At 66.1% G+C, this 57,671-nt stretch carries 48 protein-coding genes, 1 tRNA gene and 1 pseudogene (1 of these 50 running past the window's edge); 37 read left to right on the top strand and 13 right to left on the bottom strand.

All coding sequences use genetic code 11. The features are described 5' to 3' along the window. A protein-coding gene (locus U4Y91_RS26820) for an amino acid permease (protein WP_321807628.1) crosses the window boundary here: on the top strand, positions 1 to 1,211 show its 3' portion. Its footprint begins 322 nt before the window's first position; 1,211 of the gene's 1,533 nt are visible here — the last part of the coding sequence; the start codon falls outside the window, past its left edge; the stop codon is at positions 1,209 to 1,211. Between the two features lie 157 nt (positions 1,212 to 1,368). Here the strand turns inward: U4Y91_RS26820 and U4Y91_RS26815 are convergent, their stop codons facing one another. Then, complete coding sequence (locus U4Y91_RS26815; RefSeq protein ID WP_321807627.1) at positions 1,369 to 2,094, bottom strand: glutathione S-transferase; 726 nt, start codon at positions 2,092 to 2,094, stop codon at positions 1,369 to 1,371. Between the two features lie 129 nt (positions 2,095 to 2,223). After that, positions 2,224 to 2,556: a cupin domain-containing protein gene (locus U4Y91_RS26810; protein ID WP_321807626.1), complete on the bottom strand. Its 333-nt coding sequence runs from the start codon at positions 2,554 to 2,556 to the stop codon at positions 2,224 to 2,226. A gap of 409 nt (positions 2,557 to 2,965) precedes the next feature. Here U4Y91_RS26810 and U4Y91_RS26805 point away from each other — a divergent pair, with 409 nt between their 5' ends. From U4Y91_RS26805 to U4Y91_RS26710, 20 genes are all read left to right on the top strand, one after another. Continuing rightward, a complete protein-coding gene (locus U4Y91_RS26805; RefSeq protein ID WP_321807625.1) occupies positions 2,966 to 3,787 on the top strand; it encodes a hypothetical protein in 822 nt (273 codons plus the stop codon). A gap of 32 nt (positions 3,788 to 3,819) precedes the next feature. Continuing rightward, positions 3,820 to 4,578 (top strand): Tat pathway signal protein, encoded by a 759-nt coding sequence (locus U4Y91_RS26800; protein WP_321807742.1) that lies wholly within the window; start codon positions 3,820 to 3,822, stop codon positions 4,576 to 4,578. Between the two features lie 234 nt (positions 4,579 to 4,812). Then, entirely contained in the window at positions 4,813 to 6,222 is a 1,410-nt protein-coding gene (gene leuC, locus U4Y91_RS26795; RefSeq protein WP_321807624.1) for a 3-isopropylmalate dehydratase large subunit, read from the top strand. 3 nt (positions 6,223 to 6,225) lie between these two features. Further along, entirely contained in the window at positions 6,226 to 6,372 is a 147-nt protein-coding gene (locus U4Y91_RS26790; RefSeq protein WP_011658379.1) for an entericidin A/B family lipoprotein, read from the top strand. Between the two features lie 65 nt (positions 6,373 to 6,437). Continuing rightward, positions 6,438 to 7,088, top strand: a complete 651-nt coding sequence (leuD, locus tag U4Y91_RS26785; protein ID WP_321807623.1) for a 3-isopropylmalate dehydratase small subunit — start codon at positions 6,438 to 6,440, stop codon at positions 7,086 to 7,088. A 75-nt stretch (positions 7,089 to 7,163) separates the two neighbouring features. Beyond that, positions 7,164 to 8,231, top strand: coding sequence for a 3-isopropylmalate dehydrogenase (gene leuB / locus U4Y91_RS26780; protein ID WP_321807622.1), 1,068 nt, complete (start codon positions 7,164 to 7,166; stop codon positions 8,229 to 8,231). A gap of 131 nt (positions 8,232 to 8,362) precedes the next feature. Further along, a complete protein-coding gene (locus tag U4Y91_RS26775; RefSeq protein WP_124628490.1) occupies positions 8,363 to 8,482 on the top strand; it encodes a 3-isopropylmalate dehydrogenase in 120 nt (39 codons plus the stop codon). Between the two features lie 84 nt (positions 8,483 to 8,566). Beyond that, complete coding sequence (asd, locus tag U4Y91_RS26770) at positions 8,567 to 9,688, top strand: aspartate-semialdehyde dehydrogenase (RefSeq protein ID WP_057923940.1); 1,122 nt, start codon at positions 8,567 to 8,569, stop codon at positions 9,686 to 9,688. Positions 9,689 to 10,277: 589 nt separating this feature from the next. Beyond that, entirely contained in the window at positions 10,278 to 12,368 is a 2,091-nt protein-coding gene (locus U4Y91_RS26765; RefSeq protein ID WP_321807621.1) for a FimV/HubP family polar landmark protein, read from the top strand. Then, on the top strand, positions 12,368 to 13,180 hold the full coding sequence (gene truA / locus U4Y91_RS26760) for a tRNA pseudouridine(38-40) synthase TruA (protein WP_321807620.1): 813 nt from the start codon (positions 12,368 to 12,370) through the stop codon (positions 13,178 to 13,180). The genes U4Y91_RS26765 and truA overlap by 1 nt, the downstream gene beginning before the upstream one ends. After that, the gene (locus tag U4Y91_RS26755; RefSeq protein ID WP_321807619.1) at positions 13,177 to 13,878 is read left to right on the top strand and encodes a phosphoribosylanthranilate isomerase; all 702 of its coding nucleotides are present in this window, start codon (positions 13,177 to 13,179) and stop codon (positions 13,876 to 13,878) included. The genes truA and U4Y91_RS26755 overlap by 4 nt, the downstream gene beginning before the upstream one ends. A gap of 54 nt (positions 13,879 to 13,932) precedes the next feature. Beyond that, a complete protein-coding gene (gene trpB / locus U4Y91_RS26750; protein WP_321807618.1) occupies positions 13,933 to 15,126 on the top strand; it encodes a tryptophan synthase subunit beta in 1,194 nt (397 codons plus the stop codon). 9 nt (positions 15,127 to 15,135) lie between these two features. Continuing rightward, positions 15,136 to 15,987, top strand: coding sequence for a site-specific DNA-methyltransferase (locus U4Y91_RS26745; protein WP_321807617.1), 852 nt, complete (start codon positions 15,136 to 15,138; stop codon positions 15,985 to 15,987). A gap of 41 nt (positions 15,988 to 16,028) precedes the next feature. Further along, positions 16,029 to 16,847, top strand: a complete 819-nt coding sequence (gene trpA, locus U4Y91_RS26740) for a tryptophan synthase subunit alpha (protein ID WP_321807616.1) — start codon at positions 16,029 to 16,031, stop codon at positions 16,845 to 16,847. A gap of 64 nt (positions 16,848 to 16,911) precedes the next feature. Beyond that, positions 16,912 to 17,784 carry an acetyl-CoA carboxylase, carboxyltransferase subunit beta gene (gene accD, locus U4Y91_RS26735; protein WP_321807615.1) on the top strand — a complete coding sequence of 291 codons (873 nt, stop codon included), beginning with the start codon at positions 16,912 to 16,914 and terminating at the stop codon, positions 17,782 to 17,784. Positions 17,785 to 17,884: 100 nt separating this feature from the next. Beyond that, positions 17,885 to 19,195, top strand: coding sequence for a bifunctional tetrahydrofolate synthase/dihydrofolate synthase (folC, locus tag U4Y91_RS26730; protein WP_321807614.1), 1,311 nt, complete (start codon positions 17,885 to 17,887; stop codon positions 19,193 to 19,195). Between the two features lie 29 nt (positions 19,196 to 19,224). Continuing rightward, on the top strand, positions 19,225 to 20,073 hold the full coding sequence (locus tag U4Y91_RS26725) for an SPOR domain-containing protein (RefSeq protein WP_321807613.1): 849 nt from the start codon (positions 19,225 to 19,227) through the stop codon (positions 20,071 to 20,073). Between the two features lie 6 nt (positions 20,074 to 20,079). Next, complete coding sequence (locus U4Y91_RS26720; protein WP_044843823.1) at positions 20,080 to 20,574, top strand: CvpA family protein; 495 nt, start codon at positions 20,080 to 20,082, stop codon at positions 20,572 to 20,574. 51 nt (positions 20,575 to 20,625) lie between these two features. Beyond that, positions 20,626 to 22,158, top strand: coding sequence for an amidophosphoribosyltransferase (gene purF, locus U4Y91_RS26715; protein WP_321807612.1), 1,533 nt, complete (start codon positions 20,626 to 20,628; stop codon positions 22,156 to 22,158). A 258-nt stretch (positions 22,159 to 22,416) separates the two neighbouring features. Continuing rightward, complete coding sequence (locus U4Y91_RS26710) at positions 22,417 to 23,610, top strand: O-succinylhomoserine sulfhydrylase (RefSeq protein WP_321807611.1); 1,194 nt, start codon at positions 22,417 to 22,419, stop codon at positions 23,608 to 23,610. Positions 23,611 to 23,713: 103 nt separating this feature from the next. Here the strand turns inward: U4Y91_RS26710 and U4Y91_RS26705 are convergent, their stop codons facing one another. From U4Y91_RS26705 to U4Y91_RS26695, 3 genes are read right to left on the bottom strand one after another with little or no spacing between them, the layout of a single operon-like run. Further along, a complete protein-coding gene (locus tag U4Y91_RS26705; protein ID WP_321807610.1) occupies positions 23,714 to 24,667 on the bottom strand; it encodes an NAD-dependent epimerase/dehydratase family protein in 954 nt (317 codons plus the stop codon). Beyond that, a complete protein-coding gene (gene gmd, locus U4Y91_RS26700) occupies positions 24,654 to 25,700 on the bottom strand; it encodes a GDP-mannose 4,6-dehydratase (protein WP_321807609.1) in 1,047 nt (348 codons plus the stop codon). The genes U4Y91_RS26705 and gmd overlap by 14 nt, the downstream gene beginning before the upstream one ends. A 35-nt stretch (positions 25,701 to 25,735) precedes the next feature. Further along, positions 25,736 to 26,800: an acyltransferase gene (locus U4Y91_RS26695; protein ID WP_321807608.1), complete on the bottom strand. Its 1,065-nt coding sequence runs from the start codon at positions 26,798 to 26,800 to the stop codon at positions 25,736 to 25,738. 498 nt (positions 26,801 to 27,298) lie between these two features. Here U4Y91_RS26695 and U4Y91_RS26690 point away from each other — a divergent pair, with 498 nt between their 5' ends. The 3 genes from U4Y91_RS26690 to U4Y91_RS26680 are packed head-to-tail and all read left to right on the top strand — an operon-like array spanning position 27,299 to position 33,466. Beyond that, a complete protein-coding gene (locus U4Y91_RS26690) occupies positions 27,299 to 29,491 on the top strand; it encodes a hypothetical protein (protein ID WP_321807741.1) in 2,193 nt (730 codons plus the stop codon). A 46-nt stretch (positions 29,492 to 29,537) separates the two neighbouring features. Beyond that, the gene (locus U4Y91_RS26685) at positions 29,538 to 31,004 is read left to right on the top strand and encodes a flippase (RefSeq protein ID WP_321807607.1); all 1,467 of its coding nucleotides are present in this window, start codon (positions 29,538 to 29,540) and stop codon (positions 31,002 to 31,004) included. Further along, positions 31,001 to 33,466, top strand: coding sequence for a glycosyltransferase family 4 protein (locus U4Y91_RS26680; protein WP_321807606.1), 2,466 nt, complete (start codon positions 31,001 to 31,003; stop codon positions 33,464 to 33,466). The genes U4Y91_RS26685 and U4Y91_RS26680 overlap by 4 nt, the downstream gene beginning before the upstream one ends. A gap of 540 nt (positions 33,467 to 34,006) precedes the next feature. Here U4Y91_RS26680 and U4Y91_RS26675 read toward each other — a convergent pair. Beyond that, entirely contained in the window at positions 34,007 to 35,182 is a 1,176-nt protein-coding gene (locus U4Y91_RS26675; protein ID WP_321807605.1) for an acyltransferase, read from the bottom strand. Positions 35,183 to 35,395: 213 nt separating this feature from the next. On the opposite strand from U4Y91_RS26675, the gene U4Y91_RS26670 reads away from it, so the two are divergent. Together U4Y91_RS26670 and galU are read left to right on the top strand one after the other, a co-directional pair. Beyond that, on the top strand, positions 35,396 to 35,539 hold the full coding sequence (locus tag U4Y91_RS26670; protein ID WP_006479318.1) for a hypothetical protein: 144 nt from the start codon (positions 35,396 to 35,398) through the stop codon (positions 35,537 to 35,539). Between the two features lie 228 nt (positions 35,540 to 35,767). After that, positions 35,768 to 36,655, top strand: a complete 888-nt coding sequence (galU, locus tag U4Y91_RS26665) for a UTP--glucose-1-phosphate uridylyltransferase GalU (protein ID WP_034185830.1) — start codon at positions 35,768 to 35,770, stop codon at positions 36,653 to 36,655. A gap of 514 nt (positions 36,656 to 37,169) precedes the next feature. On the opposite strand, the gene U4Y91_RS26660 is transcribed toward galU, so the two are convergent. After that, a complete protein-coding gene (locus U4Y91_RS26660) occupies positions 37,170 to 38,288 on the bottom strand; it encodes an acyltransferase (RefSeq protein WP_321807604.1) in 1,119 nt (372 codons plus the stop codon). Positions 38,289 to 38,556: 268 nt separating this feature from the next. Between U4Y91_RS26660 and U4Y91_RS26655 the strand changes: the two genes are divergently transcribed. Together U4Y91_RS26655 and U4Y91_RS26650 are read left to right on the top strand one after the other, a co-directional pair. Further along, entirely contained in the window at positions 38,557 to 39,006 is a 450-nt protein-coding gene (locus U4Y91_RS26655; protein ID WP_011548077.1) for an HU family DNA-binding protein, read from the top strand. A gap of 259 nt (positions 39,007 to 39,265) precedes the next feature. Beyond that, positions 39,266 to 39,445 (top strand): annotated as a pseudogene (locus U4Y91_RS26650) (ANT(3'') family aminoglycoside nucleotidyltransferase); the annotation flags it as partial. Between the two features lie 185 nt (positions 39,446 to 39,630). Here the strand turns inward: U4Y91_RS26650 and U4Y91_RS26645 are convergent. The 3 genes from U4Y91_RS26645 to U4Y91_RS26635 all read right to left on the bottom strand — a co-directional run bounded on the left by U4Y91_RS26645 (position 39,631) and on the right by U4Y91_RS26635 (position 43,096). Next, complete coding sequence (locus U4Y91_RS26645; RefSeq protein ID WP_044843835.1) at positions 39,631 to 40,104, bottom strand: VOC family protein; 474 nt, start codon at positions 40,102 to 40,104, stop codon at positions 39,631 to 39,633. Positions 40,105 to 40,581: 477 nt separating this feature from the next. Beyond that, positions 40,582 to 41,742 (bottom strand): porin, encoded by a 1,161-nt coding sequence (locus U4Y91_RS26640; protein ID WP_321807603.1) that lies wholly within the window; start codon positions 41,740 to 41,742, stop codon positions 40,582 to 40,584. Positions 41,743 to 42,163: 421 nt separating this feature from the next. Beyond that, entirely contained in the window at positions 42,164 to 43,096 is a 933-nt protein-coding gene (locus U4Y91_RS26635) for a YihY/virulence factor BrkB family protein (protein WP_321807602.1), read from the bottom strand. A 139-nt stretch (positions 43,097 to 43,235) separates the two neighbouring features. Here U4Y91_RS26635 and fdnG point away from each other — a divergent pair, with 139 nt between their 5' ends. The 8 genes from fdnG to U4Y91_RS26595 all read left to right on the top strand — a co-directional run bounded on the left by fdnG (position 43,236) and on the right by U4Y91_RS26595 (position 53,883). Further along, a complete protein-coding gene (gene fdnG / locus U4Y91_RS26630) occupies positions 43,236 to 46,307 on the top strand; it encodes a formate dehydrogenase-N subunit alpha (RefSeq protein ID WP_321807601.1) in 3,072 nt (1,023 codons plus the stop codon). Between the two features lie 10 nt (positions 46,308 to 46,317). Beyond that, on the top strand, positions 46,318 to 47,232 hold the full coding sequence (fdxH, locus tag U4Y91_RS26625; protein ID WP_321807600.1) for a formate dehydrogenase subunit beta: 915 nt from the start codon (positions 46,318 to 46,320) through the stop codon (positions 47,230 to 47,232). Continuing rightward, positions 47,229 to 47,855, top strand: a complete 627-nt coding sequence (locus U4Y91_RS26620; protein WP_321807599.1) for a formate dehydrogenase subunit gamma — start codon at positions 47,229 to 47,231, stop codon at positions 47,853 to 47,855. The genes fdxH and U4Y91_RS26620 overlap by 4 nt, the downstream gene beginning before the upstream one ends. A gap of 107 nt (positions 47,856 to 47,962) precedes the next feature. Next, a complete protein-coding gene (fdhE, locus tag U4Y91_RS26615) occupies positions 47,963 to 48,898 on the top strand; it encodes a formate dehydrogenase accessory protein FdhE (RefSeq protein WP_321807598.1) in 936 nt (311 codons plus the stop codon). A gap of 73 nt (positions 48,899 to 48,971) precedes the next feature. Beyond that, positions 48,972 to 50,411 (top strand): L-seryl-tRNA(Sec) selenium transferase, encoded by a 1,440-nt coding sequence (gene selA, locus U4Y91_RS26610; RefSeq protein ID WP_321807597.1) that lies wholly within the window; start codon positions 48,972 to 48,974, stop codon positions 50,409 to 50,411. Then, complete coding sequence (gene selB, locus U4Y91_RS26605) at positions 50,408 to 52,333, top strand: selenocysteine-specific translation elongation factor (RefSeq protein ID WP_321807596.1); 1,926 nt, start codon at positions 50,408 to 50,410, stop codon at positions 52,331 to 52,333. The genes selA and selB overlap by 4 nt, the downstream gene beginning before the upstream one ends. A gap of 30 nt (positions 52,334 to 52,363) precedes the next feature. Then, a tRNA-Sec gene (locus U4Y91_RS26600) sits at positions 52,364 to 52,459 on the top strand. A gap of 170 nt (positions 52,460 to 52,629) precedes the next feature. Then, on the top strand, positions 52,630 to 53,883 hold the full coding sequence (locus U4Y91_RS26595) for a tyrosine-type recombinase/integrase (protein WP_321807595.1): 1,254 nt from the start codon (positions 52,630 to 52,632) through the stop codon (positions 53,881 to 53,883). A 350-nt stretch (positions 53,884 to 54,233) separates the two neighbouring features. On the opposite strand, the gene U4Y91_RS26590 is transcribed toward U4Y91_RS26595, so the two are convergent. Beyond that, positions 54,234 to 54,527, bottom strand: a complete 294-nt coding sequence (locus tag U4Y91_RS26590; RefSeq protein WP_321807594.1) for an H-NS histone family protein — start codon at positions 54,525 to 54,527, stop codon at positions 54,234 to 54,236. Between the two features lie 632 nt (positions 54,528 to 55,159). Here U4Y91_RS26590 and U4Y91_RS26585 point away from each other — a divergent pair. After that, entirely contained in the window at positions 55,160 to 55,726 is a 567-nt protein-coding gene (locus U4Y91_RS26585) for a hypothetical protein (protein ID WP_321807593.1), read from the top strand. Between the two features lie 65 nt (positions 55,727 to 55,791). Here U4Y91_RS26585 and U4Y91_RS26580 read toward each other — a convergent pair whose 3' ends face one another. Both U4Y91_RS26580 and U4Y91_RS26575 read right to left on the bottom strand, forming a co-directional pair. Then, positions 55,792 to 56,445: an acyl-homoserine-lactone synthase gene (locus U4Y91_RS26580; RefSeq protein WP_321807592.1), complete on the bottom strand. Its 654-nt coding sequence runs from the start codon at positions 56,443 to 56,445 to the stop codon at positions 55,792 to 55,794. 228 nt (positions 56,446 to 56,673) lie between these two features. Beyond that, complete coding sequence (locus tag U4Y91_RS26575) at positions 56,674 to 57,474, bottom strand: LuxR family transcriptional regulator (protein ID WP_321807591.1); 801 nt, start codon at positions 57,472 to 57,474, stop codon at positions 56,674 to 56,676. Positions 57,475 to 57,671: the final 197 nt, after the last annotated feature.

The raw sequence follows: 57,671 nt of genomic DNA, 5'->3' as shown, positions 1-57,671 counted from the left end.
GGTACAGCTGGGCCGTCACGATCGCGATCGAACTGGTCGCCGCGCAGATCGTGATGCGCTACTGGTTTCCGGCGGTGCCGGGCGTGTGGTGGGGCGCCGCGTTCCTGGTGCTGATCTTCCTGCTGAACACGCTGTCCGTGCGCGGTTTCGGTGAATCCGAATACTGGTTCTCGCTGATCAAGGTCGTCACCGTGATCGCGTTCATCGCGGCGGGCTTGCTGATCGCGGCCGGCCTGCTCGGCAACGGGCAGCCGGTCGGCTGGCGCAACTTCAGGACTGGCGACGCGCCGTTCGTCGGCGGCGTGCACGCAATGATGAGCGTCGCGCTGATCGCGGGCTTCTCGTTTCTCGGCACCGAGCTGGTCGGGATCACGGCCGGCGAATCGGAAAACCCGCGCAAGACGATCCCGCGCGCGGTGAAGCAGATCTTCTGGCGGATCATGCTGTTCTACGTGCTCGCGATCTTCGTGATCGGCCTGCTGGTGCCGTACACCGATCCGAACCTGCTCAAGAGCGACGTGACCGACATCGGCGTGAGCCCGTTCACGCTCGTGTTCAGCCATGCGGGCTTTCCGCTCGCCGCGGGCGCGATGAACCTCGTGATCCTGACGGCCGTGCTGTCGGCCGGCAACTCGGGCACGTATGCGGCCACGCGGATGCTGTACAACCTCGCGGCGGAAGGCCGTGCGCCCGCGATGTTCGCGACGCTGTCGCCGGGCGGCGTACCGCGCAACGCGCTGTACGCGACGATGGCGGTGGGCGGGCTGTGCTTCCTCACGTCGCTGACCAACAATCAGCGGATCTATCTGTGGCTGCTCAATACGATCGGCATCACCGGCTTCATCGCGTGGCTCGGCATCGCCGTCTGCCACTACCGGTTCCGCAAGGGCTTTCTGAAACAGGGTTACCGGCTCGATCAACTGCCGTATCGCGCGAAGTGGTTCCCGTTCGGGCCGCTGTTCGCGATCGCGATCTGCATCGTGATCTCGCTCGGGCAGGATTACCAGGCGTTCTTCACTGCCCGCATCGACTGGATGGAAGTGCTGTCGATCTACGTGTGGATTCCGCTGTTCGTCGCGATCTGGTGGGCGTATCGCCGCGTGCGCAAGAGCCGGCTCGTGCGCTACGAGGAGATGGACATCGGGCCGTGGCTCACGCGCTCGGTCGAGGCCGTCGATGCGGCCGCCACGCAGCACGGGCAGCCGCACTGAGCGTGATGCGGCGCATGCCCGGTGACGGAGCCGGCTCCGGCGAGGCAGCCGGCTGCGGTGAAGCAGGCGTGACGACGCGCAGCGGGCAGCACGCGTTCAGCGCGCGTGCCGCAGCTGCGCCTTCATCAAATCCACCGACGCGCGAGGCGTGGCGCCGCTACTTGTCCAGCTCCGGGTAGTGCCGGAAGATCCCCATGTCGTTGAACGGGATACGGCGTTCCGACTCGAGATAGCGCGCGACGGGTGGATGCGCCGCAACGCGGTCGTGCAGGCCGACGAGCCCCGCGACCTTGCGTTCCTCGCGCTTCATCGCCTTCGGGAACGCGTAACGCAGGCCTTCGATCAGCTGGAAGATCGACAGATCCACGTAACTGAGCGCGCTGCCGGCGATATGGCCGCCTTTGTGCGGATTCTGCGCGAGCACGCGATCGAAGTAGCCGAGGAACTTCGGCAGCCGATGTTCGAGGAAATCGGCCGCGCGCTCGGCGGCTTCGGCTTTCTGGTCCTCGTAGTAAAGGCCGCTGCCGATCGGGTGATGCGTGTCGTGGATCTCGGTGACGAAATCGGCGACGGTCAACTGAAGCTGATGCACCCACAGCCGGCCGGCTTCGTCGTCGGGCGCGAGCCCGAGCCGCGCGCCGAGAAACAGCAGGATGTTCGCGGCCTGCCCGACGACCACGTCGCCGGCCTTCAGGAACGGCGGCGCAAACGGTACGCATTCGGCCTTCGTGCTGTCCATCATGTGCATCATCGCCGACACGCCCATGCCGCGCCCCGATTCGCGCGCGACATCGACATAGTCGGCCTCGGCCGCTTCGAGCGCGAGCCGCACGTATTCGCCGCGGCCCTGGATTTCGGGCCAGTAATAGAGTTCGTATCGCATGCAGTGCTCCTGTCCGGTCGATGCGTCGGTCGATGCCCGCATCGTGATGGCGGGAAGGGTGGCCGCGCGCCGCCCGGCGCGAATAGACAGTCTAGGAGATCGTGCGGGAAGTGTGGTGCCCGCCGGGCTTCACGCGCCGCGTTCTCCACCTTCGCCGCCCTCCGGGCCGTAGAAGAACACCCAGGCCGAGAAGTCGTCGGAGAAGCCGACGAAGCGGTGCGCCGCGAATGCGGGGACGAACAGCACGTCGCCGGCCGCGACGCCGCATTCGCGCCCGTCCACGATGAACCGCGACGTGCCGGCGGCGATCACGTAGACCTCGTCGCGCGTGTGCGGCGTCTGCAGATCCTCGCCGCGCGGCCGGTACAGCTCGATGTCGAGCGTGCCGTGGCGAAACAGCGTCGTGAACAGCGTGCCTTCATCGTCGAGGCGGGCGAGTGATTCGTTGATGCCGAGCTTCATCGTCGTGGGCTCTGGGTTGCGGATCGTGGGAACGAGGGCGTGCGGATCGCACCATCGTAGCGCGAAACCCGCAGATCGACCTGCGGCGCGCGACCCTGCCTGCGAATCGCGTCGCGCGCCATCGATGAAACGGCGGCGGCACGATCTCACCACCGATGAAACGAATCTGTCCGCCAGTGAAACGGCGCGGCGATCGTCGGCATTCGTGCGACAGCTTCACCGCAATTTAATAAACGCGCACTACGATCGCGCATCGTCAATCGACGGAGCGTCGTGCTGCGGTTCACGCTTCGACGCTGCCGCCCATCGCCGATCGTCGCGATTCGCCCGATTGCCGTTTCCCGTGACCCCGCGATTTGCACCGCCGCGCCATGCCGCCGCGTGCGATTCGCATTGTTTCGCATTTCTTATGAATTCGAATGCATCGACTGCTTCACGCAGAAAATTCCTTGCCGCCGCACCCGGCATCGCAGCGGCGCCGCTGTTGAGCGCATGCGGTGGCGACGACGTCGCATCGGCGCCGCTCACCGATGCGGCGCTGGCCACGCAGATGTCCGCGAAGCTGAACGCACAGCTTGGCGATGCGGCGACGGTCGACGCGATCATGCCCGCGCTGACCGATGTCGGCTTCACATGGGCCCTGCCGACGGTCCCGGCCGCACAGATCGGCGCGATCGTCGCGTACAGCTTCGGCAATCGTCCAAATGCCGCGAGCGGCAACACGTCGAGCACGGGCGGCAACCAGTCCGCGCTGCCCGATCCGGGGCCTGTCAACGAAGCGCTCGCGGACGCCGTGTACCGCATCCGCCAGCTGAAGTCGGTCAAGGTCTACGCGCAGTGGGAAATCGCGCGCTTTCTCGTGTCGAAATACGGGATGGGCGCCGACGTGCTGTCGTCGGTCGAACCGGTGATCGCGAGCGACGGCACGATCGTGTACCTGAGTACGGCCGGCGTCGCGGCCGAGGCGGTTACGCGCGCGGGCGGCGCGGCTGCGATGGGTACCGTCGCCGTGGTCGGCCATCGCGACCATGCGAAGCGCTGCATCCAGACCTCGCAGCAGGCCGGCATGAAGGCGGCCGCCGTCGCCGAGGTGCCGCTCCCGACCGTGTACGACCCGCAATCGGGCCAGCCGTGGACGCGCAATCGCAGCCTCTACCTCGTGCACGACATGTATGCGCAGATGCTGACCCGCGCGATCGCCGCGACGATGCAGGCGTTTCCGAAGGGCTGACGCCTGCCGCTCTCCACTCGAATCTCATGACCATGACGACCCGCCGCCATTTCCTCGCTTCCACCTCCGTCCTCGCCGCATCGTGCGCGGCCGCCACCACCGTGTTCGCGAGCGACGCGCCCACCAGCGATGCCGAACTGCAGCGCCAGATGCTCGGCAAGCTGACGAACGAACTGAACGATCGCGCGACCGCCACCGACGAAACCGGTTATCTGCTCGACACGTTTTTCTCATGGACGCCGCCGACCGTCGCCGCGGCTTCCATCAACACGATCGCCGCGTTCAGTTTCGGCAACCGCGCCGGGGCATCGGCCGCTGCACCCGTACCGGGCCCCGTCAACGAGGCGATTGCCGACGCCGTGTTCCAGCTTCGGCAGAAGGTCGCGGCACCGATCTTCGCGCAGCAGGACATCGCCGGCGTGCTCGCGTCGAAATACGGCCTGACGGCCGGCGTGACGTCGATTGCGACACCTGCCCTGGCGGCCGGTAGCCCGATCCCGACCCCCGACGGCGTCGTCGCCGCAATCGTCAAACAGGCCGGCTCGGCCGCGGCGCTCGGCAAGGTCGGCATCGTCACGCATCGGGATCAGGCGTCGCTCGCCGTGCGCGTGTCGAATGCGGCGGGGATGCAGGCCGCGGTGCCGGCAGGCTTCACGCTGCCGTCGCTCTACGACACGTCCGCGCAGATGGCGGCGATGCGGCGGCGCGACCTCTACCTGCTGAGCAACGCCGGCATGCAACTCGCGATGTTGCGGCTCGACCTGATCAACCGCGAGTACCCGAACGGCTGACACCGCCGGCCGTGGGGCGCGGCGTGAGATCCGGGCGACGCGTCGGCGCGATCGTCGTCCGCCGGATCGCGCGTGCCCCGTTTTGCCGGGTAATGCCGATACAGGTATTGGCACTACCAGCCAAACCACTGTTTTTAATGGGTTTTTTCGCGCCGAGCCTGCGCCGCGGCGCGTTCTGCGTGGCATAATCGACCGCATCCGCAAGGCTTGTAGTCACAACGACCCCGCATACCCATGGCACAGACTCTCTACGACAAACTGTGGAACACCCACGTGGTCCACACTGAGGAAGACGGCACGACCCTGCTCTATATCGACCGTCAGCTGCTGCACGAAGTCACGAGCCCGCAGGCGTTCGAAGGGCTGAACGTCGCGCACCGCCCGGTGTGGCGCATCAGCGCGAACCTGGCCGTGTCGGACCACAACGTCCCGACCACGGATCGCAGCCACGGCATCGCCGATCCGGTCTCGAAGCTGCAGGTCGACACGCTCGACGCGAACTGCGATGCGTTCGGCATCACGCAGTTCAAGATGAACGACGTGCGTCAGGGCATCGTGCACATCATCGGGCCGGAGCAGGGCGCGACGCTGCCGGGCATGACGATCGTCTGCGGCGACTCGCACACGTCGACGCACGGCGCGTTCGGCGCGCTCGCACACGGCATCGGCACGTCGGAAGTCGAGCACGTGCTCGCGACGCAAACCTTGCTGCAGAAAAAGAGCAAGAACATGCTCGTGAAGGTCGAGGGTGCGCTGCCGCGCGGCTGTACCGCGAAGGACATCGTGCTCGCGATCATCGGCAAGATCGGCACGGCCGGCGGCACGGGCTACGCGATCGAATTCGGCGGCTCGACGATCCGCGCGCTGACGATGGAAGGCCGGATGACCGTCTGCAACATGGCGATCGAAGCCGGCGCGCGCGCGGGCATGGTCGCCGTCGACGATACGACGATCGATTATTTGAAGGGCCGTCCGTTCGTGCCGACCGGCGCGGAATGGAACCAGGCCGTCGAGTACTGGCGCGAATTCAAGTCCGACGAAGGCGCGCAGTTCGACCGCGTCGTCGAGCTGAACGCGGCCGAGATCGTCCCGCAGGTCACGTGGGGCACGTCGCCGGAAATGGTCACGTCGATCGACGGTCGCGTGCCGGACCCCGAGCGCGAGAAGGATCCGGTCAAGCGCGACGCGATGGAGCGCGCGCTGGCCTACATGGCGCTCGAGCCGAACACGCCGATCGAGTCGATCAAGGTCGACAAGATCTTCATCGGTTCGTGCACGAACGCGCGCATCGAGGACATCCGCGCGGCCGCCTACGTCGTGAAGAAGCTGAACCGTCGCGTCGCATCGAACGTGCGGCTCGCGATGGTCGTGCCGGGCTCGGGCCTCGTGAAGGCGCAGGCCGAGCGCGAAGGCCTCGACAAGGTGTTCACGGATGCGGGCTTCGAATGGCGCGAGCCGGGCTGCTCGATGTGCCTCGCGATGAACGCCGACCGGCTCGATCCGGGCGAGCGCTGCGCGTCGACGTCGAACCGCAACTTCGAAGGCCGGCAGGGCGCGGGCGGTCGCACGCACCTGGTGAGCCCCGCGATGGCGGCGGCGGCGGCGATCGAAGGCCATTTCGTCGACATTCGCCAGCTGGGGTAACGCGTGACGGCATCGAAGCTCATCGCGCGGCTGGTGGCCGCGCTGGCGCTCGCGGGGCTGGGCTTCGGCCTCGCGGGCTGCAATACCGTCCGAGGCTTCGGCCAGGACGTCAACGCCGCCGGCAATGCGCTGCAGCGCGCCGCGGACTGACGCCCGCCGAGAATTTGTCGATGTGCGCCGGCTGACTGCCGGCCCTTCAACCGGATAGACGGATCATGGAAAAATTCACTGTACATACCGGCGTCGTGGCGCCGCTCGATCGCGAGAACGTCGACACCGACGCGATCATCCCGAAGCAGTTCCTGAAGTCGATCAAGCGCACGGGCTTCGGTCCGAACGCGTTCGACGAATGGCGTTACCTCGACCACGGCGAGCCGGGCCAGGACAACTCGAAGCGCCCGCTGAACCCGGACTTCGTGCTGAACCAGCCGCGCTATCAGGGCGCATCCGTGCTGCTCGCGCGCAAGAACTTCGGCTGCGGCAGCTCGCGCGAGCACGCGCCGTGGGCGCTGCAGCAGTACGGCTTCCGCGCGATCATCGCGCCGAGCTTCGCCGACATCTTCTTCAACAACTGCTACAAGAACGGGCTGCTGCCGATCGTGCTGACCGAGCAGCAGGTCGATCACCTGTTCAACGACACGTACGCGTTCAACGGCTATCAGCTCACGGTCGACCTCGATGCGCAGGTCGTGCGCACGGGCGACGGCCGCGAGTATGCGTTCGACATCACCGCGTTCCGCAAGTATTGCCTGCTGAACGGTTTCGACGACATCGGCCTGACGCTGCGTCACGCGGACAAAATCCGCCAGTTCGAAGCCGAGCGGCTCGCGAAGCAGCCGTGGCTCAACAACAAGCTGGTCGGCTGAGATTGCCTCCGGGCGGGCGCGCATGACGCGCGCTCGCCGACCTGCCACCCATACCTATCCAGTCAGGAATAACGCATGAAGATTGCAGTGCTGCCCGGCGACGGCATCGGTCCGGAAATCGTCAACGAAGCGGTCAAGGTGCTGAACGCCCTCGACGAGAAGTTCGAACTCGAACACGCGCCGGTCGGCGGCGCGGGCTACGAGGCGAGCGGTCATCCGCTGCCGGACGCGACGCTGAAACTCGCGAAGGAAGCGGACGCGATTCTGTTCGGCGCGGTCGGCGACTGGAAGTACGACTCGCTCGAGCGCGCGCTGCGCCCCGAGCAGGCGATCCTCGGGCTGCGCAAGCATCTCGAGCTGTTCGCGAACTTCCGCCCGGCGATCTGCTATCCGCAACTCGTCGACGCGTCGCCGCTGAAGCCGGAGCTGGTCGCGGGCCTCGACATCCTGATCGTGCGCGAACTGAACGGCGACATCTACTTCGGCCAGCCGCGCGGCGTGCGCGCAGCGCCGGACGGCCCGTTCGCCGGCGCGCGCGAGGGCTTCGACACGATGCGCTATTCGGAACCGGAAGTGCGCCGCATCGCGCACGTCGCGTTCCAGGCCGCGCAAAAGCGCGCGAAGAAGCTGCTGTCGGTCGACAAGTCGAACGTGCTGGAGACGTCGCAGTTCTGGCGCGACATCATGATCGACGTGTCGAAGGAATACGCGGACGTCGAGCTGTCGCACATGTACGTCGACAACGCGGCGATGCAGCTCGCGAAGGCGCCGAAGCAGTTCGACGTGATCGTGACCGGCAACATGTTCGGCGACATCCTGTCGGATGAAGCGTCGATGCTGACGGGCTCGATCGGCATGCTGCCGTCGGCGTCGCTCGACAAGAACAACAAGGGTCTGTACGAGCCGTCGCACGGTTCGGCGCCGGACATCGCGGGCAAGGGCATCGCGAATCCGCTGGCGACGATCCTGTCGGCTGCGATGCTGCTGCGCTACTCGCTGAATCGCGCGGAGCAGGCCGATCGCATCGAGCGCGCTGTGAAAACGGTGCTCGAACAAGGCTATCGCACGGGTGACATCGCGACGCCGGGCTGCCAGCAGGTCGGCACGGCGGCGATGGGTGACGCGGTGGTCGCCGCGCTGTAACGCGCGCGGCAATGCAGTCAGGCAGTTAAGGGCAGTTGATTGTAGAAAAGGGCGCGAACGGGCCGCGAAATCGGCCGGTTCGCGTGCGGTTGGCCGTTGTGCGGCCAACCGGCTTTGTGTAGACTCGAACGATGGCGCTGATTTCCCTGATCTCCCCGGTCCTGAAACTCCACGGCAACACTGCCCGTGTGGGTACGCGCGCCATCGTCATCACGAAAACCATTACCACGAAAACGATCATTAAACGCTGATCGCCGTCGTGCCCGCCTGTTTCCCCGCGCGGTCACGCGGGGACGGAAATGGCGGGGAAGCTCCATTCAAGCAAAGGGTTAGTCATGAACGTAGGTCTCGTAGGTTGGCGCGGCATGGTCGGCAGCGTGCTGATGCAGCGCATGCAGGAAGAAGGTGATTTCGACCTGATCGAACCGGTGTTTTTCAGCACCAGCAACACGGGCGGCAAGGCGCCGTCGTTCGCGAAAAACGAGACCACGCTCAAGGACGCGACCAACGTCGACGAGCTGAAGAAGTGCGACGTGATCATCACGTGCCAGGGCGGCGACTACACGAACGACGTGTTCCCGAAGCTGCGCGCGGCCGGCTGGAACGGCTACTGGATCGACGCGGCCTCGTCGCTGCGGATGAATGACGACGCGGTCATCATCCTCGATCCGGTCAACCTCGACGTGATCAAGGACGCGCTCGTCAAGGGCACGAAGAACTTCGTCGGCGGCAACTGCACGGTCAGCCTGATGCTGATGGCGCTCGGCGGCCTGTTCCGCGAGAACCTCGTCGACTGGATGACGGCGATGACCTACCAGGCCGCATCGGGCGCGGGCGCGCAGAACATGCGTGAACTGCTGTCGCAGATGGGCACGCTGCACGGTTCGGTGCAGGAACAACTCGCCGATCCGGCTTCCGCGATTCTCGACATCGACCGTCGCGTGCTCGCGACGATGAACAGCGATGCGATGCCGACGAGTCACTTCGGCGTGCCGCTCGCCGGCTCGCTGATCCCGTGGATCGACAAGGATCTCGGCAACGGGATGTCGAAGGAAGAGTGGAAGGGCGGCGCGGAAACCAACAAGATCCTCGGCAAGCCGGCCATGGGCGAGCCGGGCTCGATCCCGGTCGACGGCCTGTGCGTGCGGATCGGCGCGATGCGCTGCCACTCGCAGGCGCTGACGATCAAGCTGAAGAAGGACGTCCCGCTCGACGAAATCAACGGCATCCTCGCTTCGGCGAACGACTGGGTGAAGGTCGTGCCGAACGAGCGCGAAGCATCGATGCGCGACCTGTCGCCGGCGAAGATCACCGGCACGCTGACGGTGCCGGTCGGTCGCCTGCGCAAGCTCGCGATGGGCGGCGAATACCTGTCGGCGTTCACGGTCGGCGACCAGCTGCTGTGGGGCGCGGCCGAGCCGCTGCGCCGCATGCTGCGCATCCTGCTCGACAAGTAAGTCGCGCCGCGCCGCGCGCAGTGCGCGCGTGACGCGAAACGCCTGCCAGCCCTTCGCGGGGCGGCAGGCGTTTTTTATTGTTCGGCGTCAGATCTTGTGCGGGCGGTCCGCGCTGCGCGATGTGCAGCGCGGACCGTCGATTGCGCGAAAGCCCCGAACCGCTCGCGCGGCCGGGGCTTTTCCTGCATCGCAGTCCTTTGGCACGAGGAATTGATGCGACGCCAAGTATAAGGGGCTGAATTCGTTCCGGCCCCGATGCTGTCGTCCGGATTTTCATCGATTGATGATCCTTTTTTGATAAAACCGGCGCGTGCGATTCAATACCGGGATCGGCGAGGCCATCGCGCGATTCGCGCACCGACGGCCCGATGCGGTCGACCGCTGGTCGCGGCGCAGGCGCGGACGGCCGCATCCGCAGGCGACGAATTCGGCCGGAACGCGATCGTGTGAAGTAAACTATGCGGTTACGACGCGCAGAGCCGCCGAAAGCGTCGCGTTCTGCGCGACGCTTTTGCATTTCTGCGGCGACTTTATTGACGCTTTCCTACGCGAATTCGAGCCGCGCCCGCGCGCGGCGATAGAGCCTACGATGTCCCGAATTTCCTTGTTTCCGCGTCAGTCCCGTCTGGCGCGCGCCGTGCGTGGCGCGCTGGCGATCCTGGCGCTCGGCGCGGCCGCTTCGGCCTGGGCGGCCGGTGCCGGCGAGCTGCCGGCGTCCGCCGCCGACGGTGCCGCGCCGCTCAACGTGACGGTCCAGCCGGGCCAGTCGTTGAACGACCTCGCGAAAGCCGCGACGCAATCGCACGATCCGGGCGTGCTCGCGCGCGCCGGCCGCGCGCTGTTCGACGCCAATCCGCAGGCGTTCATGAAGCACGATCCGAGCCGCCTGAAAGTCGGTGCGACGCTGACGGTGCCGGCGCTCGATGCGACCGGCGCGGCGCTCGTGCCGGCTGCTGCGTCGGCGGCGTCGGCTGCGTCCGCGCCGGTTGCCGCGTCGGGCACGGCGGCGGTCGCGCAGCATGGCGCGTCCGCGCCGCATCCGGGGTCGGCCGTGCAAACCGCGCGGGCCGCATCGGCCGCGCATACGGCGCCGGTCAGCGGGGCGAGCGTGACGGTTGCAGCCGGGGCAGCGGCAGGCGCGTCGGCTTCGAGCGGCGCGTCCGCCGCGCACGGCGCGTTGACGGTCGAATCCGTCCAGTCGGCAGCGGCGGCGGCTGGCGCAAGCGGGCCGCACGTGTGGAACGGCGCGATCCAGTCCGCACCGTCGTCCGCCAGCGAAGCCGTGATGCAGTCCGGACCGGGTGGGGCGGCTCAAGGGATGCACGAACTGTCCGCGGCAGCGCCCGTCGCGGGTGCGTCGGAGCCGCGGCCGTCGAGCCTGCAGCAATTGCTCGCGCTGAAGAACCGCGTGCTGATGGAACTGCAGAAGCACGGAATCGGGAAGCCCGCCGCGACGAACAACGTCGCACCGGCGCCGGCGCCCGCTGCGCCGCGTCCCGCTACGAATGGCGCGAACGGCGCAAACGGCACGAATGATGCGGCGGCGTCAGCTGCCGCGTCGTCGTCGGCTGCGAGCGAAGCGGCGTCCGGCGTGGCCGCGAGTGCGGTGCAGCCGGCATCGGCGATTGTTCAGCCGGCAGTGCCGGCGGCAACCGCCGCGCCTGCACGCGGTTCGGAACAGATCGACTGGCGTCCGGCCGCAGCGGCCGGCGCCGCCGTGGTCGTGCTGGCGGCCGGTTTTGCGTGGCGCAAGCGCCGGAAAGCGCGGCCGACCGACGAGTCCGCTCCGGCATCCGGCGGGACGGCTGTGACCGACGGCGGTGCATCGTCGTCGCCTGTCGCACCCACCGAGCCAGTGTCGCCAATTCTCCCCGAGACGCCGTTGGCCCGCGACGCGGCCGCCGATGTGAGTCTGGTCACGGCCGCCGCCGCAGCGGCGGAGACGTTCGAGACGCACGAACCCGAATTCCCGCCGCCGTCGGAAACGGCGCAGCCGCACGACGTTCAGGCGGAAGCATCGTCCGCGCATGTCGCACCCGACAGCGACGCAACGCCGGCCCCGCACGACGAGAAGCCTGTCGCGGAACCGGCCGCGGACGAGCCGCTCGTCACGCCCGCCGCACCCGCGGTGAACGACGTGCAGCACGCAGCGTTGATGCAGAACGCGATCAGCGCGCTCAACAGCCTCGACATGCCGCTGCCGCCGCGTACGGCCGATGAGCCGTCCGCACGGGAAGGGCAAGCCGAAGGCGAGCGAATCGCAACTAACGGTCAGTCCGCCGCGCACTTGCCAGTCGGCGCGACTGATCCGTCCCCGGAACATCCGGCCGACCAGGACGACGAGTTCGACTGGGATCCGGATGCGGCAACGCCTGCGCCTCACACGGGCGGTGCCGCCGCGCCGTCGTCGCTGCCGCCGCTCGGCGTCGCGCAGTTCGGCGCGCTGAAGCTGGATTTCGATCTCGACCTGCCGTCCGCGCCGGGTGCCGTGCTGCCCGCGCTGACGCCGGAAGAACTCGCCCGCATCGCCCGCAACAAGCTGGATCTCGCGTCGGAGTACGTGGAGCTGGGCGACCTGTCCGGCGCGCGCACGCTGCTGCAGGAAGTGGTCGACGCGAACGACGCCGCAACGCGCGACGATGCGCGTGCGCTGCTCGCGAAACTCGCGGAAGAGGCGTGATGCGGATCGCGCTCGGGATTCAGTACGACGGCGCCGCGTTCTGCGGCTGGCAGGCGCAGCCGCACGGCAAGACGGTGCAGGATGCGCTCGAGCGCGCACTCGGCGCATTCGCGTGCGTGCCGCTGCACACGACGGTCGCGGGGCGGACCGACACGGGCGTGCACGGGCTCGGACAGGTCGTGCATTTCGACACGGCGCTCGATCGCACGGATTTCTCGTGGGTGCGCGGCACCAACGCATTTCTGCCGCCGACCGTGTCCGTTCAGTGGGCGAAGCCGATGCCGGACACGTTCCACGCGCGTTTCTCGGCGTTCGAACGCACGTACTACTATGCGCTGTACGTGCATCCCGTGCGCTCGCCGATGCTGGCCGGCCGCTCGGGCTGGATCCACACGCCGCTCGACGACGACGCGATGCGCGCGGCCGCCGCGCATCTGATCGGCGAGCACGACTTCTCGTCGTTCCGGTCGTCGGAATGCCAGTCGAAGACGCCGGTCAAACACCTGTACCAGATCGACGTGCGGCGCGCGGGCCACTTCATTCATTTCCGCTTCCGCGCGAACGCGTTCCTGCACCACATGGTGCGCAACCTGATGGGCTGCCTCGTCGCGGTGGGGCGCGGCCGCTATCCGGCCGACTGGCTCGCCGACGTGCTGGCCGGGCGCGATCGCAATCTCGCGGCGCCCACGTTCATGGCCGACGGGCTGTACCTCGCCCATGTCGGCTACCCGGCGGAATTCGCCGTCCCGCCCGCGCAGCTCGGCAGCGTGCCGTGGAGCAGCGTCTGGGCCGACCTGGACCCACAACCATGACGGATCACGCCGTGTCTTCTTCGACCTCCGCCGCGGCTGGCCTCGCGCCGCGCACGCGCATCAAGCTGTGCGGACTGTCGCGCCCCGAGGACGTGCTGCATGCCGCCGCGCTCGGCGCCGATGCGATCGGTCTCGTGTTCTATCCGAAGAGCCCGCGCGCGGTGTCGATCGCGCAGGCCGCCGAGCTCGCAAGCCTCGCGCCGCCGTTCGTATCGGTGGTCGGGCTGTTCGTGAACGCGACCGAAGCCGAGATCGAGGCGGTGGTGCGCGACGTGCCGCTCACGGTGCTGCAATTCCACGGCGACGAGACGCCCGAGCAGTGCGACGCCCTCGGCCGCGCGGCGCGACTGCCGTGGTTGCGCGCGGTGCGCGTCGGCCCCTCGACGCAGCCGGCCGATTTGGTAGAATCGGCTCTTCATTATTCGAAAGCGCGCGGCCTCCTGTTCGACACCCTGGTGCCGGACTACGGCGGTAGCGGCAAGGTCTTCGATTGGTCTCTTATTCCCGCAGAGCTCGTGCATCGGGCCGTTTTGAGTGGTGGCTTGAGCGCGCAAAACGTCGGTGATGCGATCCGCCAGTTGCGTCCGTTTGCTGTCGATGTCTCGAGTGGCATCGAAGTGGAGGGCGCAAAGGGCGTGAAGGATCACGCCCGGATGGCGGCGTTCGTACGCGCGGTGCGCGAAGCGGACGCCCGGTGATGCAAGCGGTGCGGCCCCGAAAGCGGGGCGCACCGACCGATCGAGAGTGACACCATGTACAACCTTCCTGATGATCGCGGCCACTTCGGCCCGTATGGCGGCGTGTTCGTCGCCGAAACGCTGATTCACGCGCTGGACGAACTGCGCGCGGCGTATGACAAATTCCGGAACGACCCCGATTTCGTCGCCGAATACGAGCGCGAACTGAAGTACTTCGTCGGCCGTCCGTCGCCGATCTATCACGCGCAGCGCTGGAGCGAGACGCTCGGCGGCGCGCAGATCTACCTGAAGCGCGAGGACCTGAACCACACCGGTGCGCACAAGATCAACAACGTGATCGGCCAGGCGCTGCTCGCGAAGCGGATGGGCAAGAAGCGCGTGATCGCCGAGACCGGTGCCGGCCAGCACGGTGTCGCTACGGCGACGATCTGCGCGCGCTTCGGCATGGAGTGCATCGTCTACATGGGCGCCGAGGACGTGCGCCGCCAGGCCGCGAACGTCTACCGGATGAAGCTGCTCGGTGCGACGGTCGTGCCGGTCGAATCGGGTTCGCGCACGCTGAAGGACGCGCTGAACGAAGCGATGCGCGACTGGGTCACGAACATCGAAAGCACGTTCTACATCATCGGCACGGTCGCGGGCCCGCATCCGTATCCGGCGATGGTGCGCGACTTCCAGCGCGTGATCGGCGACGAGTGCAAGGTGCAGATGCCGGAACTCGCCGGCCGGCAGCCGGATGCGGTGATTGCGTGCGTCGGCGGCGGCTCGAACGCGATGGGCATCTTCTATCCGTACATCGACGATGCTTCCGTGCAGCTGATCGGCGTCGAAGCGGCCGGCGACGGCCTCGACACCGGCCGTCACGCGGCGTCGCTGATCGCCGGCAGCCCCGGCGTGCTGCACGGCAACCGCACGTACCTGCTGCAGGACGACAACGGCCAGATCATCGAGACGCATTCGGTGTCGGCCGGCCTTGACTATCCGGGCGTCGGCCCCGAGCACGCATGGCTGAAGGACAGCGGCCGCGCGCAGTACGTGCCGATCACCGACGAGGAAGCGCTGAAGGCGTTCCACGACTGCTGCCGGATCGAGGGGATCATCCCCGCGCTCGAGTCGAGCCACGCGATCGCGTACGGCGTGAAGCTCGCGCCGACGTTGCCGAAGGACAAGATCCTGCTCGTCAACCTGTCGGGCCGCGGCGACAAGGACATGCACACGGTCGCCGAGCGATCGGGCATCGCACTCTGACCCCGACCGATGCGTGACCTGATCGAACAACCGGGCGGCGGCGCCGCGAGCGAAGCGGAGGCGGTGCAGCCCGTCGTCGCGGTGCCGCGCGCACGGCCGTCCGGGATCGAGCTGCACAACCGCGATTTCATGACCGAAGCCGCGCGCCTGCCGGATGCGTCGATCGACCTGATCGTCGCCGATCCGCCCTACGGGCTCGGCAAGGACTACGGCAACGACTCGGACAAGCGTTCGGGCGACGATTTCCTCGCGTGGACGCGCGAGTGGCTCGAGCTCGCGATTCCGAAGCTGAAGCCGAGCGGGTCGATGTACATCTTCTGCACGTGGCAGTACGCGCCGGAAATCTTCAGCTTCCTGAAGACGAGGCTCACGATGGTCAACGAGATCATCTGGGACCGGCGCGTGCCGAGCATGGGCGGCACGACGCGCCGTTTCACGTCGGTGCACGACAACATCGGCTTTTTCGCGGTTTCCAAAGCGTATTACTTCGATCTCGATCCGGTCCGCATCCCGTACGACGCCGACACGAAGAAGGCCCGCTCGCGCAAGCTGTTCGAAGGCAGCAAGTGGCTGGAGATGGGCTACAACCCGAAGGACGTCTGGTCGGTCTCGCGCCTGCATCGGCAGCACGCGGAGCGCGTCGATCATCCGACCCAGAAGCCGCTGGAAATCATCGAGCGGATGGTGCTCGCAAGCTGCCCGCCGGGCGGCCGCGTGCTCGATCCGTTCATGGGCAGCGGCACGACCGCGGTGGCCTGCGCACGGCAGGGGCGCGACTTCGTCGGCTACGAGATCAACGAAAGTTATTGCGCGATCGCGCATGAGCGCGTGAACGCGCTCGCCGCGCCGGCGTGCGCGTGAGTCGCGCCGCCGAGTCGCCGATCGCATCAAGGAAAATTGCCATGTCCTCCCGTATCCAGCAGACCTTCGCCGCACTCGCCGAACAAGGCCGCAAGGGCCTGATCCCGTTCATCACGGCCGGCGACCCCGATCCCGCGAAGACCGTCGAATTCATGCACGCGCTCGCCGAGGGCGGCGCCGACGTGATCGAGCTCGGCGTGCCGTTCTCGGACCCGATGGCCGACGGTCCCGTGATCCAGCGCTCGTCGGAACGCGCGCTCGCGCGCGGCGTCACGCTGAAGAGCGTGCTCGCCGACGTGAAGCGCTTCCGCGAGACCGACCCGAAAACCCCCGTCGTGCTGATGGGCTATGCGAACCCGATCGAGCGGATGGGCGTCGATACGTTCGCGGCCGAAGCGCAGGCGGCCGGCGTCGACGGCGTGCTCGTCGTCGACTATCCGCCCGAGGAAGCGGGCGTGTTCGCCGAGAAAATGCGTGCCGCGCAGATCGATCCGATCTTCCTGCTCGCGCCGACGTCGACCGACGAACGCATTGCCGACGTGGGCAAGATCGCGAGCGGCTACGTGTATTACGTGTCGCTCAAGGGCGTGACCGGCGCCGGAAATCTGGATGTTTCGAGCATTGCGGGTAAAATCCCGGCCATCAAGTCGCGCGTGCCGGTTCCGGTGGGCGTCGGCTTCGGCATCCGCGACGCCGAAACGGCGCGCGCGGTGGCCGAAGTGTCGGACGCCGTCGTGATCGGCAGCCGCCTGGTGCAGCTGCTCGAGAGCGCCGCGCCGGAGGGTGCCGCCGCCGCGCTGAAGACTTTCATCGCCGAGCTGCGCGCCGCCCTGGACGGCGCCGGCAACACGGCGCGATAAACACAACACAGGAAGCGGGAACGGGCCGGCCGGCCCGCCCCGCCACGGAACAGGAAACCATACGATGAGCTGGCTCGACAAACTGTTGCCGCCGAAGATCAAGCAGACCGACCCGAAAAGCCGCAAGGGCATTCCGGAAGGCCTGTGGGTCAAGTGCCCGTCCTGCGAGGCCGTGCTGTACCGCAACGACGTGGACGCGAACCTGCACGTGTGCCCGAAGTGCGATCACCACATGCGCATCGGCGCGCGCGAGCGCCTCGACGGGCTGCTGGATCCGGAAGGCCGCTATGAAATCGGCCAGGAAATCGTGCCGGTCGACTCGCTGAAGTTCAAGGACAGCCGCAAGTACCCCGATCGTCTGAAGGAAGCGATGGAGGAAACGGGCGAGACCGACGCGATGGTCGTGATGGGTGGTGCGATCCACACGCTGCCCGTCGTCGCGGCCTGCTTCGAGTTCTCGTTCATGGGCGGCTCGATGGGTTCGGTCGTCGGCGAGCGCTTCGCACGCGGCGCGCAGAACGCGCTGGAACAGCAGGTGCCGTTCATCTGCTTTACCGCTTCGGGCGGCGCCCGGATGCAGGAAAGCCTGCTGTCGCTGATGCAGATGGCCAAGACCACCGCGATGCTGACGAAGCTGGCCGAAGCCAAGCTGCCGTTCATCTCGGTGCTGACCGACCCGACGATGGGCGGCGTGTCGGCGAGCTTTGCGTTCCTCGGCGACGTCGTGATCGCCGAGCCGAAGGCGCTGATCGGCTTCGCCGGCCCGCGCGTGATCGAGCAGACGGTGCGCGAAAAGCTGCCGGAAGGCTTCCAGCGCGCGGAATTCCTGCTGAAGACGGGCGCGATCGACATGATCGTCGACCGCCGCAAGATGCGCGATGAGATCGCGCAACTGCTCGCGCTGCTGCAGCGACAGCCGGCCGACGCGCTGGCCTGATTGGCGCGGCGTTGTGAACTGCGCGCGTCGCCCGGCTGAACCGCCGGGCGGCGCGTTTCGTTTTTTGGCGTAGTGGCGGTACCGATTCAGATTTGATCCGATGAGCACTTTTCCCACTCTCGACGCGTGGCTTTCGCATCTCGAACGCGCGCACCCGGTCGGCATCGACATGGGCCTCACCCGCATCGGGCAGGTCAAGGCGGCGCTGCAGCTCGAATTCACGTGCCCCGTGATCACGGTCGGCGGCACGAACGGCAAGGGTTCGACCTGCGCGTTCCTTGAGGCGATCCTCGTGCACGCGGGCTACAAGGTCGGCTGCCACACGTCGCCGCACCTGCTCGAATTCGGCGAGCGTGCGCGCGTGAACGGCCAGCAGGTCAGCGACGCCGAGCTGCTGCCGCATTTCGAAGCCGTCGAAGCGGCGCGCACGTCGCTGCCGGAGCCGGTGTCGCTCACGTACTTCGAATTCACGACGCTCGCGATCCTGCACCTGTTCGCGTCGCGCGGGCTCGATGCGGTGATCCTCGAAGTCGGCCTCGGCGGCCGGCTCGATGCGGTCAACATCATCGATGCCGATTGCGCGATCGTCACGAGCATCGACATCGACCATACCGAATACCTCGGCGACACGCGCGAGAAGATCGCGTTCGAGAAGGCGGGGATCTTCCGCGCGGGCAAGCCGGCGATCTGCGGCGATCCCGCGGTGCCGAACACGCTGGTCGAGCATGCCGAAGCGATCGGCGCCGACCTGTGGCTGGTCGGCCGCGATTTCCGCTACGAAGCGCAGCCGGGCGCGGAGCGCCAGCAATGGAGCTACCTCGGCCGCGAGAAGCGCTATCCGGCGCTCGCGTATCCGGCGCTGCGCGGTGCGAACCAGCTGATCAATGCGTCGGCCGCGCTGGCCGCGCTCGAGGCGCTGCGCCCGCTGCTGCCGGTGTCCGCGCAGGACATCCGGCTCGGGCTCGCCAACGTCGAGCTGCCGGGGCGCTTCCAGGTGCTGCCCGGCAAGCCGGCGATCGTGCTGGACGTCGCGCACAACCCGCATGCGGCGGCCGTGCTCGAGCAGAATCTCGGCAACATGGGCTTCTTCCCGTACACGTACGCGGTGTTCGGCGCGATGCACGACAAGGACATCGACGGCGTGCTGCGGCACCTGAAGGGCGAGATCGACCACTGGTGCGTGACCGACCTGCCGCTGCCGCGCGCGGCGAGCGCGGAGCAGCTCGAAGCCGCGCTGCGCAAGGCCGGCGTGGAGGACGGGGCCGATTCGAGCGTGACGCGCTTCGCGTCGCCCGCCGAAGCGTTTCGCGATGCACTAAAAAGAGCATCCGAGAATGATAGAATCGTGGTTTTCGGCAGTTTCCATACGGTGGCAGGTGTGATGGCCTACCGGAAATCGCAGCAACACTGACTGAAGGGCAGTTTCGGACTCAGCCATTCATGGGAATTTTCTCGTTCGGCAAGAAAGACGACGACGCGCCCCAGCGGCGCGGCGGTCGTACCGGGGCCTCCCGGAACGTGCGCACGGAGCGCACTGAACGCGTCGAGCGGCGCACGCGCCGCACCGAGCGTCCGGAATCGGACGCGCTGCTCCTCGATCCGACCCTTCCTGAAAAGCAACGCGCCCGCCGGCGCCTCGTCGGCGCGATCGCGCTCGTCGTCGCCGCGGTGATCGTGTTGCCGATGGTGCTCGATTCGCACCCGAAGCCGGTGACGGACGACATCGCGATCGACATTCCGAACCGGCCCGCGCATCAGGCGGTCGCGCCGCGCGACGACGACGCGTCCGACGTGCAGGCGGGCGTCGCGCACGACGAGCCGCCGGCCTCCGACGCCGCGGTGGCGGCCGCTCCGGCACCCGCGGAGAAGGATACGGCCAAGCCGGTCGCGAAGCCCGAACCCTCGACGGCCACGGCGAGCGTGACGCCGCCGAAGCCCGCTGCGAAGCCGGCCGCGGCCGCGCCCGCACCCGCGGCGAAGCCGGCCGCGCCGAAGCCGGCGCCCGCGGCGGTCGCGAACGCCGACGCCGCGGCCGACAGCGGCGACGCATCGTCGCCGGCCTCGCCGGCCGGTGCGCGCTTCGCGGTGCAGCTCGGCTCGTTCAAGGACGACGCAACGGCCCGTTCGTGGGCCACCAAGTTGAAATCGGCGGGCGTGCCCGCATATGTCGAGCATCGCAAGCAGGCGGACGGCAGCACGGCTAGCCAGCTGCGTGCCGGCCCGTTTGCGGATCGCGCGGCGGCGTCCGCCGCGATCGCGAAGGTGCGCGAAGCCGGACTCACGCAGTAACGTGCGATGCTGACGGCTTTCGACTACGCTGTATTGGCGGTGATCGCGTTGTCTGCGCTGCGTGGCGCGTGGCGCGGTTTCGTCTCCGAGATTTTCGGGCTGATCGGCTGGATCGCGGCGATCGCGATCGCCGCCCGCTATGTCGGACTGGTCGTGCCGTATATCCCGGCGAACTGGCCGGGCGGCGCGCTGACGCAGTGGGTGATCGCGTTCGCGCTGATCGTGATCGGCGTCGTGTTCGTCGCGGGTGTCGCGAACGCGCTGTTGTCGCGGATCGCGCAGGCGACGGGCCTCGGCGGGGTCGATCGCTCGCTGGGCATGATGTTCGGGCTGGTCCGCGGCTGCGTGCTGGTGGTGCTGCTGGTCGCGGCGGCCGGGCTGACCGAATTGCCCAAACAGGATTTCTGGCGCAATGCGCTATTGCGTCCTTTCGCCGAACAGGGCGTACACGAGCTGAAGCAGCTCCTGCCCGACGGCATGGCCCAGTATGTACGCGTGTGACGACGCGGCCGGGCAGGACGGAACCGATTTTGTCATCTTGAAGGACATGCCATGTGCGGCATCGTAGGTGTTATCTCCCAAGCCCCCGTCAATCAGCTGATCTATGACAGCCTGCTGCTGCTGCAGCATCGCGGTCAGGACGCAGCGGGCATCGCGACGGCGGACGGCAGCAATTTCCACATGTACAAGGCGAACGGCATGGTGCGCGACGTGTTCCGCACGCGCAACATGCGCAGCCTGCCCGGCACCTACGGCATCGGCCAGGTCCGCTATCCGACGGCCGGCTCGGCGTCGAACGAAGCCGAGGCGCAGCCGTTCTACGTGAACGCGCCGTTCGGGATCATCCTCGCGCACAACGGCAACCTGACGAACTGGGAACAGCTGAAGGACGAGATGTTCCGGATCGACCGCCGGCACCTCAATACCAACTCCGACAGCGAAGTGCTGCTCAACGTGCTCGCGCACGAGCTGCAGCTGTCGACGACGGGCCTCGAGCTCGATCCGGCCGCGGTGTTCAAGGCCGTCGCCGGCGCGCATCGCCGCCTGCAGGGCTCGTACGCGATCGTGTCGCTGATCGCCGGTTACGGCCTGCTCGCGTTCCGCGATCCGTTCGGCATCCGCCCGCTCTGCATCGGCAAGCTCGAGACCGAACACGGCACCGAATGGATGGTCACGTCGGAGTCGGTGGCGGTCGAAGGCATCGGGTTCGAATTCGTGCGCGACGTGCAGCCGGGCGAAGCGATCTTCATCGACAAGGCCGGCAACTTCCACAGCCAGCAGTGCGCGGAGAACCCGACGCTGAATCCGTGCATGTTCGAATACGTGTATCTCGCGCGTCCGGATTCGTGCCTCGACGGCGTGCCGGTCTACAACGTGCGCCTGCGCATGGGCGACTACCTCGCCGAGAAGATCAAGCGCGAGCTGCCGAACGTGCCGATCGACGTCGTGATGCCGATTCCCGATTCGTCGCGTCCGGCTGCGATGCAGGTCGCCGCGAAGCTCGGCGTCGAGTATCGCGAAGGCTTCTTCAAGAACCGCTACGTCGGCCGTACCTTCATCATGCCGGGCCAGGCCGTGCGCAAGAAGTCGGTGCGCCAGAAGCTCAATGCGATGAGCATCGAGTTCAAGGACAAGCACGTGCTGATCGTCGACGACTCGATCGTGCGCGGCACGACCTCGCACGAAATCGTGCAGATGGCGCGCGATGCGGGCGCGAAGTCGGTGATCTTCGCGTCGGCGGCGCCGCCCGTGAAGTTCCCGAACGTGTACGGCATCGACATGCCGACGCGCGGCGAGCTGGTTGCACACGGCCGCACCGACGAGGAAGTCGCGAAGATCATCGGTGCCGACCACCTGATCTATCAGGACGTCGACGACCTGCGCCGTGCGGTGCGCGACATCAACCCGAAGCTCGAGGGCTTCGAGGCGTCGTGCTTCGACGGCAACTACATCACCGGTGCCGTGACGCCCGAGTATCTCGATGCAATCGAGCGCGCGCGTCTCGCACCGGCGTCGCAGGCCGATCGCGACACGGCAGGCGACACCGCGCGTTCGCAGATGAACCTGCAGCTGTCGGTCGAGTGATGCCGGCGCACGCTTCGGATGAAGCGTGATAGGATGTGGCCTTGCGTCGATTTGATTCAGCTTGCGGACGCGGGGCGACTTCCCAAAACAGCTAAAGCGAAGGCCGGCGGCAGCCGGCCCGAGTCGATCGCTGTCGTACCGCACCGAAGCCCGCTGATGCCGACGCATAGCGGGCTTTTTGTTTTGGCCTGATTTTGTGGCTGGGCGCGCGCCCGATGCACGACCGTCGACGCGACCCTCGAATACGGATAACGGAACATGGACGACTCCCTCAACTTCGACACGCTCGCCGTGCGCGCGGGCACGCTGCGCAGCAGCGACTTCAACGAGCACTCGGAAGCGCTGTTCCTCACGTCGAGCTTCTGCTTCACGAGCGCGGCCGAGGCAGCCGAGCGCTTTGCGAATTCGGAAGACTACTTCACCTATTCGCGCTTCACGAACCCGACCGTCACCATGTTCCAGGATCGTCTCGCCGCGCTCGAAGGCGGCGAGGCCTGCATCGCGACGGCGTCGGGCATGGCCGCGATCATGTCGGTCGTGATGTCCGCGCTGCAGGCGGGCGATCACCTCGTCAGCTCGCGCAGCCTGTTCGGCTCGACGCTCGGGATGTTCTCGCAGATCTTCAGCAAGTTCGGTATCACGACGACCTTCGTCGATCCGACCGACCTGAACGCCTGGCAGGAAGCGGTGCGGCCCGAGACGAAGATGTTCTTCCTCGAAACGCCGTCGAACCCGCTGACCGAACTCGCCGACATCGAGGCGATCGGCAAGATCGCGAAGGCCGCGAACGCGCTGTTCGTCGTCGACAACTGTTTCTGCAGCCCGGTGCTGCAGCAGCCGCTGAAGCTCGGCGCGGACGTTGTGATGCACTCGGCGACGAAGTTCCTCGACGGCCAGGGCCGCGTGCTCGGCGGCGCGCTGGTCGGCTCGAAGGAATTCATCATGGGCAAGGTGTTCCCGTTCGTGCGCAGCGCGGGCCCGACGCTGTCGGCGTTCAACGCGTGGGTGCTGCTGAAGGGGATGGAGACGCTGTCGCTGCGCGTCGAGAAGCAGTCGGCGAACGCGCTGGAAATCGCGCGCTGGCTCGATTCGCATCCTGCGGTCAAGCGCGTGTTCTATCCGGGCCTCGAATCGCATCCGCAGCACGAACTCGCGAAGCGTCAGCAGAAGGCCGGCGGCGCAATCGTATCGTTCGAGCTGAAGGGCGACACGCCGGAGCAGCAGCGCACGAACGCGTGGCGCGTGATCGACAGCACGAAGCTGATCTCGATCACCGGCAACCTCGGCGACACGCGCACGACGATCACGCATCCGGCGACGACGACGCACGCGCGCATCACGCCGGAAGCGCGTGCGGCCGCGGGGATCACCGAAGGGCTGATCCGCCTCGCGGTCGGCCTGGAAAACGCGGGCGACTTGCGCAACGATCTCGCGCGCGGCCTCGAGGGCTGAGCGCGGCGGCACCGATTGCAGGGCCGGCATGACGACGGGCCGCTCGACAGGGCGGCCCGTTTTCTTTTTTGGCCGGCGACGAACGCGTGTTGCGTTGCCGGAATCAGCCGGCCCGCGCGTCGCGCATCGCGTCCATCATCCAGCGCAAGGTTTCGTCGAGCGGCGTCACGGGCAGCTCGCCCACCGCGCGCCGCAGCTTGTCGCGCGACCCGCTCAGGCTCTTTACTTCGTTGTGCCGAACGAAGCGCGGATCGATCGTCACGTCGATCACGTAGCCGGCGATTCGCGACAGCATCGCCAGCACCTCCTTCAGCGAATACGCGCGCTCCGAGCAGATGTTGAACGTCTCGCCGGCCGGCGCGGCTTCGAGCAGCTTCAGATAGGCGGCTGTCACGTCGCGCACGTCGGAGAAATCGCGGCTCACGTCGAGATTGCCGAGCGAGATGCGCGGCGCGTTGTGCGCATAGTGCGATACCAGCTTCGGCAGCAGATACGCATCGTCCTGGCCGACGCCCGTGTAATTGAACGGCCGCGCGATCACGATCGGCAGGCGGTCGGCCCACAGCTTCGCCGCGTATTCCATCGCGAGCTTGCTGACCGCGTAGTCGTTCGCGGGCGCGGGCGTGACGCTTTCGTCGAGCACGCCGGCCGTCGAATTGCCGTAGATGTTCGCGCTGCTGGCGAGCAGCACCGCCGACGGGCGGCGGTCGAGGCCCGCGAGCGCGGCCAGCAGGTTGCGCGTGCCGACGATGTTGACCGCGTAGGTCTGCGACGGCTCGTCCTGCGCGACGTGCGCGCGCGCGGCGAGATGCACGACCGCATCGGGCCGCGCATCGGCGAGCGCCGCACGTGTCGCGTCTGCATCGAGCAGGTCGACCGGCAGCAGCGTGCAGTGGGCGAGCGCCGGATCGTCGGGCGGCGCCGCGCCGGGTGCCACGGTGCCCCACACGTCGTAGCCGGCCGCAGCGAGCCGCTGCGCCATGTAGCGGCCGGTGAAGCCCGCCAGGCCCGTGACGAACGCCCGGCGCGACGGGCGCCTGGCTTCAGTACGTGTCATGGTGCCGATTCCGCGTCAGATCCGCTTCGACCATCATCTGGCAGAGCTGTTCGAGCGTCGTCTCCGGCGCCCAGCCCAGCTTGGCTTTCGCTTTGTCGGCGGAGCCGATCAGCAGGTCGACTTCGGCAGGGCGGTAGAACTTCGGATTCACTTCGACGAGCACGTTGCCGTTCGACGCGTCGAGGCCGCGTTCCTGCTCGCCCTTGCCGGTCCATTCGATCTGGTAGCCGGCGGCCGCGAACGCCATCCGCACGAAGTCGCGCACGGTCTCGGTGCGGTTGGTCGCGAGCACGTAGGTGTCGGGCTCGTCGGCCTGCAGCATCCGCCACATCCCTTCGACGTATTCGAGCGCGAAGCCCCAGTCGCGCTTCGCGTCGAGGTTGCCGAGCTCGAGCCGGGTCGCCTTGCCGAGCTTGATCTTCGCGACGGTGTCGGTGATCTTGCGCGTGACGAACTCGCGGCCGCGCAGCGGCGATTCGTGATTGAACAGGATGCCGCTGCAGCCGAACAGGTCGTAGGACTCGCGGTAGTTCACGGTCATCCAGTGCGCGTACAGCTTCGCGACGCCGTACGGGCTGCGCGGGTAGAACGCGGTCGTCTCCGTCTGCGGGATCGCCTGCACCTTGCCGAACATCTCGGATGTCGACGCCTGGTAGAAGCGCGTCTTCGGGCTCACCACGCGGATCGCCTCGAGCAGGTTCAGCGGGCCGACGCCCGTGACCTCGGCGGTCGTCGCCGGCTGGTCGAACGACACGCCGACGAAGCTCTGCGCGGCCAGGTTGTACAGCTCGTCGGGCTGCGTGCGTTCGAGCAGCCGCAGGCTGGAGCCGGCATCCGTCAGGTCGTGCTCGACGAGCGACAGGTTCGGGTGCGTGTCGACGCCGAGCTCGGCGATGCGCCAGAAGTTGACCGAGCTGGTGCGGCGGTAGGTGCCCGTGACTTCGTAGCCCTTGTCGAGCAGCAGCTTGGTCAGGTAGGCGCCGTCCTGCCCGGTGATCCCCGTGATGATGGCCTTCTTGCGAGTTTGGCTCATGGCAATGTCCTGGTCGAAACGATGGATTGAGAAATTCAGGCGGTCGTGCGCGCGGCGGCGGGTACCGTGCTGCGCGCGGGGCCGCGGGTCAGGCGCCGCTCGAAGCCGTACCAGCTCACGGTGGCGTACACGAGCGTGATGGCCAGCGCGAGCGCGGCCGTGACGAAGCGGTTCAGGTGCAGCGGCCACAGCGCGTACAGCACGCTCAGGTGAATCAGGTAGACGGTGTAGCTGACGGTGCCGACGTACACGAGCAGCGGGTTCGTCAGCACGCGCTGCACGAGGCCGCGTCCGCGCAGCGCGATCACGACGATCGACGTGCACAGCAGCAGCGAGATGCTGTAGAGCGCGGCGTTCGACAGCGGCGTGTTCGCGGCGCGGAAACGCGGGAACGACAGGTGCAGCCAGCCGAGGATCGCGAGCGACACGAGCGCGCCGACGATCGCGAGCGGATAGAACGGTTCCAGCGCGCGCCGGTCGCGGCGCAGCACGATCGCGAGCAGCGCGCCCGCGGCGAGCAGGTCCATCCGGAACGGCGTCAGGTAGTAGATCGGCCAGAACGAATCGAACCACGGCGTCGCGATCGCGCGCAGCACGGGCGCCGCGACGATCAGCGCGGCGGCGATCCACAGCAGCGCGCGCTCCGAACACCACAGCACGACGAACGGCCAGAAGATGTAGAACTGCTCCTCGACGGCGAGCGACCACAGCACGTTCAGGCTGTCGTGACCGATGCTGCCGAGCGACAGCCCGATGTTGGTCGAGAAGAACGCGAACCACGGCCAGTGCGGCAGCCAGCTCGCGCCGAACAGCAGCGTCGACACGACCAGCAGCAGCACGTACGGCGGCAGGATCCGGCGTACGCGGCGCGCGTAGAAGTGGCTGAAGTACGACTGCCCGCGCGCCTTGCGGTCGAGCAGGATGCCGGTGATCAGCAGGCCGCTCAGCACGAAGAACAGGTCGACACCCATCCACAGCGGTGCCTTCAGCGCGTGTTGCAGGAACACGGCGCCGACGGCGATCGCGCGCAGCCCGTCGAGCTGCACGATGCGGCCGTGTTGCGGCGGGGCGAGGTCGGCGGTGCGCGAGATGCCCGTCATCGCGCCGCTCCTTCGCGACGCGCGGCCGATGCCGAGGCGCGCCGCGCATCCGATGCGTGAACGTGAACGTAATGCATGCGTTTAAAGGAAATATTGATTCGAAATCGATTCTAGGGAAAAGAAATCGGCAAAAAAACGCATGTCATTTATTCGGCTGAAAACATTCAAATGCCGGTCGTTTTAATCATGGGATGAAAGATTTGCAGGCCGGGCACCCCGTCGGACGGGCCGGAGCGGCATTTTCTACGGATCGCTAGGTGAAAGGCGGTCGTTATTTCCGCTTCGTCGGGGCTATTCCGGACCGTTCCGGTTCAATATTTCAGGCGGAAACATCCCCAAATATTTCCAAATTTCTTGTGATTATTTTTGCTTGTAACCTGCATCGCGACGTTTGAAACCTATTTAGCGACAGGTGATCCAGGCAGACAGCACGCCACGGCGCCGGTCGCTTCCGCATCGAGTCTGGAGAGCGCATTGCGACGTCTGATTCTGGTTGGCATGACGGTATGCGCGGCGCTGTCCGTGAGCGCCGCACCGGCTGAAACCGTGTTGCCCGCGACCACGTCGTGGATCGGCAACACGTTCGGCTATGGCGACGGCAGTTGGACGCAGATCGACATTCGCGCGATCGCGGTGACGCCCGACGGCAAGGTGTATACGAACGCGCCGTGGGACGAGAGCGGCGCCGAGGCGAGCGTCTACCAGGACGGGAAGATGCTCGGCTTCGCCGGCGGCACGCATGGCTGGGGCAACCTCGGCGGCAACGCGGTCGCGGTGAACGGCAAGTATGCGTACGTCGCGATCGGCGTCGGCAACGAGCGCGGCCATCTGCAGTCGCCCGGCATCTGGCCGGACAAGGGCAAGCAGTGGTACGGCATTTCGCGGCGCACGATCGGCGACATGAAGCAGCCCGCGCCGTTCCGCGCGGCGCCGCAGGTCGCGCCCGGCGGGCGCGCCGATGCCGGCCGTGCGCGGATGGCCGCGAGCTTCATGGTGATGAACGAGGTGGCGGCGCCCGCGCGGTCGGAGGTCGGTGAGCTGAAGGCGGAAGTGGGCGGCCTCGCGGCCGACGACAAGACGTTGTTCGCGACGAATCCGTCGCATGACGAAGTCGACGTGTACGACGCCGAAACGATGCAGAAGAAAGGCACGTGGAGTGCGCATGAGCCGGGCCGCATCGCGCTCGCCGGCGACGGCACGCTGTGGCTGCTCACCGATACGCTCAACGGGCCCGCGCACCTCGTGCATGTGCGCGCGGACGGCCGCAAGCTCGACGACGCGCCCGCGCTGCCCGAGGGGACCGACGCGGTGGACGTGGCGGTCGACGCGAAAGGGCGCGTGCTGGTCGCGGACAACGGCCCGCGCCAGCAGGTGCTGATTTTCTCGAAAGGCGGCAGGGGCTATGCGCCGTCCGGCACGCTCGGCGAGCGCGGCGGGATCTTCGCGGGCCCGGTGTCGGGTCGCCCCGGGCCGCAACGCTTCAACGGGCTGACGGGTGTGGGCGTCGATCGCGCGGGTAACGTGTACGTGTCGATGAACGGCATCGGGCCGCGCCACGACACGATCGGCGCGGGGCTCGGCGCGGTGCTCGAGAGCTACACGCCGGACGGCAAGCTGCGCTGGCAGGTGCAGGGGCTGCTGTTCGTCGACGGCGCGTGGCTCGATCCCGCACGGCCGAACAGCGTATACACGGGCAACAAGCGCTTCGAGCTCGACCTGTCGAAGCCGCCCGGCCAGGACTGGAAATACGCCGGCTTCCTGTCGAACCGCTTCAAGTATCCGGACGATCCCGTGTTCCACACGGACCAGTACCCCGGCATGCCGTTCGCGCGGCGCGTCGACGGCCGCACGTTCCTGTACCTGACCGACATGTACGCCGATCACCTGAAGATCTACCGCTTCGACGCGAAGCGCGACGGCGAGGTCGCGATTCCGTCGGGCCTGATCGCGGGCCGTGCGCGGCCGGTCGACAAGGTGCCGAACAAGCCGCCGGGCGGCGACTGGATCTGGCGCGACGCGAACGGCAACGGCCGGCTCGACGAGGACGAGTTCACGACCAACACGACCGGCAAGGCGAAGGCGGGCGGCTGGGGCTGGTGGGTCGACACGAAGGGCGACATCTGGCGCACGAGCGACGTGCGCGGCATTCATCGCTTCGGCTATGGCGGCGTCGACAAGGCCGGCAACCCGATCTACGCGTACGACAAGGTCACGACCTATCCGATGCCGCAGCCGTTCACGCAGCTGCGCCGCGCGATCTACGAGCCGCAGACGGACACGCTGTACGTGACGGGCTACACGGCCGACGCGCCGCCGCAGCCCGGCATCAACAAGGAAGTCGGCCGCGTGCTGGTGCGCTTCGACAAGTGGTCGAGCGGCTCGCCGGTGGTGCGCTACACGGTCGCGCTGCCGTGGCAGCTCGATGCGAAGCCGATCCTCGACCTGATCGGGATCACGGTCGAGGGCCGCTACATCTTCACGGTGGAGCCGGTCGGGAAGATCCACGTGTACGACAAGGAAACCGGCAAGGAAGTCGGCGTGATGAGCCCGGGCGCCGAGGTCGGCAAGGCGTCTGGTTGGGTCGACGTGCCGTTCGGCATCAGCGCGTTCCGGCGCGAGAACGGCGAATACCTGGTGTTCGTCGAGGAAGACGCGCGCGGCAAGGTGCTGATGTATCGCTGGAAACCGTGACGGGCGGCGCACCGTCGTTGCAGTCGCCGTCACACAAGGCAGAAGCATGGACAAAGGCATACTCAAGAACGTTTCGATCAACTTCATCGGGCTGATCCTGCCGACCTTCGTGTCGCTGGTGACCGTGCCCGCGTATATCCACGCGCTGGGCGTCGAGCGCTACGGCGTCGTCAGCCTCGTGTGGACGCTGATCGGTTATTTCGGGATCCTCGATCTCGGGATGAGCATGGCCGCGCAGAACCACATCTCCAAGGCGCTCGCGAGCGGCAACGCCGACGAAAGCGCGCGCGTGTTCTGGAGCGCGTTCTGGCTGAATCTCGGCACCGGCATCGTCGGCGGGCTGCTGATCTATTTCGGCGCGTTCATCTACACCGAGTACTTCACGAAGGTGTCGGCGGCGATGCAGCACGAGGTGTATCTCGCGCTGCCGTGGCTCGCGCTCGCGATTCCGCTCGCGAACGTGTCGTGGGTGTTCGCCGGCGCGATCAACGGCGCCGAACGGTTCGGCGTGTTCAACACGAACCAGACGGTCGGCACGTTCCTGTTCCAGCTGCTGCCGCTCGGCGCCGCGTGGTGGATCGCGCCGAACCTGCAGACGGTGCTGGCGGCCGCGGTCGTCGCGCGCCTGATCGCCGCGGTGATGCTCGGTCACGCGAGCATCAAGGTGCTCGCGATCCGGCGCATCGACCCGCCGCAGTGGGGCACCGCGAAAGGGCTGTTCAACTTCGGCGGCTGGATGCTGATCGCGAGCACGGCGAGCATGATCGCCGACACGCTCGATCGCGTGATGCTCGGCGCCGGCATGGGCGCGAAGTTCGTCACCTACTACACGGTCCCGCAGAACCTCGTCACGCGGCTGAACATGCTGCCGAACGCGCTGGTGCGCACGCTGTTCCCGCGCCTGTCGGCGGTCGGCCGCGATCACGCGGACACGCTCGCGCGCCAGTCGCTCGAATTCCTGAACGGCGTGTTCACGCCGGTCGGCATCGTCGCGATCTTCGCGCTCGCGCCGTTCCTCACGCTGTGGGTCGGCGCCGATCTCGCCGCGCATTCCGCGCCGGTCGGGCGCGTGCTGGTGATCAGCGTGTGGCTCGTCGGCCAGGCGAGCGTCACGCGGATCCTGATCCAGTCGCAGGTCAACCCGGCGCGCGCCGCGTTCGCCGGTCTCATCGAGATGCCGTTCTTCGTCGGCGGCCTGTGGTTCGGCATTCATCACTTCGGGCTGATCGGCGCGGCGGTGGTCGTCGCGACGCGCGCGCTGGTCGACTACGGCGTGCTGCTTTACCTGTCGGCGATCCGGATGCGCGCGATCGTGCTCGACATGCTCGCGCATCTCGCCTTCCTGCTCGCGAGCCTGTTTCTCGCGCAAGCGTGGTCGGGGCTCGGCGAGTCGATCGGCCTCTGTGCGGTCGTGCTGGTGCTGAACCTGGCGTGGTCGTTCACGATGACGCCGGCCCTGCGCGCGCTGGTGCGCGACCTGTTCGTCCGTCTCAATGCGAGGAAAACCACATGAATCGCGATCTGGCGGAACACGCCATCCTGAATCTCGCCACGGCCGATGCCGCCGCGGCCGAAGCCGGCGACGCCGCCACGCTGCGCCGGGCCAAACCGGCCGGACAGGCGAGCGCACGCGATGCGTCGCGCCCGCTGCGCGTGGCGATCGTCCACGACTGGCTCGTCACGTACGCCGGCGCCGAGCGCGTGCTCGAACAGATCGTCGCGTGCTTTCCCGACGCGGACCTGTTCAGCCTCGTCGATTTTCTCGACGACCGCGCGTTCGTGCGCGGCAAGCCGGTGACGACCTCGTTCATCCAGAAGCTGCCGTTCGCACGCACCAAGTACCGCAGCTACCTGCCGCTGATGCCGCTCGCGATCGAGCAGCTCGACGTGTCCGACTACGACCTCGTGATCTCCAGCAGCCATGCGGTTGCGAAGGGCGTGCTGACCGGGCCGGACCAGATGCACATCAGCTACGTGCATTCGCCGATCCGCTACGCGTGGGACCTGCAGCACCAGTATCTGGAACAGTCGAACCTGACGCACGGGCCGAAGTCGCTGCTCGCGCGGATGATCCTGCACTACATCCGCAACTGGGACACCCGCACCGCGAACGCGGTGGACGGCTTCGTCGCGAACTCCGCGTTCATCGCGCGACGCATCCGCAAGGTGTATCACCGCGACGCGGCGGTGATCTTCCCGCCGGTCGACGTCGACGGCTTCTCGCTGAACGAGGCGAAGGACGATTTCTATCTGACCGCGTCGCGGATGGTGCCGTACAAGAAGATCGACCTGATCGTCGAAGCGTTCTCGCGCACGCCGGAGCGCAAGCTCGTCGTGATCGGCGACGGCCCGGAGATGCAGAAGATCCGCGCGAAGGCCGGCCCGAACGTCGAGATCATGGGCTACCAGCCGTTCGCGGTGCTGCACGACCGGATGCGGCGCGCGAAGGCGTTCGTGTTCGCGGCCGAGGAGGATTTCGGGATTTCGGTGGTCGAGGCGCAGGCGTGCGGCACGCCCGTGATCGCGTACGGCAAGGGCGGCGCGCTCGAGACCGTGCTCGAGCCGCGCTCGCACGCGCAGCCGACCGGGCTGTTCTTCGACGAACAGACGCCGCAAGCGATCGTCGCGGCGGTCGACGATTTCGAGCGCGCGCCGCAGCGCTTCACGGCGCACGCGTGCCGCGCGAATGCGGAGCGCTTTTCCGCCGACACGTTCCGGCGGCGCTTTCTCGATTATGTGGAGACGGCGCTGCCCGGCTCGACCGCGCAGCGCGGCACGGCCGTCGCGCCGATGCCGGCCGCGCGCGGCCCGGCGACGCTCGTGCTGGACCAGAGCGGCGTGCTCGGCGGTGCGGAGCTGTCGCTGCTGGAGATCATGAAGCACATGCGCGCGAACGCCGATGTGCTGCTGTTCGACGATGGCCCGTTCCGCGCGGCGCTCGACGAGATCGGCGCGCGCGTCGACGTGCTCGACCAGGGCGCGCTCGCCGGGGTGCGCAAGCAGGGCGGCGTGTCGGCCGGCGCGTTGAAGCAGCTGTTCGCGCTCGTGCGCGACGTCGCACGGCGCGCACGCCGCGCCGAGGTGATCTACGCGAACACGCAGCGCGCGATGGTGGTCGCCGCGCTGGCCGGGCGGCTCGCGCGCAAGCCGGTGGTCTGGCACCTGCGCGACATCGTCAGCGGCGACCATTTCGGCAGCAAGCAGCTGATGGCGATCAAGTACTGCGCGCGGTTCGGCGTCACGCGCGTGATCGCGAACTCCGATGCGTCCGCGCAGGCATTTCGTGCGCTGACGGGCTTCACGCCGCAGCACGTCGACGTCGTGTTCAACGGCATTTCGGCCGAACCGTTCGACGCGCTGGACCATGCGAGCCAGGCCGCGCTGCGCGCGCGCTTCGGGCTGCCCGAGCACGCATGGCTGGTCGGCTCGTTCAGCCGCCTCGCGCACTGGAAGGGGCAGCACCTGCTGCTGGAGGCCGCGGCTCGCCATCCCGGCATGCACGTGGTGCTGGTCGGCGCGCCGCTGTTCGGCGAGGACGAATACGCGGCGCAGCTGCACGAGATCGTCGCGCGTCACGGGATGGACGACCGTGTCCATTTCCTCGGCTTCCAGCGCGACGTGGCCGCATGCATGAAGGCGGTCGACGTGGTCGCGCATACGTCGATCACGCCGGAGCCGTTCGGGCGCGTGATCGTCGAGGGCATGCTCGCGCGGCGGCCGGTGGTCGCGGCCCGCGCGGGCGGGGTCGTCGAGATCATCGAGGACGGCGAAAACGGGCTGCTCTGCGAGCCGGGCAACGCGGCCGCGCTGGCCGATGCGCTGGGCAGGCTGCAGCGCGACGCCGCGCTGCGCGAGCGGCTCGTCGTGAGCGGGCGGGCGACCGCGGTGCGCCGGTTCGGCACCGAAACCTATGTGGCGCGGGTCGAGAAGATCCTCGCGGATACGGCAAAGGCCGCGAAAGCGAAGAAGCGGTAGGTGGCGGCCGGCGGCGGCACGCGCAGCGTGTCGTCGTGAACCGGCGGAACCCGGCCCCCATGCGGCGTTGCGCTGCATGGGGGCTTTGCGCTTTGGGCGCGGCCGAGCGCTGTCGCGCACCGGGCACGCCGCACGTGACGAATCCGTAATCTGCGCAAAGCCGAGCGATTACGTGAGCGTGAGCGGCGGAATCCGGGGCCGGCCTGGGTCGCAGGATGGGGTCTGCAACGACGATGCGCTCGGGCGGCGGAGCGATGCGTCGCAGCGGGCGTGAATCCGGCCGCCGCCCGGTTCGGAATCGCTTCGCGGGACGCCAGGAGCGGCGCCGTGTGGTCCTGCCGTGGATCGCATGAGGGGTTGGGCGACGCGAACGTCGTGCAGCCGCGCAGGCGGTGCATGACGCCGCGGCTTGCGCACTTCGGTACGTCGTACCCGCCGCGCTCCGAACGCGCAAATGCATCCTCGCGCCGTCCTGCCCGTAAAAAAGCCCCCGCCCAGCCTGACGCCGGGCGGGGGCCGCGAGCGCGCGAACGGCGCCGTTCAGGCGGCCCGTTCGGGTGCCGGCGCGACGACGCGGGTGGTACGGGTCGGCTTCAGGGTGGCCGACCACATCATCGCCGGGCGTTCGAACAGCCGGTAGAACACGTAGGCGACCGGAATCGCGGCGGCCATGAACGCGATCGACGGCCAGATCGACAGTTGCAGTTCGGAGTGGAACAGCACCGAGCCGAGACAGACGAACAGCGGCAGATGGATCAGGTACAGCGAGTAGCTGAAGTCGCCGAACCAGCCGAGCACGTGCAGCAGCGGCGTCGGGCGCGGCGGGCAGGCGAGCGCGCGGTACAGGAAGCACGCGAAGCCGGCCGCCCACAGCTGGAACGCGCCGTACTGGCCGAAATGGAACGCGCCGCAGCCCGCGGCCAGCAGCACGGCCGCCGCGAGATACCATGCGCGCGACGGCACGGCGGCCGTGCCGCGCGCCGGCTGCGCGCGCACGTCGGCGATCCACGCGCCGACGGTCCAGGACAGCCAGTACGACGTGAAGAACTGCAGGTCGTGCCGTTCGAGCAGCCACGCCGACGCGACGTTGACGAGCGCGACGGCCGCCACGATGGCCGGCATGCCGATGCGCCTGCGCAGCGCGAACAGCAGCGGGTAGATCGCGTAGAACTGCACTTCGAGCGACAGCGTCCACAGCGCGCCGTTCGACCCGTACGTGTAGCCGGCGACGCCTTGCAGCGAGAACAGGTTCACGAGGAATGCGGTGATGCCGACGTCGCGGATCTTGTGGCTGACCGGCGCGATCTGCAGGCTGACCGCGTCCATCGCGAGCGTGAACAGCAGCGCGGCGAGCAGCACCGGGTAGATGCGCGCGAAGCGGCGCGCCCAGAAGTTCGGCGCGTCGAGCCGGTAAGCGGGGTTGGCCGCGAGCTTGAGCGCTGCATTGCGGTGGATGCAGTAGCCGCTGATCACGAAGAAGATCGGCACGCCGGCGGAGCCCCATGCGAACGGGAAGGTCAGGTAGCCGGCGATCGCGCTCGGGTTCAGCGCATGACCGTAAGCGTGATGGAAGCTCTGCATGCCGACCCAGACGACCTGGCGGCAGTGGAAATAGGCGACGAGCAGCGCCGCGAACCCGCGCATCGCGTCGATCACGTGTTCCTTGTGGTCGGCGACGGGCGGCGCAGTCAAAGACGATCCGCTGAAAGCGTGCATGCGATTCGATTCCTTGCGACGGATGAAGGGGATGGTCCAATCGTAATGCGCAAGAATTCGCTCGAATGAATAAAAAAATCGCGCCGGGAAATAGTGGTATTTCAGATAGTGGTGTTATTCCGGTCTGAAAGCGGTTTCGCCGCCGCTACAATTATTTGCCGATTTTTTTCTGATAGTTTGAAGCTCCAGTTGATTGATGCAAGGAGCGGCAAGATGGACATGCATTGGATCGCGAGCGCGGCAGTACTGCTGGTCATGGCCGTGCTGTCGGCGTACCGCGAGGCGCTGAAGAACGAGCCGATTCGCCCGGGTCTCGAGCGGGGCGGCGTCCCGTATATCGAGGAATTCGAATCGTAAGAATTTGTATCCGGAAAATCGGTAATTTGTTTCTGTATCGGTGCCGGGTTCGGCAATATCGACCGGATTCGAAGATTATCTCTTTTCCGGAAACATGGGCAATCGGTCCATATCGAAAATGAGCGGAGTGGAATTGGCCGTGCCGTCGGTTCTCGATATGCCGTTCGGAAAACCATCGCGCCGGGTCGTCCAGCGACGCGGCGCAGTCAACGCAATCAGGATGCGAACATGTTGAAAGTCACCAAGGCCGTGTTCCCCGTTGCCGGTCTCGGCACGCGGTTCCTCCCGGCAACGAAGGCGAGCCCGAAGGAGATGTTGCCCGTCGTCGACAAGCCGCTGATTCAGTACGCGGTCGAGGAAGCGATCAACGCCGGTATCACCGAGATGATCTTCGTCACCGGGCGCAGCAAGCGTGCGATCGAGGATCACTTCGACAAGTCGTACGAGATCGAGGCGGAACTCGAGGCGCGCGGCAAGGAAAAGCTGCTGGAACTCGTGCGCGGCATCAAGCCGAGCAACGTCAACTGCTTCTACGTGCGCCAGCCGGAAGCACTCGGCCTCGGCCATGCGGTGCTGTGCGCGGAGAAGCTCGTGCACGGCGAGCCGTTCGCGGTGATCCTCGCCGACGACCTGCTGCACGGCGAGCAGCCGGTGCTCAAGCAGCTCGTCGACGTGTTCGACCACTATCACAGCTCGGTGATCGGCGTCGAGACGATCGCGCGCGAGGACAGCCGCTCGTACGGCGTCGTCGAAGGCCGCGAATGGGAAGAGGATGTCATCAAGCTGTCGGGCATCATCGAGAAGCCGGCGCCCGAAGACGCGCCGTCGAACCTCGGCGTGGTCGGCCGCTACGTGTTCATGCCGACGATCTTCGATCACCTGCGCAAGCTCAAGCCGGGCGCGGGCGGCGAACTGCAGCTCACCGATGCCGTCCAGTCGCTGCTCGCGAACGAACAGGTGCTTGCGTATCGCTACTTCGGCACGCGTTTCGATTGCGGCAGCAAGATCGGCTACCTCAAGGCGACCGTCGAACTCGCGCTCCAGCATCCGGAAGTGAGCCGCGAATTCGAGGCGTACCTGCGTACCTGCCTGCCCGCGCTGGCTGCTGTCGCATAAGCAGCCGCGCTGCTCCGCTGTTTCAGGTGGTGGTTGTTCCGTTGGCCCCGGCCGCCTTGTGCGCCGGGGCTTTTTTGCGTGCATTCGCCGCGCAGGCGTGGGGCGGCGGGTGATCGGCGGTGCTGAATCCGGGCGGCGTCGAGCGGGTGCGTGCGCGACGATTCCGGTGTGCCGCCGGACGGCGAGGCGGGTTCGCGTGCACGTTGCGCGGTGTGCGGTGCGTCGGATCCCGGACACCGTGGCGATGAAACCGGTGCCGACGCGCCGGTCGCGTGCGGCCCGATGAGCGACGGTCGGGCGGTGCGATAGCCGTCGGCGTGCCGGGTCGGCGCGTCGATTTGCAATGGCGTTCGATCGCGCATCCCCGTGCCGCAGGGGATCGTCTGTCCGCCGACGTCACGCGCGTCTCGAACCGATGGGCGAACCGGGCCGATGGCCGCACCGTTTCGGCGCGCGGCATCGCCGGCCCCGACGCACATGTTCCGGTTGTGTCGTGTCCGCCCCGGTGCTCCGCTCAGCGCGGCGACGTGCCCGGCCGTGCGACGAAGTACCGGGCCAGCATCGCGGCGATCGGCTTCTTGAAGTCGAGCAAGCGCTTTTCCAGATAGCGCCACGACAGATGCGCGAGCAGCACGGCGAGCGCGAACTGCAGCAGTTCCGGCAGCACGTCCCGGACGATTGCGGGCATCGGCACGTGCGCGAACAGCGTGGGCATCTCGCCGAGACGTGCCGGAATCAGGTTGTGGAACAGGTAGAAGCCGTAGCTGATCGTGCCGAGATAGACGAGCGGCGCCCAGTCGAGCAGTGCCACGGCCGGGTGGTCGGGTTCGGTGACGATCCACAGCATCAGCGCGCCGAGCGACGCGGACAGGCCGAGATCCGTGAGCCCCGTGACGACGTCCGGCAGCGTCGTGAGCGCGGGCAGCGCGAGGAAGAACGCGACGCCGGCGACGCCGAGCCAGCCGGGCGGAATGCGGCGGACGACGTCCTGGCCGCGATCGGCGAGCGCCATTGCGCCGACGCCACCCAGCGCGATCAGCGCGAAATTCCACGGGGAAAACGCGTAGATCAGCACCGGCGATGCGTCGACCGCGTAGAGCGCGAGATGCGCGAGCGCGCACAGCGCGACGGCCGCGACGCCGAGCGCGACGTGGCGCGCGGCCGGCACCGCGAGCAGCGTGAGCGGCGCAATCAGATAGAACTGCTGCTCGACCGCGAGGCTCCAGAAGTGCGACGTGGAGCCTGGCCAGCCGTCCTTGACGACGCCGATCCAGTAGTTCGACAGGAACGTGGCGTGCCACGCGAGCCCGAGATTGACGCCGCGCTGGTAGAACAGCGCGTGCGCGATCGCGAGCGCGGCGAGCAGCAGGTAGTAGACGGGAAAGATCCGCAGCGCGCGCTTCGCGAGGAACAGCGCCAGCGCATGGCGGCGCGTCATCGTGCCGCTCTCGATTGCCTGACGGTTGCGATGCAGTTCGCCGACGATCAGGAATCCGCTGATGAAGAAAAACGTCCACACACCGAGCTTGCCCACGTCGACAGCGAGGACGTGGCCCTTGTGGGACAGGAAAACGAGGATGACGGCGAGGGCTCGCAGGCCGTCGAGTCCTTTGACGTATCTGACTTCGCGCATGAAGGCATCCGGGGCACTGAGCGAAGTCAGTATAGGTGCGCAAATATCGAACGTAATTCGCGTTCGGACGCGTTTCGACGTATACGTGAAGGCGTTTTTCGTTGCTCGAGCGTCGGCGAAGTCGGTCGTGCGCAACAAAACCTGCGGGAAACCCCGCGAAAACGCATAAAAGTACTGCACGAAGCGTCACGGCGCTTGTAGAATCCGGCGTTGAAGCGCGCGCGTTGCACGCTTCGTGTATCCAACGACCACACCTGGTAGGAGAAACATGGCGACTTCCGCAAAAAAGGTGGCCAAGAAGGCTGCCGCACCGGCCACCAAGAAAGTGGCTGCCAAAAAGGCTGCGCCCGCGAAGAAAGTAGTGGCCAAGAAGGCTGTCGCGAAGGCAGCACCGGCCGCTCCGACGCCGCTGAAGGACAAGTTCACGAAGGCATCGCTCGCAACGCACATCGCTGAGCGTGCAGCTGTCGAAGTGAAGGCGGTCAAGGCAGTGCTCGTCGCGCTCGAGAACGTCGTGCTGGGCTCGGTCCACAAGAAGGGCGCAGGCGAGTTCACGCTGCCGGGTCTGCTGAAGATCACGGCGCAAGTCGTGCCGGCGAAGAAGAAGCGCTTCGGCAAGGATCCGTTCACGGGCGAAGAGCGCTGGTTCCCGGCAAAGCCGGCCAGCGTGCGCGTGAAGGCACGTGCGCTGAAGAAGCTGAAGGACGCGGCTGCGTAATGCCGCGTAACGGTCGCCGATTGCAGGTCGGCGGCCGTTGCGATGTCCGACGATCCCCGTACGCGAAAGCGTACGGGGATTTTTATTGCGCCGCGCAAATCGCGTGGCCGCGTCGGCATCGCACAGCGCGGATACGGCATGACGTGACGCGCATCCTGTGTCGCGGGCCGCTTGCGCGGATGGCCGGATCGTCGTGTTCGTGCCGGCGCGCGGTCTTGCATCGCTGCGCATTGCGCGTGTGTCGCGCGAGTCTCGCGTGATGAAGAACGCAGCGATCGTTCCCGTCGGGATCGCCGACCAAGCGACTGCCGCGCGTGCGGCGATCGAGCGGCATCTCGGCGCGATGCAGCAGGCGATGCATCTGTTCGGATTCGGCTCGGCGTGCGACGGCGGGCTGAAACCGCGCAGCGACATCGACCTGCCGGTGACGGTCGCCGCGTTCGTGCGCTACGCGCGACGGATCGTCGAAGCGATGCTGTCGACGTAGCGGCGCGCGCGCCCGCTGCCCGCGATTGCGTCGCGGCGCGATGCAATCCGGTGGGCGCACGCGGTCGTGCGCGAACCGCACGCGCTGCACGTGCGTGCCGCTGCCCGCGCGAAGGGCGCGCAGCGTCCGTGGCTTCGTCAGCCCGCCGTGCCGGCGTATGCGGCCTTCAGCGCGGCGACGTCGAACTTCGTCATCTGCATCATGGCAGCGGCCACGCGCGCCGCCTTGACCTCGTCGCGGTCGGCCATCATCGGGATCAATGCGTCGGGCACGATCTGCCACGAGACGCCGAAGCGGTCACGCAGCCAGCCGCAGCCGTCGGCCGTGCCGCCGTTGTCGAGCAGCGCGCTCCAGTAGCGGTCGAGCTCCGCCTGGTCGGCGCAACTGATCATCAGCGAGATCGCGTGGTTGAACGTCTCGGTGCGCGGGTGGCTCATCGCGATGAACGGCTGCCCGAACAGCTCGAACTCGACCATCCGGGTGCCGCTGGTGCCCGCGACCGCCGTGACGCGCACGACGCGCGAGTCCGGGAAAATGCCCGCATAGAAGGCCGCGGCTTCTTCGGCTTCCGTCGAGTACCAGAGGAACGGCGTGATCTTCTGAATCGTCATGGAGCGTCTCCTGTCGGGTGTGTCGGTGAGGAACGGGGCAATCTGCGTGCCGCCATCGATACGACGGACGAAGGCCGTCGAAATCGACACGTCGAAGCATAGTGCTTCGCGTCGCGGTAGCGAAATCGGCAGGGTGGACACACATGCGTCCGTTGCGACGCCGGATCCTCCAGGCGCGCGTCAGGAGGAATATGGGAGCGCGGTGGTAGCCAGTGCGGCATGCGCCTGACCGGCCGTATGCCGCGGTCTGACAATGCAGGGTATCCGGATGCCTCCGGACACGCTTCCGGCGCGCGACAGGCGGCCCAGGCGCCGCTCCCGGCCGTTTGCCGTACCCACGGTGCTGACCACGGTCGCCGCTCGCCACGGCGGCGCCGCAACGGACGAAAAAAAACCAGCCACGGCCGAAACCGGTGACTGGTTTTGCAGTTCGGCGGCACGGCGTCGGAGACGCCATGCACACCGGAAACGTACTTCTTAGAACTTGTGGCGAATGCCGAGTGCGACCAGTTCGGCCGAGCTCTTGCCGGCGAAGCCGTACGAAGCGATCGACGCTTGCGCGCTTTGCGTCGTCGTCGCGTCCACGCGCTGGGTGCCGCTCGCGTGCTGGTATGCACCGACCAGGTAGATGTCCGTGCGCTTCGACAGCGAGTAGTCCGCGCCGATACCGATCTGGTGGTACTTCGCGTCCGTATCGCCGCTCGCCTTCGTGTACGAGTAGCCGAGGCCCAGCAGCAGCGGCGGCGTGACCTGGTACGTCACGAACGCGCGGCCCGTGTTGTACTTTTCGGTCGAACCGAAGCCCGAGAATGCGTCCGGCTTGTACTGTGCGTTGCTGTAGCCGAGGCCGAACGTCACCGGGCCGAGTGCGTACTGGCCTGCGACTTGTGCGATCGCGATCGACTTCGCCGTTGCATAACCCGAGTTGATCGGGCCGTCGATGATGTTGTCCGAGGTCGTCGAACCCCAGCCGCCGCGTGCAATCGCCGTCGTCGGCGACGGGTTGGCTGCGTAGAAGTAGCCTGCTGCAACGCCGACCGGGCCGTTGTTGTAGGCAGCTGCGACCGACCACGTCTGGCCCGAGCCCGTCTTGCCTGCAACGCCGCCGAGGGCGTACATGCCTTCGACCTGGAAGCCTGCCCAGACCGGCGACGTGTACTTGATTGCGTTGCTGACGCGCAGCGAGTTGTCGTTGTTGTCGACGTCGCCCGGCGTTGCCATCACGCTGCCGAAGTAGTTGTCAGCCGTGACTGCCTGGACCAGGTCGACCAGCGGGTCGTACTGGCGGCCGAGCGTCAGCGTACCGTACTGGGCGCTCTCGAGGCCGACGTATGCCTGACGACCGAACATGCGACCGCCCTGGTTCAGGTGGCCGGTGCCCGGATCAAAACCGTTTTCCAACTGGAAGATCGCCTTCAGGCCACCGCCGAGGTCTTCAGCACCTTTCAGGCCCCAACGGCTGCCTTGCAGGTTGCCCGACAGCATTTGCCACGAGTTGTTGGCCTGACCGTCGTTGCCGTGAACCCATGCGATCGACGTATCGATCACGCCGTACAGCGTCACGCTCGACTGAGCGTGAGCAGCGCCAGCGGCGCCCAGCAGGGCGAGCGAGAGGGTCGAGAGTGCGAGTTTCTTCATCGTTGAGTATCTCCACGCAAATGATTCGTCATTCATTTATTTGTTGCGGATTGGAGAATAGCTCAGTGCCATACCTGCAAGAAAGCTTAAAAAATAAAGTGTCTCGAAAAGGTAACAGCGAGAAAAAGTCTATATATATCAAGCACATCAAGGACTGTTCCTCTTTTTGAAATAGTTGACAATTGCTGCGCCGCGATTGTTGCAGCGGTTGGTGCGTTCGGTGATGGAGGGGCGGGTTTGGCCGGTTGGCGCACGGAAATCGAGACATGCAAACGTTTGCCGTTGCAGGCTGCATCGCGCGCTGATGCAAAGAACGCATCAACGCACGGCGGCCGGGATGGGTTGCGGAAACGAAGGCAGTCGCGTAGGGCGACGATGCGGCGCGCGATGCGCGGCCGCGCGGGAAGCAATACGTGGGGATTCAGTTGCCGCCTGAGCGATCGGCGGTGCGATCCGTCGGCGCGGACACGGCCGGGACGTTGCCGTTGCGGCGATGCGCATCGCCGCGCGCGGCCGCGAATTCCGCGCCGAGCAGCAGCACGGCCGCCGAGAAGTACAGCCACATCAACAGGACCGCGAACGATCCGGCCGCGCCGAACGCACTGGCCGTGCCCGCGTGCGCGAGATACAGCGCGAACAGCTTCTTGCCGCCGGAGAACAGGATCGCGGACACGATCCCGCCGATCGTCGCGTCGTGCCATGCGACGCGCGCATCGGGCAGGAACTTCATCAGCGCGGCGAACGCGCCCGCGAGCACCGCGATGCCGACGAAGAACTGCAGCAGGTTGGTGATCGCGACATACGGTGAATCGCCGAGCAGCCAGGTGCCGATGAACGTGATCGCGGTATCGAGCACGAGCGACACGATCAGCAGGAACGCGACGCCGAGCACGAGCCCGAACGAAACGAGCCGCACGCGCACGAGCCCGAGCATGCTCGACCAGCGGCTTTCCGTGCTCGGCCAGATCACGGAGAGCGCGGTGTTCAGCGACGCGAACGTCGCCGACGCGCCGAGCGCGAGCGCGGCGAACGAGATCAGCGTCGCGATGCCGCCGCGCTGGCCCGCGCGATGCGCGTTCTGCACGATCGTCTGGATGCTGGCCGCCGCATCGTCGCCGATCAACTGGTGGGCCTGCTCGAACACCTGGCCGCGTGCGGCGTCGTCGCCGTAGAACCAGCCGGCCACGGCGATCACCATCACGAGCGTCGGCGCGAGCGAGAACGCCGAGAAGAACGCGATGCTCGCGGCCATCGCCGAGCAGCGGTCGGAGGAGAAGCGCCTGAACGCGTTGAGTGCCCAGTTGGCCTGTTGTTGCGCGAGGCGGGTGGCCTCGGACGTGATCTGTCGTTTCATGGCGGTTCGGTTGTGCGTTGAACGCAGGACATCGGTGGATCAGACAAGTCGGTATTGATCCGACGAATCGATCATAGTTGCCTGAACTGTCTATAATTCCTTTCAGTTTCATCCACCCCACAAAAACGCCGAGACCATCATGCTACAAATGTCCCGGCGCCAGTTCCTGAAGGTGACGGCCACGTCGCTTGCCGGATCGAGTCTTGCCCTGCTGGGCTTTTCTCCGACGGAAGCGCTCGCCGAGGTCCGACAGTACAAGCTGGCGCGCACAGTCGAAACGCGCAACACCTGTCCTTATTGTTCAGTGGGTTGCGGCATCCTGATGTACAGCCTCGGTGACGGCGCGAAGAATGCGAAGCCGAGCATCATCCATATCGAAGGCGATCCCGATCATCCCGTCAATCGCGGCACGCTGTGCCCGAAGGGTGCGAGCCTGATCGATTTCATCCACAGCCCGAACCGCCTGACGCACCCCGAGTATCGTGCGCCCGGCTCGGACAAGTGGGAACCCATCTCATGGAACGACGCGCTCGACCGGATCGCGAAGCTGATGAAGGCCGACCGCGACGCGAACTTCGTCGAGACGGCGGAAGACGGCGCGAAGGTCAACCGCTGGCTGACCACCGGCATGCTGGCCGCATCGGCGGGCAGCAACGAAGTCGGTTACCTCACGCACAAGACTGTCCGCAGTCTGGGAATGCTCGTATTCGACAATCAGGCGCGTGTCTGACATGGCCCGACGGTGGCAGGTCTTGCCCCGACGTTTGGCCGTGGAGCGATGACGAACCATTGGGTCGACATCAAGAACGCGGACGTGATTCTCGTGATGGGCGGCAATGCAGCCGAGGCCCATCCGTGCGGTTTCAAGTGGGTAACGGAGGCGAAGGCGCACCGCAAGGCGCGGCTGATCGTCGTCGACCCGCGCTTCACGCGTACGGCCTCGGTGGCCGACTACTACGCGCCGATCCGCACCGGCACCGACATCGTCTTCCTGGGCGGTGTGATCAACTATCTGCTGACGAACGACAAGATCCAGCATGAGTACGTGAAGAACTACACGGACTTCTCGTTCATCGTGCGCGAGGATTTCGCGTTCAACGACGGCATCTATTCCGGCTACGACGCGGAGAAGCACGCGTATCCGGACAAATCGAGCTGGGACTACGAGCGCGGCGACGACGGCTTCGCGAAGGTCGACCCGACGCTGCAGCATCCGCGCTGCGTCTACAACCTGCTGAAGCAGCACTACGCGCGCTATACGCCGGACATGGTCCAGCAGACCTGCGGCACGCCGAAGGAGAAATTCCTGAAGGTGTGCGAGATGCTCGCGACGACGGCCGTGCCTGGCCGCGCCGGCACGATCCTGTACGCGCTCGGCTGGACCCACCACTCGGTCGGCGCGCAGATGATCCGCACCGGCGCGATGGTGCAGCTGCTGCTCGGCAACATCGGCATCGCCGGCGGCGGGATGAACGCGCTGCGCGGCCACTCGAACATCCAGGGCTTGACCGACCTCGGGCTGATGTCGAACCTGCTGCCGGGCTACATGACGCTGCCGATGCAGGCCGAGCAGGATTTCGACGGCTACATCAAGAAGCGCGTGCAGCTGCCGCTGCGGCCGAACCAGCTGAGCTACTGGAAGAACTACAAGGCCTTCCACGTCAGCTTCATGAAGTCGTGGTGGGGCGATGTCGCGACCGCCGAGAACAACTGGGCCTACGACTACCTGCCGAAGCTGGACAAGCAGTACGACCTGCTGCAGGCGATCGAGCTGATGAATGCCGGCAAGATGAACGGCTACATCTGCCAGGGCTTCAACCCGCTCGCGGCGGCGCCGTCGAAGGTGAAGACGGCGGCCGGCCTCGCGAAGCTGAAGTGGCTCGTGATCATGGATCCGCTCGCGACCGAGACATCCGAGTTCTGGAAGCATCACGGCGACTACAACGACGTCGATGCGTCGAAGATCCAGACCGAGGTGTTCCGGCTGCCGACCACGTGCTTCGCGGAGGAAAACGGCTCGCTCGTCAGTTCGAGCCGCGTGCTGCAATGGCACTGGAAGGGCGCGGAGCCGCCGGGCGAGGCGAGGAGCGATCTCGAGATCATGTCGGGGCTGTTCCTGCGCATGCGCAAGATGTACCAGGCGGACGGCGGCAAGTATCCGGACCCGATCGTGAACCTGACCTGGCCGTACGCGAACCCGGAAAGCCCGACGCCCGAAGAGCTCGCGATGGAGTTCAACGGCCGTGCGCTCGCCGACCTGCCCGACCCGAAGGATCCGGCCAAGATGCTTGTGAAGAAGGGCGAGCAGCTCGCCGCGTTCGCGCAGCTGAAGGACGACGGCACGACCGCGAGCGGCTGCTGGATCTTCTGCGGTGCCTGGACGCAGGCCGGCAACCAGATGGGCCGGCGCGACAACTCGGACCCGACCGGCATCGGCCAGACGCTGAACTGGGCGTGGGCCTGGCCGGCCAACCGGCGGATCCTGTACAACCGCGCATCGTGCGACGTGAGCGGCAAGCCGTTCGACCCGACCCGCAAGCTGATCGGCTGGAACGGCAGCGCGTGGAAGGGCCCCGACATTCCGGACTTCAAGGCGGACGAACCGCCCGAGAACGGGATGGGGCCGTTCATCATGAACCCGGAAGGCGTCGCGCGCTTCTTCGCCCGCGCGGGGATGAACGAAGGTCCGTTCCCCGAGCACTACGAGCCGTTCGAGACGCCGCTCGCGGCGAACCCGCTGCACCCTGACAACCCGCAGGCGCTGAACAATCCGGCCGCCCGCGTGTTCCCGGACGACCGCGCGTCGTTCGGCAAGGCATCGGAGTTCCCGCACGTCGCGACGACGTACCGGCTGACCGAGCATTTCCACTACTGGACCAAGCATGCGCGGCTGAACTCGATCATCCAGCCCGAGCAATTCGTCGAGATCGGCGAAGACCTCGCGAAGGAAGTCGGCGTCGCGCACGGCGATCGCGTGAAGGTGTCGTCCAAGCGCGGCTACATCGTCGCGGTCGCGCTCGTCACGAAGCGGATCAAGCCGCTGACGATCGAGGGCAAGAAGGTCCAGACGGTCGGCGTCCCGTTGCACTGGGGCTTCAAGGGTCTGACGAAGCCCGGCTATCTCGCCAATACCCTGACTCCGTCCGTAGGCGACGGCAACTCGTACACACCGGAATTCAAGTCGTTCCTGGTGAAGGTCGAAAAGGCGTAAGGGGGAAGAGATGGCATTGCAATCGCTGGATATCAAGCGCGTCTCGGCCACCACGACGCCGCCGCCCACGGCGCGCGAACCGGTGACCGGGAGCGTCGCGAAACTGATCGACGTATCGAAGTGCATCGGCTGCAAGGCATGCCAGACGGCATGCATGGAGTGGAACGACCTGCGCGACGAAGTCGGCACCAACGTCGGCGTGTACGACAACCCGGCCGACCTGTCGGAGCACTCGTGGACGGTGATGCGCTTCGCCGAATACGAGAACCCGGCGGGCGACCTCGAGTGGCTGATCCGCAAGGACGGCTGCATGCACTGCGAGGATCCGGGCTGCCTGAAGGCGTGTCCGTCGCCGGGCGCGATCGTGCAGTACAACAACGGGATCGTCGATTTCCACGAGGAGAACTGCATCGGTTGCGGCTATTGCGTGACCGGCTGCCCGTTCAACGTGCCGCGGATCTCGAAGAAGGATCATCGCGCGTACAAGTGCACGCTCTGTTCCGACCGCGTCGCGGTCGGCCAGGAACCGGCCTGCGTGAAGACCTGCCCGACCGGCGCGATCGTGTTCGGCACCAAGGAGGACATGAAGCAGCACGCGGCCGAGCGGATCGAGGACCTGAAGGAGCGCGGCTTCGAGCATGCGGGGCTGTACGACCCGCAGGGCGTCGGCGGCACGCACGTGATGTACGTGCTGCACCACGCCGATAAGCCGTCGCTGTACCACGGGCTGCCCGACAATCCGTCGATCAGCCCGATGGTGAAGCTGTGGAAGGGCGTCGCGAAGCCGCTCGCGGTCGCCGGCCTTGCGCTGACCGCGCTGGCCGGGTTCTTCCACTACACCCGGGTCGGTCCGAACGAGGTCAGCGAGGAAGAGGAAGCCGCCGCCCGCGACGAGGCGCGACGCATCAAGGAGGACGGAAAATGAAGCACGACGACCCCAACCTGATCGTCCGCTACACGCCGAACGAGCGCACGAACCACTGGATCACCGCGATCACGTTCGTGCTGCTCGCGCTGTCCGGGCTCGCGCTGTTCCATCCGTCGATGTTCTGGCTCACCGCGCTGTTCGGCGGCGGCCAGTGGACGCGGATCCTGCATCCGTTCGTCGGTCTCGTGATGTTCGTGTCGTTCGCGATTCTCGTGGTGCGCTTCTGGCATCACAACACGCTCGACGCGGACGACCGCCAATGGCTGAAGCAGATCGGCGACGTGCTGACCAACCAGGAAGACAGGCTGCCGCCCGTCGGGCGCTATAACGCCGGACAGAAGCTGCTATTCTTCACGTTGGTGGCGTGCCTGCTGCTGCTCCTGCTGTCGGGGGTCGTGATCTGGCGGCGCTACTTCTCGTTCTACTTCCCGATCGGGGTGATCCGCGCGGCCGCTGTCGTGCATGCCGTGGCGGCCTTCGTGCTGATCGCGAGCATCATCGTGCACATTTACGCGGCGTTGTGGGTGAAGGGTTCGATCGGGGCGATGGTGCGCGGCACCGTCACGCTGGGCTGGGCCCGCAAGCATCACCCGAAGTGGTTCCGTGAAAGCGTGAAATAACGCACTGGAGCGGGGCGGCTCGCCGATCGCGGCGGGCCGTTCCGTCAGCCGTCGGAACCGCCTGAAGCGCCGACCTGTCGGCGCTTGTTTATTTGGAAGACATTTTCGTGACACAACGCATTCTCGAACCGACCGAGATTTCGGCGCTCGATCATTCGGCCATTCCGCGCTTCCGCCTGCCGGAGCGCGGCACCGCGTTCGCCGCGCGTGCCGCCCGGCTGCGCAAGCTTGCCGACCTGAACCCGATCAGCGGCTACCTGCGGCTGATGGCGACCGTTGCCGACGCGCAGCACGCGACGCTGCAGGCGCTGAACCTGCCGATGCCGTCGCCCGAAGCGATCGCACGCGCGCAGCAGCATTCGATGCCGCTCGTGCCGGCGCTCGACGGCGAGCGCAACCCGCAGTGGCGGGCCGTGCTGTACGAACTGCTCGACCGCGTCGAAAGCGCCGGGCTCGTCAATCCGTCGCTCGCGAAGCTGCTCGACCGGCTGCGCCTGATGGCGCCCGCCGAACTCGACGCGCAGGCCGACGCGATCCTCGCGTTGCGCTTCGCCGAAGTCGATCCGGCCACCGCGCCGTTCCTGATGGCCGCGCTGCAGGTCGTCTGGACCGACCTCGCGAGCCGCGTGGCACCGGCCGACGTGCCGTATCTCGACCAGCCGGGGCTGTGCCCCGTGTGCGGCACGCATCCGGTCGCGAGCGTCGTGCGCGTCGGCGGCCAGTACCAGGGCTACCGTTTCCTGCAGTGCGGGCTGTGCACGACCGAGTGGCACATGGTGCGCACGAAATGTTCGCACTGCGACTCGACCAAGGGCATCGCTTACCACGGGATCGAGGGCGGCAGCGAAGCCGTCAAGGCCGAGTCGTGTGACGAATGCAAGACCTATCGCAAGATCGGCTACCAGGAGAAGGACTACGAGTTCGAGCCGCTGGCGGACGATCTCGCGAGCCTCACGCTCGACCTGCTGATGAACGAAGCCGGCTACCAGCGCAGTTCGCCGAACCCGCTGCTATGGCCGGACATGTCGCGCGAAGCGGAATGACGGTACGGAGCCGGGGCGCGCGCGAGCGCCTGCGCCGGCTGCCTGCCGCGCATGGAATTGGAGCCACCATTACGTGACCGAACCGGGTTTGAATGAACTGAATGCCGTCCTCGCACGCGTGCCGTCGGTGGAGCGCGTGCTGACGTCGGCGCCGCTGCAGCCGCTGCTCGCCGACTATGGCCGTACGCGCGTGCTGAACGCGGTGCGCACCGAACTCGAACGCTGGCGCACCGCCGCGCAGCAGGATCCGCCGGCGGCCGGGCCGCTCGACGAGCCGCGCATCGCGGCGGCCGTCGCCTGCACGCTGGCTGCGCAGAGCGTGGGCAGCGTGCGGGCGGTGTTCAACCTGACCGGCACCGTGCTGCACACGAATCTCGGGCGCGCGCTGTTGCCCGACGACGCGGTGCGCGCGGTGGTCGACGCGCTCACGCAACCCGTCAACCTCGAATTCGACCTCGCCACCGGCCGCCGCGGCGACCGCGACGACCTGATCGACGATCTGCTGTGCGAACTGACCGGCGCGGAAGCCGCGACCGTCGTCAACAACAATGCCGCGGCCGTGTTGCTCGTGTTGTCGGCGCTTGCGCCGAAACGCGAAGTGATCGTGTCGCGCGGCGAACTGGTCGAGATCGGCGGCGCATTCCGCATTCCCGACATCATGAGCCGTGCGGGTGCGAAACTGCGCGAGGTCGGCACCACCAACCGCACCCATCTGCGCGACTACGCGGACGCGATCGGTCCGCGCACGGCGATCCTGATGAAGGTGCACTGCAGCAACTACGCGATCAGCGGCTTCACCAAGGAAGTGACGCTGGCCGAACTCGCGCCGCTCGCGCGCGAGCACGGGCTGCCGGTGGCGGTCGACCTCGGCAGCGGCACGCTCGCCGATCTGTCGCAATGGGGCCTGCCGCACGAGACGACCGTGCAGGAAACCGTCGCGTCCGGCGCGAACCTCGTCACGTTCAGCGGCGACAAGCTGCTCGGCGGGCCGCAGGCCGGGCTGATCGTCGGCGATCGCGCGCTCGTCGCGAAGATCAAGAAACATCCGCTCAAGCGCGCGCTGCGCGTCGGCAAGCTGACGCTCGCCGCGCTCGAACCCGTGCTGCGGCTGTACCAGGCGCCGGAATTCCTGCGCGAGCGGCTCACGACGCTGCGTCTGCTGACGCGGCCGCAGCGCGAGATCGCCGAGGCCGCCGAGCGCGTGCGTCCGGCGTTGCAGGCCGCGCTCGGCGGCGGCTTCGACGTGCAGGTCGAGCCGATGTTCAGTCAGATCGGCAGCGGTGCGCTGCCGGTCGACCAGTTGCCGAGCGCCGGGCTCGTCGTGCGCACGCCGGACGGCAAGCGCGGCGGCCGTGCGCTCGCGCAGCTCGAGAAGCGGTTGCGCGAATGGCCGCGCCCGGTGATCGGCCGCATCGCCGACAATGCGCTGCGACTCGACCTGCGCTGTCTCGAAGCGGCGGACGAAGCGGCATTCGTCGCGCAATGCGTGCAGGTCGCGGGGCCGGCTGCATGATCGTCGGTACCGCAGGACATATCGATCACGGCAAGACGACGCTCGTGCGGGCGCTGACCGGCGTCGACACCGACCGGTTGAAGGAAGAGAAGGCGCGCGGCATCTCGATCGAACTCGGCTATGCGTATACGCCGCTCGAGAACGGCGACGTGCTCGGCCTGATCGACGTGCCGGGCCACGAGAAGCTGATTCATACGATGGCGGCTGGGGCGAGCGGGATCGATTTCGCGCTGCTCGTGATCGCCGCCGACGACGGCGTGATGCCGCAGACCCGCGAGCACCTCGCGATCCTGCAGCTGCTCGGCGTCGCGCATGGTGCGATCGCGCTGACGAAGTGCGATCGGGTCGACGCCGCGCGCCTGTCGGCGGTGCGCGACGAGATCGCCGCGTGGCTGCACGGCTCGACGCTCGATGGCGCGCCGATCTTCGAAACCTGCGCGACGCGCGAGGACGATCCGGGCGTCGCCGCATTGAAGCGTCATCTCGCCGATGCGGCACTCGCGTGGCGTGCGCGCCGCGACGACGGCCTGTTCCGGCTCGCGGTCGATCGCGTGTTCACGCTCGCCGGGCAGGGGACCATCGTGACGGGCACCGCGTTCGCGGGCCGCGTGGCGACCGGCGACACGCTCGCGGTCGTGCGCACCGGCGGCGCGGCGCGCGTGCGCAGCATCCATGCGCAGAACCGGCCGGTCGACGCGGGCCGCGCGGGCGAGCGCTGCGCGCTGAACCTGGCTGGCGTCGACCGTGCGGACGTCGAGCGCGGCGATACCGTCGCGGATGCGCGGCTCGTCGCGACGTCGCCGCGTCTCGACGTCGAACTGACGCTGCTGGCCGATGCGGGGCTCACGCTGACGCACTGGGCGCCGCTGCACGTGCATCTCGGCACGCTGCATCGCGTCGCGCACGTCGCGCTGCTCGACGGCGATACGCTCGCGGCGGGCCACACGATGCGCGTGCAACTGGTGTTCGACGAACCCGTGTTCGCGCTGCCGGGCGATCGCTTCATCGTCCGCAATCCGCAGGCGACGCGCACCGTCGGCGGCGGTCGTGTGCTCGATCCGTTCGGTCCCGCCCGCAAGCGTCGCACGCCTGCGCGCCGCGCATGGCTCGACGCACTGGCCGCGTGGCTCGACGAAGGGCGGCTCGATGCGCTGCTCGCGCAGGCGCCGCTCGGTATCGCACGCGCGACGCTCACGCACCTGACGGGCTTCGCGCCCGACGTGCTGGCGTTGCCGGACGACGCACTGGCGATCGGCCAGCGCGAGCGCGTGTCGAACGACGGCACGGTGATCGCGCGGGTGCATTGGGACGCGCTGCAGGCGCGGGCGATCGATACGCTGCGCGCGTATCACGAACGCGTGCCGGACGAGCAGGGGCTCGATGCGGCGCGCCTGCGGCGGATGGCGGCGCCGCTCGTCGGCGATGCGCTGTGGCGCGCGTTGATCGATGCGCTGGTGGACGGCGGGGAGGTTGCGCGAAGCGGGCCGTGGCTGCATCTGCCGTCGCATTCGGTGAGTTTCGATGCGCGCGAGGAAGCGCTGGCGCAGCAACTGCTGCCGCTGATTCATGCGGGGCGCTTCGATCCGCCGTGGGTCCGCGATCTGGCGCGCGACACGGGCGCGCAGGAGGAGGCCGTGCGCACGCTGCTGCGCAAGCTCGCGCGGCGCGGCGACGTGCATCAGGTCGTGCGCGACCTGTTCTATCACGCGGATGTCGTGCGCGAGCTGGCCGGGCTGGTGGCGCATCTCGCGCCGACGCGCGGCGGCGGGCTCGACGCGGCGACGTTTCGCGATGCGACCGGGCTCGGCCGCAAGCGCGCGATCCAGATTCTCGAGTTCTTCGATCGGGTTGGGTATACTCGCTTCCACCGCGATCTTCACTTCCTGCGGCCTGACAGCGGTTGGGTGGGTGTACAGGCGTAGGCGCTCGTCGTTCTTTGGTTTTTTCCCCACGGAAGGCATTCGTATCCGGTGGTACGGCCGGGCTTCAAACCCGGTTGGGGGTGTCAGACACTCCCGGGTCGGTTCGACTCCGGCTGCCTTCCGCCATGCCGGGCTTCCGCGGCGTTCCTTGAACTTCCTCTGAAAGTCCGCAAGCCCATGATTTTGCGGAGTTTTGTGGGTAACGATGTGCTTGCGACGTCCAGCCGCGTCCTCCACAATTTCCTCACGAAACATGGGTAGCAACATGGGTTTTGTGGGTAGGAAAGGAGGGCGGCATGGTGGGACGACAGTTGCATAGGCTTAGCGCGCTGCGGGTCGCGAAGGCGGTGGATCCGGGACATTATGCCGACGGCGGTGGCCTCTTCATGCAGATCGCCGGCAGTGGCGCACGCTCATGGGTGTTTCGCTTCACACTCGACAGGCGAGTGCGCGAAATGGGCCTCGGACCGCTTTCGCGAGTCTCGCTTGGTGAAGCGCGAAAGCTGGCCACTAGGTACCGCGAGATGGTCCGGGATCAGGTCGATCCCATCCTGGCACGGCGCGAAGAGCAGCGTCGTCGATTGCTCGACATCTCCGTCGATGCCAACGTGACGTTCCGTGAGGCAGCTGAAGCGTTCATTCGAGTGCACGAACCGGAGTGGCGAAACCGGAAGCACAGTCAGCAATGGGACAATACGCTGAAGACCTACGCCTATCCCATCATCGGCGATGTGCGTGTGCGCGACATCGACACAGCGATGATTGTCCGCATTCTGCAGCCGATTTGGACCCAAAAGGCAGAGACGGCGCGCCGTGTGCGGGGGCGCATTAAGGCGATCCTGGACGCGGAGACCGTGATGGGCCACCGGGCCGGTGGTAACCCTGCTCGTTACGTAGACCATCTCCAACTGGTGTTACCACGGTCAAAGAAACGCTCGCAGGTAAAGCATCATCCAGCGTTGCCTTGGGAAGACCTTCCGACGTTTATCCGCGAGCTGGAGCTTCGTCCCCGACGCGCGGCACGGGTGCTGCACCTGCTTATTCTCACGGCGACTCGCACGAACGAGGCGCGGTTTGCGCGGGTTGAGGAGTTTGATCTCGACAATCGTGTCTGGAGTATCCCGGGAGATCGCACGAAGAGCGGTCGGCCGCTGCGCGTGCCACTTTGCAAGCGGGCCGTCGAGATCGTACGCAGTGCGCTACCGAAGGCGAAGTATGGATATCTGTTTCCCGGTTGCACGGAAGGGCGCCCACTGTCGAACATGGCGATGCTGTCACTGCTGAAACGCATGTCGTACTCCGGCATCACCGTGCACGGTTTTCGGTCGACATTTCGTGACTGGGTCGCCGAATGCACCGACTATCCGGATTCTTTGGCAGAGGAAGCGTTGGCGCACATCATTACTTCGCAGACGATAGCGGCTTATCGGCGTCGCGATCAACTCGAAAGACGGCGGCTCATGATGGAGGACTGGGGGGTATATTGTTCAAGCGGACGCATGCTCGAAGCGTCAATGGCGCCGGTCGCGCCGCAAACGTTCGCTGCCTGAATCGACGCGGCGTCTATTCTAGAAACGGTGATGCGGGCCGGGCAGGTTCGCACTCGCCGCGTATCGCGAGTGCGAGGCTGTGACGTCAGTATGTCGCTTGATTCCGATGCAATGGAGGCTGAATTCACCGATATCTGGCGGTATCGCTGCTATGTATGAAATAGAGTCACCGCCGAGACGAACGGCATGGATTCCCGAAGACTGCGGAGGAGTCTTCAGCGTTGGGGCAACTGAGACGGATCGGAATCGCTTGAGCCGGAACGGCTTGATACAGAGTCAACCGGGCCTTCAGCATGAAGCTGCGGGCCCAGAGAGCGTCCGTAGGGCGACCGATCGCTACGCTACGGTGATCATTCGGCGATCAAGAAGCGATCACGTTTCTTACCCTTAATCCATGACGGTTCGCGGCCGCGCCCGCTCCACGTCTTTCCCGTTTTCGGATCCTGATACTTCGCCGTCGGGGTTTGGCTGTCATTCGCGCCACGTGCGCGCTTACGGCCGAAGAGCTGTTCCGGCGTGAGGCCATACTCTTGAATACGCGCACGAACTTCTTCGAGCACGGTCGCTAGTTCGGCCTGCCTAGCTTCTTCCGCTTGCACGAGCAGCGCATCAGCCTTGGCTTTCAACTCTTGATAGGTGGCCATTCTTCACTCCACGTGGCTAAAAGGAACAGTATTGAAATGGTCGCTTCGTAGAGTCCAATTCGGAGCGACGCATCGGGTCTGCGACGTTCTATTGTCAGCAGGGCTATTGTAACGATTGCGCGATTTTCTCATCGTTTGGACCCGGAGTCGATCATTTATCGTCTCCGAGGCCGTAAATCTGGCGGAGCAATCGACATCCGGACATTGAACTATTGCGGTTGGATACGCAAATTGTCGACGCTCATCAGCAGATTGTTGGGTGGTCGCCCGCTGTGCGCCGATGTGCGCTCAACCGCACTGATCTTCCGGTGCCTGTTGAGACCGTCTCCATCAGGCTGCGTTGGAGGCACAATGAGGAGGCCTACTGTGTTCTCGCCGGCTCTGCTAAAGCGTGAAACTTCAGACAAGCCGCTTCATTTTTTCGGGACGTTTCGTTTTTCCATATCGTTCAACTTCGCAGATGCGCTGATCGGTACCCCCCAATCCTCACAGTTGACATTGCTGCGTGAAGGAACGAAAAAAGATGAACCGATTTGCGCCGGCGCGATGAGTCCGGCCAGGTCGGTGCACCATCGGTCCGATTTCTCGCGGTGTGTGGAGTACATATCGCCACGTTCGAGGCGAGGCCTGCTATGGAGCAACGCGATAATGTTTCGCGATTGAGTGATACAAGCGCATGCTCGGCACCGGCGTGCGATTGCGCGACCTTACAGATCCGTTTGCGAAGGGCCGAAACGCAGATTCGTCGTCTCACAAGATGCGTTCAACTGAAAGACGAGAAGCTGTGCGAGCTTGGCAAGGTCCTGGCGAACTCGGCGACCGCACACTACTGCGTTGAAGAGCGATTGCAGCGTGAACTTGACGCGTTGCGGATAGACCTGCCGGCCGACGTGCCGAGCGATCACTACGGTCCTGTTGATGGCACTTCGATGGGAGGCGGTGTAGTCGTTCGCCTGCCTTACTTGACCGCGATCCTCTCAGTTTTGTTCGACGCGATGCATGTGTTCTGGACCGACTGCGATGACGGTCGTCTGCCAAAATCTTCGACTGTCGCTCATGCGATTGATGAACGTCTCGGACTGAGGGCACAGGCAAGCGGCGAAGGTTCACGCACCGGTCAGGCCTACGCATCCGCCATCCGGCCGGATTGGGTAAAGGATGCGGATAACCGGCATCACCACCGGCGATCCACATCCTAGTTGTAGTCGTGGAAGTCGAGCGCACTAATTTCGGCGAAGCGCGACGGTCGTCGCAGGCAGGGGACCTATTGCACGTCTGCCGCGCAACGAGCAGCGCGTGGTACCGTCTCCGCCACTGAGCCACGAACATTCGGCGTGAGCGGACGATGCCACGTGATTGAAGAGCGGAGACTATCGAGATCGGATCCAAGTTTGGCGAACGCGGCGGGCGTGAGATCAATGGCACAGACGACGAACGGGGAGCTAGCGGTCTCCGGATGAGGTCCCACATACTGAAGATCGAGGCCAAAGCGGCGATACAGTCGTGCGATGGCCGGGGTGACGACACCAATGATGCGGGTCGCGCCGAGGGATACCGCGACGGCCATAACATAGGGAAAGAGTTGCATGCCCGAGCCGGCGAACCGCGATAGCTCCCATACGGTGGGTGACGAGGGAAAGTCGAGGTCCGACGATCGAGGAAGTAGTTCCCGGAGCAGGTATGGGGCGGTAGTTGGCATCAGGCGTGCGCAACCACATATCTGCCGTTCGGGAGTAAGTTCAATAATCTGAATGGTGTTTTCGCCATCAAAGTGATCCCATTCTATGGTTTCATTTTCCTTAACATCGGGTAGCGGCCAGCCGAGGCGGCGCACGAACACGTCGTACCGGAACGCGCCGAGTCCATCACGAAGTTCAAGCGGCAAGTCGCTCAACCTACCCGCGATAATGAGTGGCATTTGCGTTCTCCATCGTTTATTGATGGGTGCCACCGTATCAAGTCGAAACAACAACAGGAACTAGTTAGGTAGGGAGGAGGAGGCGCAAATGAGTATTGGCCGCACATCATCCGTGCGAGATTGAAGATCTCTGGTTGGTCCAGAATTATTCAATATATGGGATTCGAGAGGCTCGGGGGCATGGGTAAATCATGCCGGCGACGCGCTCACACGTTATTCGGAAAATTTTTACTGAAAATAAGAGGGCCAATCAAGTAGGCCGTAATTGGAGGCAATGACGGCGGCTGCTATCCTGCTATTCACGTTCAGGACCTTCATTGCTTCAGTGATATGATATTCGACGGTATGGCGGGATATTTCGAGAATCATGCAGATATCCGTCGATGTTTTTCCTTGTGCGACCCATGAAAGACATTGGCGCTGACGAGGGGAAAGCTCAACGAATGCCCTCGGATGGGGAGGAGCGAACCGATCCAACTCCAAACGAAATAGGTTGCTGATTACGCTCGCGAGCTGCCGGCTCGTCTCTGCGTTGATACGGGATGACGGCCCTGATAGATTGATGAGCAAAACACTGCCCCCGACCTCACGAATTGGAATGCTAAGCCCGTTTTTGAGTCCGGCGTCGCATGCTTCCAAGAGCACATGTCGCTCTGCTTGGTTCAAATTGGTAATATCACCCCAGCGATAAGGTCCGGATGAAGTAAAAGCTACTCGATGTACGGGATCGACGAGGCTGTAGTTGTGCTGTAGATAGTGCTGCACCCAGTTATCGGGATAATGCGAGCAGATTGCCTCCATCGACATGCTGGGTCGAGAGCGAATGCAAGTCAGGGAGATCCGTGTGACGGCATAACATGGAAATCCCAATGGAAGCACCGCATTGCCAAGCAAGTCAGAAAGCGAAGAAATATCCTTTGTATTGGTAAAGAGCGACAGGAGGGGCGCCATTCGGGTGGCTAATGTGACATTCCATGGTGGTGGCTTGGACGATTTTTGGTTTGTACGATTCCGAAATCGCGTATTCATGACTCCTACCTCGCTTAGTGCCTGGTGGCATTCAAGAGAAATGCTGGGGCTGGGCGCCGGCACTCTGGCAACGACTCGGACTAACAGTGTGTGGTAGTGGGGCGCTGAATGTACGCGCACCCGCTATGCTATGGCCGACGCCGGAGGTTACGTCGGGATGACGTTGGGTGCGTAGCTACTGTGGAGTCTAATGGTTG

Source organism: Burkholderia sp. BCC1993 (assembly GCF_905339865.1).
Taxonomy (GTDB): Bacteria; Pseudomonadota; Gammaproteobacteria; order Burkholderiales; family Burkholderiaceae; genus Burkholderia.
The sequence above is the reverse complement of the archived record's forward strand: the minus strand, read 5'-3'. Positions and strand labels throughout refer to the sequence as shown.

Bases quoted from the DNA above. Each gene is read 5' to 3' on its own strand.
- trpA (WP_321807616.1), top strand. From the start codon at position 16,029: ATGTCCTCCCGTATCCAGCAGACCTTCGCCGCACTCGCCGAACAAGGC.
- U4Y91_RS26660 (WP_321807604.1), bottom strand. From the start codon at position 38,288: ATGCGCGAAGTCAGATACGTCAAAGGACTCGACGGCCTGCGAGCCCTC.
- U4Y91_RS26710 (WP_321807611.1), top strand. From the start codon at position 22,417: ATGGACGACTCCCTCAACTTCGACACGCTCGCCGTGCGCGCGGGCACG.
- U4Y91_RS26595 (WP_321807595.1), top strand. From the start codon at position 52,630: ATGGTGGGACGACAGTTGCATAGGCTTAGCGCGCTGCGGGTCGCGAAG.
- truA (WP_321807620.1), top strand. From the start codon at position 12,368: ATGCGGATCGCGCTCGGGATTCAGTACGACGGCGCCGCGTTCTGCGGC.
- U4Y91_RS26765 (WP_321807621.1), top strand. From the start codon at position 10,278: ATGTCCCGAATTTCCTTGTTTCCGCGTCAGTCCCGTCTGGCGCGCGCC.
- U4Y91_RS26640 (WP_321807603.1), bottom strand. From the start codon at position 41,742: ATGAAGAAACTCGCACTCTCGACCCTCTCGCTCGCCCTGCTGGGCGCC.
- U4Y91_RS26695 (WP_321807608.1), bottom strand. From the start codon at position 26,800: ATGACGGGCATCTCGCGCACCGCCGACCTCGCCCCGCCGCAACACGGC.
- U4Y91_RS26690 (WP_321807741.1), top strand. From the start codon at position 27,299: ATGACGGTATGCGCGGCGCTGTCCGTGAGCGCCGCACCGGCTGAAACC.
- U4Y91_RS26635 (WP_321807602.1), bottom strand. From the start codon at position 43,096: ATGAAACGACAGATCACGTCCGAGGCCACCCGCCTCGCGCAACAACAG.
- U4Y91_RS26680 (WP_321807606.1), top strand. From the start codon at position 31,001: ATGAATCGCGATCTGGCGGAACACGCCATCCTGAATCTCGCCACGGCC.
- U4Y91_RS26800 (WP_321807742.1), top strand. From the start codon at position 3,820: ATGACGACCCGCCGCCATTTCCTCGCTTCCACCTCCGTCCTCGCCGCA.
- U4Y91_RS26720 (WP_044843823.1), top strand. From the start codon at position 20,080: ATGCTGACGGCTTTCGACTACGCTGTATTGGCGGTGATCGCGTTGTCT.
- U4Y91_RS26725 (WP_321807613.1), top strand. From the start codon at position 19,225: ATGGGAATTTTCTCGTTCGGCAAGAAAGACGACGACGCGCCCCAGCGG.
- selB (WP_321807596.1), top strand. From the start codon at position 50,408: ATGATCGTCGGTACCGCAGGACATATCGATCACGGCAAGACGACGCTC.
- accD (WP_321807615.1), top strand. From the start codon at position 16,912: ATGAGCTGGCTCGACAAACTGTTGCCGCCGAAGATCAAGCAGACCGAC.
- U4Y91_RS26575 (WP_321807591.1), bottom strand. From the start codon at position 57,474: ATGAATACGCGATTTCGGAATCGTACAAACCAAAAATCGTCCAAGCCA.
- galU (WP_034185830.1), top strand. From the start codon at position 35,768: ATGTTGAAAGTCACCAAGGCCGTGTTCCCCGTTGCCGGTCTCGGCACG.
- U4Y91_RS26655 (WP_011548077.1), top strand. From the start codon at position 38,557: ATGGCGACTTCCGCAAAAAAGGTGGCCAAGAAGGCTGCCGCACCGGCC.
- U4Y91_RS26675 (WP_321807605.1), bottom strand. From the start codon at position 35,182: ATGCACGCTTTCAGCGGATCGTCTTTGACTGCGCCGCCCGTCGCCGAC.
- gmd (WP_321807609.1), bottom strand. From the start codon at position 25,700: ATGAGCCAAACTCGCAAGAAGGCCATCATCACGGGGATCACCGGGCAG.
- U4Y91_RS26755 (WP_321807619.1), top strand. From the start codon at position 13,177: ATGACGGATCACGCCGTGTCTTCTTCGACCTCCGCCGCGGCTGGCCTC.
- trpB (WP_321807618.1), top strand. From the start codon at position 13,933: ATGTACAACCTTCCTGATGATCGCGGCCACTTCGGCCCGTATGGCGGC.
- U4Y91_RS26620 (WP_321807599.1), top strand. From the start codon at position 47,229: ATGAAGCACGACGACCCCAACCTGATCGTCCGCTACACGCCGAACGAG.
- U4Y91_RS26585 (WP_321807593.1), top strand. From the start codon at position 55,160: ATGGAGCAACGCGATAATGTTTCGCGATTGAGTGATACAAGCGCATGC.
- purF (WP_321807612.1), top strand. From the start codon at position 20,626: ATGTGCGGCATCGTAGGTGTTATCTCCCAAGCCCCCGTCAATCAGCTG.
- folC (WP_321807614.1), top strand. From the start codon at position 17,885: ATGAGCACTTTTCCCACTCTCGACGCGTGGCTTTCGCATCTCGAACGC.
- U4Y91_RS26775 (WP_124628490.1), top strand. From the start codon at position 8,363: ATGGCGCTGATTTCCCTGATCTCCCCGGTCCTGAAACTCCACGGCAAC.
- U4Y91_RS26745 (WP_321807617.1), top strand. From the start codon at position 15,136: ATGCGTGACCTGATCGAACAACCGGGCGGCGGCGCCGCGAGCGAAGCG.
- leuB (WP_321807622.1), top strand. From the start codon at position 7,164: ATGAAGATTGCAGTGCTGCCCGGCGACGGCATCGGTCCGGAAATCGTC.
- U4Y91_RS26645 (WP_044843835.1), bottom strand. From the start codon at position 40,104: ATGACGATTCAGAAGATCACGCCGTTCCTCTGGTACTCGACGGAAGCC.
- U4Y91_RS26580 (WP_321807592.1), bottom strand. From the start codon at position 56,445: ATGCCACTCATTATCGCGGGTAGGTTGAGCGACTTGCCGCTTGAACTT.
- leuC (WP_321807624.1), top strand. From the start codon at position 4,813: ATGGCACAGACTCTCTACGACAAACTGTGGAACACCCACGTGGTCCAC.
- U4Y91_RS26705 (WP_321807610.1), bottom strand. From the start codon at position 24,667: ATGACACGTACTGAAGCCAGGCGCCCGTCGCGCCGGGCGTTCGTCACG.
- U4Y91_RS26590 (WP_321807594.1), bottom strand. From the start codon at position 54,527: ATGGCCACCTATCAAGAGTTGAAAGCCAAGGCTGATGCGCTGCTCGTG.
- U4Y91_RS26685 (WP_321807607.1), top strand. From the start codon at position 29,538: ATGGACAAAGGCATACTCAAGAACGTTTCGATCAACTTCATCGGGCTG.
- U4Y91_RS26815 (WP_321807627.1), bottom strand. From the start codon at position 2,094: ATGCGATACGAACTCTATTACTGGCCCGAAATCCAGGGCCGCGGCGAA.
- U4Y91_RS26805 (WP_321807625.1), top strand. From the start codon at position 2,966: ATGAATTCGAATGCATCGACTGCTTCACGCAGAAAATTCCTTGCCGCC.
- U4Y91_RS26810 (WP_321807626.1), bottom strand. From the start codon at position 2,556: ATGAAGCTCGGCATCAACGAATCACTCGCCCGCCTCGACGATGAAGGC.
- asd (WP_057923940.1), top strand. From the start codon at position 8,567: ATGAACGTAGGTCTCGTAGGTTGGCGCGGCATGGTCGGCAGCGTGCTG.
- leuD (WP_321807623.1), top strand. From the start codon at position 6,438: ATGGAAAAATTCACTGTACATACCGGCGTCGTGGCGCCGCTCGATCGC.
- U4Y91_RS26670 (WP_006479318.1), top strand. From the start codon at position 35,396: ATGGACATGCATTGGATCGCGAGCGCGGCAGTACTGCTGGTCATGGCC.
- fdxH (WP_321807600.1), top strand. From the start codon at position 46,318: ATGGCATTGCAATCGCTGGATATCAAGCGCGTCTCGGCCACCACGACG.